This window comes from Myroides sp. C15-4, from assembly GCF_050522745.1.
GTDB lineage: Bacteria > Bacteroidota > Bacteroidia > Flavobacteriales > Flavobacteriaceae > Flavobacterium.
On record NZ_JBMVQX010000027.1, the window covers coordinates 1 to 55802 of the forward strand.

At 35.9% G+C, this 55802-nt stretch carries 53 protein-coding genes, 1 tRNA gene and 1 pseudogene; 25 read left to right on the forward strand and 30 right to left on the reverse strand.

All coding sequences use genetic code 11. The features are described 5' to 3' along the window. Window positions 1-2099, forward strand: a pseudogene (locus tag ACPDHL_RS11750) (hypothetical protein); the annotation flags it as partial. Between the two features lie 256 nt (window positions 2100-2355). Here the strand turns inward: ACPDHL_RS11750 and rnhA are convergent. Further along, window positions 2356-2835: a ribonuclease HI gene (gene rnhA, locus ACPDHL_RS11755; protein WP_430532952.1), complete on the reverse strand. Its 480-nt coding sequence runs from the start codon at window positions 2833-2835 to the stop codon at window positions 2356-2358. Then, a complete protein-coding gene (locus ACPDHL_RS11760) occupies window positions 2836-3405 on the reverse strand; it encodes a phosphoribosylglycinamide formyltransferase (protein ID WP_430532953.1) in 570 nt (189 codons plus the stop codon). It lies immediately after the preceding gene. A 198-nt stretch (window positions 3406-3603) separates the two neighbouring features. Between ACPDHL_RS11760 and ACPDHL_RS11765 the strand changes: the two genes are divergently transcribed. From ACPDHL_RS11765 to pyk, 5 genes are all read left to right on the forward strand, one after another. Further along, window positions 3604-3840: an acyl carrier protein gene (locus tag ACPDHL_RS11765; RefSeq protein ID WP_002988156.1), complete on the forward strand. Its 237-nt coding sequence runs from the start codon at window positions 3604-3606 to the stop codon at window positions 3838-3840. A gap of 192 nt (window positions 3841-4032) precedes the next feature. Beyond that, window positions 4033-5286 (forward strand): beta-ketoacyl-ACP synthase II, encoded by a 1254-nt coding sequence (gene fabF, locus ACPDHL_RS11770; RefSeq protein WP_430532954.1) that lies wholly within the window; start codon window positions 4033-4035, stop codon window positions 5284-5286. Between the two features lie 13 nt (window positions 5287-5299). Further along, window positions 5300-6046, forward strand: coding sequence for a ribonuclease III (gene rnc / locus ACPDHL_RS11775; protein WP_430532955.1), 747 nt, complete (start codon window positions 5300-5302; stop codon window positions 6044-6046). A 98-nt stretch (window positions 6047-6144) separates the two neighbouring features. Then, entirely contained in the window at window positions 6145-6633 is a 489-nt protein-coding gene (locus ACPDHL_RS11780) for an IPExxxVDY family protein (protein ID WP_430532956.1), read from the forward strand. Window positions 6634-6638: 5 nt separating this feature from the next. Next, window positions 6639-8069, forward strand: coding sequence for a pyruvate kinase (gene pyk, locus ACPDHL_RS11785; protein ID WP_430532957.1), 1431 nt, complete (start codon window positions 6639-6641; stop codon window positions 8067-8069). Between the two features lie 145 nt (window positions 8070-8214). On the opposite strand, the gene ACPDHL_RS11790 is transcribed toward pyk, so the two are convergent. The 9 genes from ACPDHL_RS11790 to dinB form a co-directional block, all read right to left on the reverse strand. Next, window positions 8215-8865 (reverse strand): HD domain-containing protein, encoded by a 651-nt coding sequence (locus ACPDHL_RS11790; protein WP_430532958.1) that lies wholly within the window; start codon window positions 8863-8865, stop codon window positions 8215-8217. 43 nt (window positions 8866-8908) lie between these two features. Continuing rightward, window positions 8909-9907 (reverse strand): acyl-ACP desaturase, encoded by a 999-nt coding sequence (locus tag ACPDHL_RS11795; protein WP_430532959.1) that lies wholly within the window; start codon window positions 9905-9907, stop codon window positions 8909-8911. A gap of 81 nt (window positions 9908-9988) precedes the next feature. Further along, window positions 9989-10720: a lysophospholipid acyltransferase family protein gene (locus tag ACPDHL_RS11800; protein WP_430532960.1), complete on the reverse strand. Its 732-nt coding sequence runs from the start codon at window positions 10718-10720 to the stop codon at window positions 9989-9991. Between the two features lie 68 nt (window positions 10721-10788). Then, window positions 10789-11199, reverse strand: coding sequence for a BrxA/BrxB family bacilliredoxin (locus ACPDHL_RS11805; protein ID WP_430532961.1), 411 nt, complete (start codon window positions 11197-11199; stop codon window positions 10789-10791). Between the two features lie 90 nt (window positions 11200-11289). Beyond that, on the reverse strand, window positions 11290-12441 hold the full coding sequence (locus ACPDHL_RS11810; protein WP_430532962.1) for a PepSY-associated TM helix domain-containing protein: 1152 nt from the start codon (window positions 12439-12441) through the stop codon (window positions 11290-11292). 97 nt (window positions 12442-12538) lie between these two features. Next, on the reverse strand, window positions 12539-14977 hold the full coding sequence (locus ACPDHL_RS11815) for a TonB-dependent siderophore receptor (protein WP_430532963.1): 2439 nt from the start codon (window positions 14975-14977) through the stop codon (window positions 12539-12541). Window positions 14978-15152: 175 nt separating this feature from the next. After that, entirely contained in the window at window positions 15153-15512 is a 360-nt protein-coding gene (locus tag ACPDHL_RS11820) for a YraN family protein (protein ID WP_430532964.1), read from the reverse strand. Window positions 15513-15521: 9 nt separating this feature from the next. Then, window positions 15522-16424, reverse strand: a complete 903-nt coding sequence (locus tag ACPDHL_RS11825; protein ID WP_430532965.1) for a S66 peptidase family protein — start codon at window positions 16422-16424, stop codon at window positions 15522-15524. Between the two features lie 20 nt (window positions 16425-16444). Further along, window positions 16445-17518, reverse strand: a complete 1074-nt coding sequence (gene dinB, locus ACPDHL_RS11830) for a DNA polymerase IV (protein ID WP_430532966.1) — start codon at window positions 17516-17518, stop codon at window positions 16445-16447. A gap of 225 nt (window positions 17519-17743) precedes the next feature. Here dinB and ACPDHL_RS11835 point away from each other — a divergent pair, with 225 nt between their 5' ends. Beyond that, the gene (locus ACPDHL_RS11835; RefSeq protein WP_430532967.1) at window positions 17744-19603 is read left to right on the forward strand and encodes a monovalent cation:proton antiporter-2 (CPA2) family protein; all 1860 of its coding nucleotides are present in this window, start codon (window positions 17744-17746) and stop codon (window positions 19601-19603) included. Between the two features lie 52 nt (window positions 19604-19655). Here ACPDHL_RS11835 and ACPDHL_RS11840 read toward each other — a convergent pair whose 3' ends face one another. Continuing rightward, window positions 19656-21731 carry a site-specific recombinase gene (locus ACPDHL_RS11840; RefSeq protein ID WP_430532968.1) on the reverse strand — a complete coding sequence of 692 codons (2076 nt, stop codon included), beginning with the start codon at window positions 21729-21731 and terminating at the stop codon, window positions 19656-19658. Between the two features lie 80 nt (window positions 21732-21811). On the opposite strand from ACPDHL_RS11840, the gene ACPDHL_RS11845 reads away from it, so the two are divergent. Then, window positions 21812-22279 (forward strand): CYTH domain-containing protein, encoded by a 468-nt coding sequence (locus tag ACPDHL_RS11845; protein ID WP_430532969.1) that lies wholly within the window; start codon window positions 21812-21814, stop codon window positions 22277-22279. Between the two features lie 670 nt (window positions 22280-22949). On the opposite strand, the gene ACPDHL_RS11850 is transcribed toward ACPDHL_RS11845, so the two are convergent. Beyond that, the gene (locus ACPDHL_RS11850) at window positions 22950-23459 is read right to left on the reverse strand and encodes a septal ring lytic transglycosylase RlpA family protein (protein ID WP_430532970.1); all 510 of its coding nucleotides are present in this window, start codon (window positions 23457-23459) and stop codon (window positions 22950-22952) included. A gap of 268 nt (window positions 23460-23727) precedes the next feature. Then, a complete protein-coding gene (locus tag ACPDHL_RS11855; RefSeq protein ID WP_430532971.1) occupies window positions 23728-24153 on the reverse strand; it encodes a hypothetical protein in 426 nt (141 codons plus the stop codon). 411 nt (window positions 24154-24564) lie between these two features. On the opposite strand from ACPDHL_RS11855, the gene ACPDHL_RS11860 reads away from it, so the two are divergent. The 6 genes from ACPDHL_RS11860 (at window position 24565) to ACPDHL_RS11885 (ending at window position 30870) form a co-directional block, all read left to right on the forward strand. Beyond that, complete coding sequence (locus tag ACPDHL_RS11860) at window positions 24565-25098, forward strand: hypothetical protein (protein ID WP_430532972.1); 534 nt, start codon at window positions 24565-24567, stop codon at window positions 25096-25098. Window positions 25099-25121: 23 nt separating this feature from the next. After that, window positions 25122-25874: a hypothetical protein gene (locus ACPDHL_RS11865; RefSeq protein WP_430532973.1), complete on the forward strand. Its 753-nt coding sequence runs from the start codon at window positions 25122-25124 to the stop codon at window positions 25872-25874. A gap of 454 nt (window positions 25875-26328) precedes the next feature. Further along, complete coding sequence (locus ACPDHL_RS11870) at window positions 26329-26919, forward strand: ATP-binding cassette domain-containing protein (RefSeq protein ID WP_430532974.1); 591 nt, start codon at window positions 26329-26331, stop codon at window positions 26917-26919. A 181-nt stretch (window positions 26920-27100) separates the two neighbouring features. After that, the gene (locus tag ACPDHL_RS11875) at window positions 27101-27277 is read left to right on the forward strand and encodes a hypothetical protein (RefSeq protein ID WP_430532975.1); all 177 of its coding nucleotides are present in this window, start codon (window positions 27101-27103) and stop codon (window positions 27275-27277) included. 55 nt (window positions 27278-27332) lie between these two features. After that, on the forward strand, window positions 27333-28124 hold the full coding sequence (locus ACPDHL_RS11880; RefSeq protein WP_430532976.1) for a GLPGLI family protein: 792 nt from the start codon (window positions 27333-27335) through the stop codon (window positions 28122-28124). A 64-nt stretch (window positions 28125-28188) separates the two neighbouring features. Continuing rightward, the gene (locus ACPDHL_RS11885; protein ID WP_430532977.1) at window positions 28189-30870 is read left to right on the forward strand and encodes a carboxypeptidase-like regulatory domain-containing protein; all 2682 of its coding nucleotides are present in this window, start codon (window positions 28189-28191) and stop codon (window positions 30868-30870) included. An 88-nt stretch (window positions 30871-30958) separates the two neighbouring features. Here the strand turns inward: ACPDHL_RS11885 and ACPDHL_RS11890 are convergent, their stop codons facing one another. The 4 genes from ACPDHL_RS11890 to ACPDHL_RS11905 all read right to left on the reverse strand — a co-directional run bounded on the left by ACPDHL_RS11890 (window position 30959) and on the right by ACPDHL_RS11905 (window position 36072). Next, the gene (locus ACPDHL_RS11890; RefSeq protein ID WP_430532978.1) at window positions 30959-32797 is read right to left on the reverse strand and encodes a M56 family metallopeptidase; all 1839 of its coding nucleotides are present in this window, start codon (window positions 32795-32797) and stop codon (window positions 30959-30961) included. Between the two features lie 12 nt (window positions 32798-32809). Then, the gene (locus ACPDHL_RS11895) at window positions 32810-33184 is read right to left on the reverse strand and encodes a BlaI/MecI/CopY family transcriptional regulator (RefSeq protein ID WP_430532979.1); all 375 of its coding nucleotides are present in this window, start codon (window positions 33182-33184) and stop codon (window positions 32810-32812) included. A 158-nt stretch (window positions 33185-33342) separates the two neighbouring features. Beyond that, window positions 33343-33807, reverse strand: a complete 465-nt coding sequence (locus tag ACPDHL_RS11900; protein ID WP_430532980.1) for a thioredoxin family protein — start codon at window positions 33805-33807, stop codon at window positions 33343-33345. Window positions 33808-33819: 12 nt separating this feature from the next. Beyond that, entirely contained in the window at window positions 33820-36072 is a 2253-nt protein-coding gene (locus ACPDHL_RS11905; protein ID WP_430532981.1) for a TonB-dependent receptor, read from the reverse strand. A gap of 100 nt (window positions 36073-36172) precedes the next feature. On the opposite strand from ACPDHL_RS11905, the gene ACPDHL_RS11910 reads away from it, so the two are divergent. The 4 genes from ACPDHL_RS11910 to aspS all read left to right on the forward strand — a co-directional run bounded on the left by ACPDHL_RS11910 (window position 36173) and on the right by aspS (window position 40968). Beyond that, window positions 36173-36829, forward strand: a complete 657-nt coding sequence (locus tag ACPDHL_RS11910) for a metal-dependent transcriptional regulator (RefSeq protein WP_430532982.1) — start codon at window positions 36173-36175, stop codon at window positions 36827-36829. Between the two features lie 56 nt (window positions 36830-36885). After that, window positions 36886-37950 (forward strand): NADH:flavin oxidoreductase/NADH oxidase, encoded by a 1065-nt coding sequence (locus ACPDHL_RS11915; protein ID WP_430532983.1) that lies wholly within the window; start codon window positions 36886-36888, stop codon window positions 37948-37950. 20 nt (window positions 37951-37970) lie between these two features. Further along, on the forward strand, window positions 37971-39143 hold the full coding sequence (locus ACPDHL_RS11920; protein ID WP_430532984.1) for an MFS transporter: 1173 nt from the start codon (window positions 37971-37973) through the stop codon (window positions 39141-39143). Window positions 39144-39219: 76 nt separating this feature from the next. Further along, window positions 39220-40968: an aspartate--tRNA ligase gene (gene aspS / locus ACPDHL_RS11925; protein ID WP_430532985.1), complete on the forward strand. Its 1749-nt coding sequence runs from the start codon at window positions 39220-39222 to the stop codon at window positions 40966-40968. Between the two features lie 113 nt (window positions 40969-41081). Here aspS and ACPDHL_RS11930 read toward each other — a convergent pair whose 3' ends face one another. The 4 genes from ACPDHL_RS11930 to ACPDHL_RS11945 form a co-directional block, all read right to left on the reverse strand. Beyond that, window positions 41082-41582 (reverse strand): GNAT family N-acetyltransferase, encoded by a 501-nt coding sequence (locus ACPDHL_RS11930; RefSeq protein WP_430532986.1) that lies wholly within the window; start codon window positions 41580-41582, stop codon window positions 41082-41084. Between the two features lie 18 nt (window positions 41583-41600). Continuing rightward, a complete protein-coding gene (gene pth / locus ACPDHL_RS11935; RefSeq protein WP_430532987.1) occupies window positions 41601-42167 on the reverse strand; it encodes an aminoacyl-tRNA hydrolase in 567 nt (188 codons plus the stop codon). Between the two features lie 130 nt (window positions 42168-42297). Further along, on the reverse strand, window positions 42298-42906 hold the full coding sequence (locus ACPDHL_RS11940) for a 50S ribosomal protein L25/general stress protein Ctc (RefSeq protein ID WP_430532988.1): 609 nt from the start codon (window positions 42904-42906) through the stop codon (window positions 42298-42300). 26 nt (window positions 42907-42932) lie between these two features. Then, window positions 42933-43874, reverse strand: a complete 942-nt coding sequence (locus ACPDHL_RS11945; protein WP_430532989.1) for a ribose-phosphate pyrophosphokinase — start codon at window positions 43872-43874, stop codon at window positions 42933-42935. Window positions 43875-44033: 159 nt separating this feature from the next. Between ACPDHL_RS11945 and ACPDHL_RS11950 the strand changes: the two genes are divergently transcribed. Then, window positions 44034-44113 (forward strand) — tRNA-Leu (locus ACPDHL_RS11950). Between the two features lie 166 nt (window positions 44114-44279). Here ACPDHL_RS11950 and ACPDHL_RS11955 read toward each other — a convergent pair. The 3 genes from ACPDHL_RS11955 to ACPDHL_RS11965 all read right to left on the reverse strand — a co-directional run bounded on the left by ACPDHL_RS11955 (window position 44280) and on the right by ACPDHL_RS11965 (window position 46876). Beyond that, window positions 44280-44990, reverse strand: a complete 711-nt coding sequence (locus ACPDHL_RS11955; protein WP_430532990.1) for a hypothetical protein — start codon at window positions 44988-44990, stop codon at window positions 44280-44282. Window positions 44991-45055: 65 nt separating this feature from the next. After that, entirely contained in the window at window positions 45056-45580 is a 525-nt protein-coding gene (locus tag ACPDHL_RS11960) for a hypothetical protein (RefSeq protein ID WP_430532991.1), read from the reverse strand. Between the two features lie 12 nt (window positions 45581-45592). Further along, complete coding sequence (locus ACPDHL_RS11965; RefSeq protein ID WP_430532992.1) at window positions 45593-46876, reverse strand: Shedu immune nuclease family protein; 1284 nt, start codon at window positions 46874-46876, stop codon at window positions 45593-45595. Between the two features lie 130 nt (window positions 46877-47006). Here ACPDHL_RS11965 and ACPDHL_RS11970 point away from each other — a divergent pair, with 130 nt between their 5' ends. The 3 genes from ACPDHL_RS11970 to ACPDHL_RS11980 all read left to right on the forward strand — a co-directional run bounded on the left by ACPDHL_RS11970 (window position 47007) and on the right by ACPDHL_RS11980 (window position 48900). Then, entirely contained in the window at window positions 47007-47645 is a 639-nt protein-coding gene (locus tag ACPDHL_RS11970) for a hypothetical protein (protein WP_430532993.1), read from the forward strand. An 85-nt stretch (window positions 47646-47730) separates the two neighbouring features. Next, on the forward strand, window positions 47731-48012 hold the full coding sequence (locus ACPDHL_RS11975) for a helix-turn-helix domain-containing protein (protein ID WP_430532994.1): 282 nt from the start codon (window positions 47731-47733) through the stop codon (window positions 48010-48012). A gap of 195 nt (window positions 48013-48207) precedes the next feature. Then, a complete protein-coding gene (locus ACPDHL_RS11980; RefSeq protein ID WP_430532995.1) occupies window positions 48208-48900 on the forward strand; it encodes a hypothetical protein in 693 nt (230 codons plus the stop codon). Window positions 48901-49069: 169 nt separating this feature from the next. Here the strand turns inward: ACPDHL_RS11980 and ACPDHL_RS11985 are convergent, their stop codons facing one another. The 3 genes from ACPDHL_RS11985 to ACPDHL_RS11995 form a co-directional block, all read right to left on the reverse strand. Beyond that, window positions 49070-49840 carry a hypothetical protein gene (locus tag ACPDHL_RS11985; RefSeq protein ID WP_430532996.1) on the reverse strand — a complete coding sequence of 257 codons (771 nt, stop codon included), beginning with the start codon at window positions 49838-49840 and terminating at the stop codon, window positions 49070-49072. A gap of 117 nt (window positions 49841-49957) precedes the next feature. Beyond that, on the reverse strand, window positions 49958-50293 hold the full coding sequence (locus ACPDHL_RS11990) for a hypothetical protein (RefSeq protein ID WP_430532997.1): 336 nt from the start codon (window positions 50291-50293) through the stop codon (window positions 49958-49960). Further along, window positions 50283-50861, reverse strand: a complete 579-nt coding sequence (locus ACPDHL_RS11995) for a hypothetical protein (protein WP_430532998.1) — start codon at window positions 50859-50861, stop codon at window positions 50283-50285. Before ACPDHL_RS11995 ends, ACPDHL_RS11990 begins: the two co-directional genes overlap by 11 nt. A 96-nt stretch (window positions 50862-50957) precedes the next feature. On the opposite strand from ACPDHL_RS11995, the gene ACPDHL_RS12000 reads away from it, so the two are divergent. Beyond that, entirely contained in the window at window positions 50958-51176 is a 219-nt protein-coding gene (locus ACPDHL_RS12000) for a helix-turn-helix domain-containing protein (protein ID WP_430532999.1), read from the forward strand. Window positions 51177-51294: 118 nt separating this feature from the next. Continuing rightward, window positions 51295-52266: a hypothetical protein gene (locus ACPDHL_RS12005; protein WP_430533000.1), complete on the forward strand. Its 972-nt coding sequence runs from the start codon at window positions 51295-51297 to the stop codon at window positions 52264-52266. A gap of 374 nt (window positions 52267-52640) precedes the next feature. Here ACPDHL_RS12005 and ACPDHL_RS12010 read toward each other — a convergent pair whose 3' ends face one another. Together ACPDHL_RS12010 and ACPDHL_RS12015 are read right to left on the reverse strand one after the other, a co-directional pair. Then, a complete protein-coding gene (locus ACPDHL_RS12010) occupies window positions 52641-53900 on the reverse strand; it encodes a phage integrase SAM-like domain-containing protein (RefSeq protein ID WP_430533001.1) in 1260 nt (419 codons plus the stop codon). Between the two features lie 551 nt (window positions 53901-54451). Next, complete coding sequence (locus tag ACPDHL_RS12015) at window positions 54452-54946, reverse strand: DinB family protein (RefSeq protein WP_430533002.1); 495 nt, start codon at window positions 54944-54946, stop codon at window positions 54452-54454. A 153-nt stretch (window positions 54947-55099) separates the two neighbouring features. Here ACPDHL_RS12015 and ACPDHL_RS12020 point away from each other — a divergent pair, with 153 nt between their 5' ends. Further along, entirely contained in the window at window positions 55100-55585 is a 486-nt protein-coding gene (locus ACPDHL_RS12020; RefSeq protein ID WP_430533003.1) for a regulatory protein RecX, read from the forward strand. Window positions 55586-55802: the final 217 nt, after the last annotated feature.

Genomic DNA, 55802 nt, shown 5'->3' on the forward strand with positions numbered 1-55802 from the left:
GTCCACAGGGAGAAAAGGGAGATAAAGGAGCAGATGGAAAATCAGCACTGGAAGTGTGGGCTGAAAAACCCGAAAATACAGGCAAAACAGAAACTGACTTCTTAGCAGGGCTAACAGGTCCACAGGGAGAAAAGGGAGATAAAGGAGCAGATGGAAAATCAGCACTGGAAGTGTGGGCTGAAAAACCCGAAAATGCAGACAAAACAGAAACTGATTTCTTGGCAGCATTGAAAGGAGAAAAGGGAACCGATGGAACAAATGGACAATCGGCTTATGAGCTTTGGGCTGAAAAACCCGAAAATGCAGGCAAAACAGAAACTGACTTCTTAGTGGGACTAACAGGTCCACAAGGAGAAAAGGGAGATAAAGGAGCAGATGGAAAATCAGCACTGGAACTCTGGGCTGAACAACCCGAAAATACAGGTAAAACAGAAGCAGATTTCTTAGCAGCATTAAAAGGAGAAAAGGGAACCGATGGAACAAATGGACAATCGGCTTATGAGCTTTGGGCTGAAAAACCCGAGAATGCGGGTAAAACAGAAACTGACTTCTTAGCAGCATTAAAAGGTCCACAAGGGGAAAAAGGAACCGATGGAACAAATGGACAATCGGCTTATGAGCTTTGGGCTGAAAAACCCGAAAATGCAGGCAAAACAGAAACTGACTTCTTAGTGGGACTAACAGGTCCACAAGGAGAAAAAGGAGATAAAGGAGCAGATGGAAAATCAGCACTGGAAGTGTGGGCTGAACAACCCGAAAATGCAGGCAAAACAGAAGCTGATTTCTTGGCAGCATTGAAAGGAGAAAAAGGAATAGATGGAACTAATGGACAATCGGCTTATGAACTTTGGGCTGAAAAACCCGAAAATGCAGGCAAAACAGAAGCTGATTTCTTGGCAGCATTGAAAGGAGAAAAAGGAATAGATGGAACAAATGGACAATCAGCTTATGAGCTTTGGGCTGAAAAACCCGAAAATGCAGGCAAAACAGAAGCTGATTTCTTGGCAGCAATAAAAGGAGAAAAAGGAATAGATGGAACAAATGGACAATCAGCCTATGAACTTTGGACTGAAAAACCAGAAAATGCAGACAAAACAGAAGCTGATTTCTTGGCAGCAATAAAAGGAGAAAAAGGAATCGACGGAACAAATGGACTATCAGCTTATGAGCTTTGGGCTGAAAAACCCGAAAATGCAGGCAAAACAGAAGCGGATTTCTTAACAGCATTGAAAGGAGAAAAAGGAACCGATGGAACTAATGGACAATCAGCTTATGAACTTTGGGCTGAAAAACCCGAAAATGCAGACAAAACAGAAACTGACTTCTTAGCAGCATTGAAAGGTCCACAAGGGGAAAAAGGGGATACAGGACACTCCACCTTTGAACTGTGGAAAACCCTTACAGGCAACGAGGACAAAACTCTAGATGATTTTATTGCTGAACAAAAGGCTGACCCCAGAACAACTAAATTAGTAGACAATCAAAACAATACGTTTACCTATTATAATGAAAGTGAAGTAGATAATACAGGTGCTCCTATAGCAGGAACAGGGGTAACGATTCCTACTCGTACAGGCTATAGCTTAACGAATTTTATCGCCCTTCCTAATCCTAGAACTAATGCTACTTTCACCTATGATCAAGTAACCGTATCGTCATCAAACATTGAACAAACAATCGATACCATTACTTTTGACGTTTTTGAAGATCTTAACAAACCTAAAATGCTAAATTATTCTTTCTCCACATATGACTATTTGACTTTAAATGGCAATAGTGCGTCCAAAAAAAACGTTAGACTATATCAATATATAACAATATACATCAACGATGTAAAACTCCATAACGCAATTGTTTACGCGAATTATATCGCTAATATAGCAACACCAACTCTTAATTATTATACGGTACAAATGGATCTAACAAACGTCCCTTTAACACCCACAAACAATAAGCTAAGACTAGTATTCAAAATTAGAGATACATCGGACAGCGTAACCAATAACACAGGGACTACAAGTGGTACATTCGCAACAGGTAATGCAATTATAGCAACTATAAAATGTACCCATTCAACCCTAGCGCTATACGAAAAATAACTACGAATAAACGGGCAATCTTATGGAGCATCGTAACATAACTAGTATGCACTTGAGACCAAATTAAACTTATAATCTTGAGGTCAACTACAACCTCAAGATTATTCTTTGTACTTTCGACATCGTATTGATTTTTCGTTGAGAGCAACCATAGGGTCAAATAAAAACAGCTTAAAACAAGGAAACAGGAGTTATCTAGCTCCTGTTTCCTTGTTTTTTTATCGTTCTAATCGTGTCAAGCACAAGCAGTCCATCCCTATTCGTTTTGACTTCGCTCGTAAAACTCATCCACCAACAAATCCTTTTGTTTGCCTGCTTGTACCGCCAAAACATCACAGCGTTCATTCATCGGATGGTTATTATGTCCTTTTACCCATTGAAACGACACTTGATGCTGTCGATAAATGCGCAAAAAACGCATCCATAGGTCGGGATTCTTTTTATCCTTAAAATTTTTCTTTTCCCAACCGAACACCCAACCTTTAGTTACGGCATCCACCACATATTTGGAATCCGAAACAACTAAAACCTTTGTTCCAGCATTTTTTAATTTTTCTAATCCCACGATAACAGCCAATAATTCCATGCGGTTATTGGTCGTCAGTCGGTATCCTTGAGAAAATTCTTTATAGACTTGGTAACCCGCCCACTCTAAGATCAATCCGTACCCCCCAGGTCCGGGATTACCTTGGGCTGATCCATCCGTATATAAAATAACTTGAAAGGTTTGACTCATTTATTTTTCTTTAAACAACAATTGCTCAATCACAAGTGGAAAGTGCTTGTATTCTAATGCTTGAACCGCTTTGGCAATATCTTCTGCTGTACAATGTTCTTCTACTGCGGTTTTTGCTTGCAAAATAATAGCCCCTTCGTCGTAATTTTCATTGACATAGTGAATAGTAATTCCTGTTTCTGCTTCTTTATTGGCTAACACAGCCTCGTGAACGAAGTGACCATACATCCCTTTGCCACCATATTTCGGTAATAAAGCAGGATGAATGTTGATCACTTGATTGTGGTATTTTTTTACCAAATCTTCAGGAAACTTCCACAAGAAGCCCGCCAAAACAATCAAATCAGGAGCAAAATCCGCCAATTTTTCTGCTAACTCGCCGTTATTCAGCTTATTTTTATCAAAAATATAAACCGGCACCTTTCTTTTTTCCGCTTTTTCTATTACTTTAGCATGAGGGTTATTGACCAAAACGAGGTATTGGTTCACAATTGAATTATTTTCAAAATAATTGATAATATTCTCCACATTAGTCCCTGAACCAGAGGCGAATAGCGCTATTTTTCTCATGATATAAGCAGTATTTAAGTTTTTAAAACACTATATTGAAGTACAAAAAAAAGAATAATTACTGACAATAAACAGAAAAATAGTATTAAGTATTAATTATTTTTATAATTTCGCACTGACAATTAACATGTATAATCAGGATATAAAATAAAGTTTTTTATTTTTGCCCTAGGAAATTAAATTTTAAAATTAAAGATTATGTCAGACATTGCATCAAGAGTAAAAGCGATTATCGTTGACAAATTAGGAGTTGACGAGAACGAAGTTGTAGCAGAAGCAAGCTTCACTAATGATTTAGGAGCTGATTCACTAGACACTGTTGAGCTTATCATGGAGTTCGAAAAAGAATTCGATATTCAAATTCCAGATGATCAAGCGGAAAACATTGCTACAGTTGGTCAAGCTATCTCTTACATCGAAGAAGCTAAGAAGTAATAACTAATAACCCACGTGTTGTTAACAACACGTGGGCGTTATTATTTTGAGACATACTTACTTTAGAATAGAAAAAAGGACAGATTCACTCCTGTAGTAATCTGGTAAACAAATATAAAGCTACCCAATGTTTCCTTTTACAAAAGTGAAAAATTGGGTTTTTTTAACTTATTAAACCATAATATTGACTTTATGAAATTAAGGCGAGTTGTTGTAACAGGTTTAGGTGCCCTTACTCCCATTGGGAATAACATCCAAGAATATTGGAACGGTCTTATTAATGGCGTAAGTGGAGCCGCTCCGATTACACATTTTGATGCTACCAATTTCAAAACCCAATTTGCGTGCGAAGTAAAGAATTTCAATGTAGAGGATTTTATTGATCGCAAAGAAGCACGTAAAATGGATCGATACGCTCAATTAGCCATGGTTAGTGCTGATGAGGCTGTTGTAGATTCTAAATTAGACTTAGATAACATAGATAAAGATAGAGCTGGAGTTATTTGGGGTTCTGGAATCGGTGGATTAGAAACCTTCCAAAACGAAGTAACCGATTTCACCAATGGAAATGGTACACCTCGATTCAACCCTTTCTTTATTCCAAAGATGATTGCAGATATCGCTGGAGGACACATTTCAATTAAATACGGGTTAAGAGGTCCAAACTTCACCACCGTATCGGCATGTGCATCTTCAACCAATGCAATTATTGACGCATTTAACTACATTCGTTTAGGCATGGCAGACATCATGGTAACAGGCGGTTCTGAAGCTGCTGTAACGATTGCAGGAGTAGGTGGATTCAATGCAATGCACGCCTTATCTACAAGAAATGACAGTCCAGAAACAGCTTCTAGACCCATGGACAAAGACCGCGATGGTTTTGTACTTGGAGAAGGCGCTGGTGCATTAGTACTAGAAGAATACGAACACGCGATTGCACGTGGAGCAAAAATCTACTGTGAAATCGGCGGTGGAGGTATGTCTGCAGATGCACATCACTTAACTGCACCGCACCCAGATGGATTAGGCGCAACAAATGTGATGAAAAACTGTTTGAGAGATGCAGGTCTTGAGCCTACAGATGTTGACGTGGTAAACTTACACGGTACGTCTACTCCGTTAGGAGATATCGCTGAATCGAAAGCAATTCAAAATGTTTTTGGTGACCACGCATACTCGATGAACCTAAACTCTACCAAATCCATGACCGGTCACCTTTTAGGGGCTGCAGGTGTGATAGAAGCGATCTCGGTAATCTTATCCATCGAGCATGGTATCGTCCCTCCAACGATCAATCACTTTACAGATGATGATCAAATAGATGCTAAATTAAACTTCACTTTCAACAAAGCACAGAAAAGAGAAGTAAAAGTAGGTATGAGTAATACCTTTGGTTTCGGAGGACACAACGCTTGTGTACTAGTAAAGAAATTAGATAGTTAAGAACGACAACGTAATGTTGAGCACCGTATTAAATAAAATATTTAAAAATTCCCGTTCAAATCCAAAGGACGGGAATTTTTGTCGTAAGATATCCCAGATCACCAAAGCGAAACCGTTAGATATCGCTTACTACCGATTGGCCTTTACTCATCGATCGATGAATATCGTTGATACCCAAGGGAATCCAATTAATTACGAGCGTTTGGAGTTCTTAGGAGATGCCATGTTAAACGCTGTTGTAGCGTCTCATCTCTATTTGGAAGTTCCCAGTGGTGATGAAGGCTATTTAACGAAAATGCGTTCTAAAATTGTAAGTCGAGAAAACTTAAATACCATCGGAAAAAGCTTGGGCTTGATCGATATTGTTGAAAGCAAAATGGGCAATCAACAATTCGGAGAAAATATACATGGCAATATACTGGAAGCCTTAATAGGAGCCATTTATTTGGATCAAGGGTATCCTGCCTGTGAGAAATTCATCCATCAACGCTTGATTTCGACGATAACTGATATTCACGTATTAGAAACGAAGATCACAAGCTATAAAAGCTTGCTTATCGAATGGTGTCAAAAAACCAAACACACATTTAAATTTGACGCCTACGAAGACACTTCCAATGAAGATGTAAAATACTTTGGAGTTAAACTATTCATTGATAACAAGTTAGTGTCAAAAGGAAGAGCTACATCAAAGAAAAAAGCCGAAGAAAAGGCTTCCCAACGGGCTTATTTTGCCCTCCAAGAAAAAATAAACCATTAATTTGGGGAATCAATTAACATTTACTTAATGTTTCTTCTAAATAACTACATATTATTTGAAATATAAAAGTTGTATCTTTGTATCTAACGAGTAAACAAATGGGACCAGTAGTTCTAAGATTAGAGGATTTTGAAGCTGAAAACTATAGTCTGATAGCGATACACTCATCGCGTAAGGAGGATTTTAAAGTCACCTATCTTATTAATACGATTCTAGGCCTTTATTTAGAACGCACCAAGACCGATGTTGAAGTTGAAACAGATCAAGGCTTAGCGTCTTTCTCTTTATTCGAATACGACGATCCAGATTATCACGTACTTTGGAAACTAGTATCCAATAAAGCTTTTATACTTCCCGAGTCTCAAATGGCCTCTCCCCTTTTTCAATATGTCGTCTCAACCATTAGCAAGCAAGGCTATCTCTTACCTGAACACAAAACGGTGGATTATTTTTTAAAGGTTGAAAATACAGATGAGCAATTTGAAATTGGCACAGTCATTGAAAAATTAAAATCAATAAAAATAATATCTACTGCATACGAAATTCGAGTAGAAGCGATCAAATCGAAAAACAACCTAATTTTTTAAAAAATATGGTAGCAAAAAAAAGAACCAAAATTGTAGCAACCTTAGGACCTGCATCAGGGACAAAAGAAGTGTTGCACGACATGATTAAAGCCGGTGTAAATGTATTTAGAATTAACTTTTCTCATGCAGATTACGCCGATGTACAAGAGAAAATCGACATCATTCGAGAATTAAATAAAGAATACGGCTATACAACATCAATTCTAGGAGATCTGCAAGGACCCAAATTACGTGTGGGAATTATGGCAGAAGACGTAGTTGTACATCCAGGGGATACGATTACTTTTTCAACCAAAGAAGAGTTTAAAGGTGACGCGAAGCGAGTTTATATGAACTATAAACAATTTCCAAACGACGTAAATGCTGGTGAAACCATACTATTAGACGATGGTAAATTGATCTTTGAAGTTGTTTCAACCAACAACGAAGATGAAGTGGTTGCCAAAGTAATTCAAGGTGGACCATTAAAATCAAAAAAAGGAGTAAACTTACCGATGACGAAAGTTTCCTTACCTGCGTTAACGGAAAAAGACATCAATGATGCTATTTTTGCGATTAAAGCACAAGTAGATTGGTTGGCATTGTCTTTTGTGAGAACACCCGAAGATTTATTGGACTTACAGGAAATAGTTAAGCAGCATTCAGAGCACAAAATTCCAATTGTCGCTAAAATTGAGAAGCCTGAAGCAGTAAAGAACATCAATAAATTAGTAGCTTACTGTGATGGATTAATGGTGGCTCGTGGAGATTTAGGTGTTGAAATTCCAGCACAAGAAGTTCCTTTAATCCAAAAGCAATTGGTGCAAATAGCTAAAAATGCAAGAATTCCCGTAATCATTGCTACGCAAATGATGGAAACGATGATTTCTAGCTTAACACCAACAAGAGCAGAGGTGAACGACGTCGCAAACTCCGTAATGGATGGTGCAGATGCAGTAATGCTATCTGGAGAAACCTCAGTAGGTAGCTACCCAGTACAAGTAATTGAGAAAATGACACAGATTATTCAAAGTGTAGAAAACTCATCTTTAATTACCGTACCTCAAAGTCCACCAACCATTAAAACGAACCGTTATATCACGAAAAACATTTGTTATCACGCCGCTTTAATGGCCAACGATATCGAAGCAAAAGCCATTTGTACACTAACCAATAGTGGATATACTGCCTTCCAAATTTCGGCATGGCGTCCCAATAGTGACATCCTTGTTTTTACGTCAAATAAACGCATTTTAACGCAATTAAACCTCCTTTGGGGAGTACAGGCCTACTACTATGACAAATACGTTAGTACGGACGAAACAATCGAGGATATCAATCATATTGTTGTAACGAAAAAACACGCAGCAAAAGGTGATATGGTGATTAACTTAGCAGCCATGCCAATCGTAGAAAAAGGAATGGTGAATACCTTGAGAATTTCAGAAATTAAATAGAATATTGGAGAAGGGAGATGAGTGACAATGACAATTTACATAAAAAAGCGAGGGAATCATGGTATGATTCCCTCGCTTTTTTATGTTGACAGTTAACGGTCAACAGTTTAGTTCACAGTCTATATACTGTAAACTCAACCGTAACCTAATTTTCTCCTTGCCATTCCGCATAGAAACGCGCTAAGAAACTTTCCATATAGCGGTGTCGATCTTCTGCCATTCGCTTTCCTGTTTCCGTATGCATCAACTCTTTGAGTAGCAATAGCTTTTCATAGAAATGGTTGATTGACGTTCCTTTATGTGCCTTGTATTCCTCTTTGGTCATACCAAATCGAGGGGCTTGTTCTGGATCGTGAATTGGATTATTTTTAAAGCCTCCATAGTTAAACACTCGAGTAATACCAATTGCGCCTAACGCATCTAAACGATCGGCATCTTGTACAATCTCCAATTCTTTAGAACTAAATTTCTGATCGAAATTCCCCCCTTTAAACGAGATATTCTCAATTCCTTTAACTACGTGTTCAACCACAGCTAGTTCATAGTCTAAGTATTCCAACCATGTTTTTGCCTTGCGTGGCCCGACAGTCTCATCCCCTTGATGGAATTTACTATCGGCAATATCGTGAAGTAAGGCAATTAATTGCACCACCTCCCTATCCGCTCCAGTTTCGAATTTTAAAATATTGAGTGCATTATTGTATACGCGTTCGATGTGAAACCAATCGTGTCCGCCTTCTGCCTGTCTTAGTTCCTCTTTGACATAAGCAATGGTTGCTTCAATTTTTTTATTCATGTTTTAGACGGTTTACAATTCGCAGTTCACAGTTCACAATTCACTATTTAATAATTGCGGGTTGTACCCACTTAAAAATATGCTGTTCTTTACCAATGCTCATTCGCTCAGCAATACGCAGCATACGAGCAGGTAATTTCATTAAGTATTCTCTTGCTTTTTCTGCTTCATCTGTTAGGCCTGTTAACTTAGCTACTTCCCAACGATCAATCAATTTTTGCATGATCTCCACATAGTCAATTGCGGTGTACACGCCAATTCGCTGTGCAGAGTCAGAAAACAATTCAAAGGCATCTCCCATTTTCCCTCCAGATTCTCTGATCAAGTTGGCTGGCATGGTGATTTTGCGTCTCATCATATCAACAAATGCCAATAACATCTCACTTGGATCCACTTTAAAAATGCGGTCTACGAATTCAGAATACGCATGATGGTGGCGCATTTCATCTCCTGCGATTAAACGGCAGATTTTTGCCAATCTATGATCGCCATATTGCTTGGCTAATTTCCCTACGCGATTGTGCGAAATATAGGTCGCTAACTCTTGAAAACTCGTAAATACAAAGTTTTTATAGGGATCGCGATCAGTACCTGGATCGAAACCGTCATTCAATAAATATTGCGTGGTAATTTCTACTTCGCGCATATTAACACGTCCTGATAAATACAAGTATTTATTCAATAAATCCCCGTGTCTATTTTCTTCTCCTGTCCAGTGGCGAATCCACTTGGCCCAACCATTTCCACTTTCGCCCTCGCGTTGATTTACTCCATCGACGTCCATCAACCACGATTCATACGTTGGTAAAGCTTCCTCTGTAATAGTATCTCCCACAAGAACAACCCAAAAATCATAGGGTAACTCTTTTGCAAATTCTCTCAATTCTCTGACATCTTCTAAAAAGGTTTCACTTTCCGAATTGGGTAGTAAATCAGAAGGTTGCCAAATTTTCTCCACAGGGATTAGATAATCATCCACGAAGCTATCTATATTTTTTTCCAAGAAGTGCATCACTTCTAAACGAACATTGTGTGTTGACATTTCAATTTGTTTTTACATCGCAACTAGCTCTTCGGTTTGGTTTAGTTTGTTTTGGGAGTAACTGCGAGAATTAGTATTTTTTTATTCTATTTTAGACTTTACCAACTCCTCAGTTTTAGCAAATAGCTCCTCAAAAGTATAGTCGCTAATTTTCATTGGTTTGTGTGCGTAAAGGCTAATTTTGGCTCCTAATCCCATGGGAAATTTTCCAAATCGGAACAATTTCCAGGAATTATTAATCGTCAAGGGAACAAGGTAAGCATCTGGTGAAAACTTACATAACATTTTAACCCCGTTTTCTGAAAAACGTTTGGGTTGTCCATCGCGACTTCTTGTTCCTTCTGGAAAAATAACCGCTGCTCTATTGTATTTTGAGATGTATTGTCCTAATCCGCGAATCACAGTTAAGGCTTGTTTGGCATCTTTTCTATCAATTAGAACGGAGCCACCGTGTTTTAAATTGTATGAAACACTGGGAATTCCTTTTCCCAATTCTTTTTTACTGACAAATTTGGGGTGATTCTTTTTAAAGAACCAAATAATCATCGGTATATCAAACATACTCTGGTGATTAGCGACAAAGACAATGGGTTTGTCTGTTGGTAGTTCTTCCTCTTTTGACATGCGATAGGTCGTACCAAGAACTCCCGTACACAACATAATCCACCAGACCATGGCATCCACTACTTTTTTGTGGGCTTTATATCCAAAACAGGTAAATGCTATCCATTGCAATCCATGAAAAAAGAAGAGTACAAGTAAGAGACATAGTACAAATAGGACAGATAGCGGATATGAAAGTATTTTTTGCATGAGCTCAATTATATCTTGAGCAAATATACACTTTAAAAAAAAACCACCTTATACAAGGTGGTCTCTTTTTAGCAATATTCTTTATATGCGTCGATCAAATTTTCAGCGATCATCTCTGCTGGATGTCCTTCAATGTGATGTCTCTCTAACATGTGAACCAATTCACCGTCTTTGAACAGCGCCATAGAGGGCGAAGATGGAGGGAATGGGAACATGTGTTGACGCGCCGCATCCACAGCATCTTTATCTACTCCAGCAAAAACAGTTACAATTTGCGCTGGTTTTTTCTCTCCATTCAAGCTCATGATTGCCCCCGGACGTGCATTACGTGCCGCACAACCACAAACTGAATTTACCACTACTAATGTAGTTCCTTCTTTACTTAAAGCAGCCTCTACTTCGTCTGCTGTATATAATGCCGAAAATCCTGCATCAACTAACTCTTGACGCATTGGTTTTACTATTTCTTCTGGATACATACTATTACCTTTAATTAAAATTGTTCTAACAAAGTTACACTTTTTCTCTTATTTTGTTCTCTTTCCATGCTAAAGTATTCCCAACGTGGCTTATGCCACTTTTTTAGGCTTCTTTTTCATTTTATTCAACCAAATAAAAATTCCAGTAATTGGCAAAGATGTCGCAATTAAACAGCTAATAAAATAAATTATTTTCGAGAATAAACCATAAATATCACCAAAGTGTAGCGCGCGAATTGAGCTTGCTATCTTTTCTCCCGTCGATTTGGTAGCAAAAATTTCTTTTTTAACTACCGCTCCAGAATACTGATCGATAAAAACGCGGTCATTCACTGTTTCATTCCAACGAGCCAATTCATTTTTATTCACTTCAAAAGTTCCCTTTTCATCTTTTGGCAAACTAGCTGAAAGGGTACGGTACTCATACTCCATTTCCTTATTGGCAATATCCAGTGCCTCTTGTAAACTGATGGTTTGTTTGTCTTGGACAATGGATTCAGGCTTTACCTCATTACGTCCACCAAAGACTTTGGCCCCTAAGACACTGCTTAATCCGTTTCTATACCATTCAAAAGACCAACAAAGTCCTGTTAAAGACATAATTAGAACAAGAATTAAGGTGTAAAAACCAAGGGTGTTATGTAAATCGTGGTTAATGCGTTTCCAATTGGCATTAAACTTAATTTTAAAGCCCGGTTTAATACTTTTCCATCCTTTTATTTTCTTGGGAAACCACAAGATTAACCCTGAAATAGATAAAAAGCAAAAGATAATCGTCGAAATTCCCACGATTGGTCGTCCAATAGCCGAGTCGAGTAACAACCAACGGTGTAGTTTAAAAACTGTCATAAAGAATTCATCTGCTGGTCCCTTACCACTGCCAAGTATTTCACCCGTATAAGGATTGACGTGAACGGCTTCAGGTCTTTTTCCTTCCTCCCCCGTACTCACCGAAAATACATAGGGTTTGCTCGCTTGATTGGCCAAGGTCACACGTTGTACCTTTCCGCCTGTTGTCGCTTCCACCTGTTGAACCAACGTACTTACAGCGAGTACTTGTCCTTCTCCTTTTGTTGTAAGCTGATAACGTCCTGGGTCAAGCCCTTCTTGTATCTCCGTTTTAAAGGTGTAAATAGTCCCGGTTAAACAAACCACAAATAGCACAAGTGAGCTAGCAATCCCCAACCATAAGTGGAGATCATTCATCAATTTTCGAAAAGGCGATGTCTTTTTTGTTTTCATGGAGATTCAAAACGAACAAACACGATTCTATAAAATAAAACCGTGTTTGCAATTATTATTATTTCAATTATAATGACACTAATTAAAAGGAAATAGATTAAAATCTATACGTCAATTGAGCGGCGAAATTTCGTGGTGAAATTTCGTTGATATACCCACCTCTGAAATAAGACGTGTATCCTCTCTCATTGAAGATGTTGTTCATAAATACACTTAACGTAGCATTTTTATACGTATACGCTGCTTGTGCATTGATTGTCGTATAACTAGGCATGTCAAATGGTCTTACATTGACGTTTGTATTGTGGCTATCATCACGTGTGATGCTGTATTCATTTACTGGGCGTTTTCCAACAAAGTATACGCCAGCACTTACAGACAACCCATTTAATGTCCCTTGGTCAAATTTATAGCTTACCCATCCATTTGCCGTGTGTTCTGGCGCATTCATTGGCGCAGATCCATCTACATACTGTGGACTATCTTGGTATCTTGCATATAAGTTTGCATATCCTAGCATCACTTCTAAATTATTGGTGATTTTACCGTTGATTTCCAACTCAAACCCGTTGCGTTTTAGATCTCCAGCTAAGATACTTTCCGTTTTTGATTGCTCGTTTGTCGTTGGATCAATATAAGGAGCAACTAAGTTATTTTGGTTGATAAAGAAGTACGTAAAGTTTACTCCTAAGTGATCATTATACCAGTTTGATTTGAATCCAAATTCAACTTGTTTAATATCAGATGCACCAGCATATCCTCCACCGTGTAATAATTTATTCGATTGTCTTAAACTACTTGTTGTCGTATACGAAGCGAACGTACTAATGTTTTCTTGTGGTTTGAAGATTAACCCAAACATTGGATTCCAGCGATCTACTGTTGCATTTTCGGTTGTACTACCATTCAAACGGCTATAGCGAAGTCCTAACATTGCACTTAACTTATCGCCAATAGCGATATAATCTTGTACCATAAATCCGATTGTTGGTGACATCGTTCTTGTTGTAGCAATATCTCCAAAAATCACGTCCTCTGGTAGGGTATTATCAATCGCATCCAACACATTGATATCACTTCTAAAATCAACTAAAGCGTCATTTCCTTCTTTGTCTTTGCCCCAAACTTTACCTGTTGCAGATCCTGCAATTGTTTTTGTTTGTCTATAGTCAAATCCTACTTGGAAGGTATGTTTTAAGATTCCAGTAAAGATGTCTTTTCCGATCAAATCCGCTTGGAATACTGAATTGTAATCATCGGATTGTCCTCTTGATACGGTACGTCTAATGTCTCCGTATTTACTCCAGTCATCGCCAATTTGCTTTTTAGGAATAACCGTTGTTACGTTTGTTGAACGTCCTAATTCATTGTAGATCGATGCTGTATAAGACGTTCTAAAGCTCAATTTTTCTGTTAATTGTCTTTCAAAACGCGCCACGTAATTTTGCATGGTGATCTTTTTTGTGTCGCCTTTGAATCCTAAGAATTTATTATGCGGCATTTCATATAACTCATTCGCATAGTCTGGTCCAAGGTTTACGGTTCCTTTGTCGGTAACATAGTCTCCGTTCAAATAATCCATTTCAACCGTTAACTTCGTTTTGTTATCGATTTTCCATGTTAAGGAAGGATTGATGTAAAAATGTTCATTATTTACATAGGTTCTCCATCCATCATTTCTTTCATATGCCCCATTGAAACGGAAAGAAACCGTTTCTTTTTTATCTAGTACTTGTTCAAAGTCAACCGTTGGTCTAACTTGACCATAGCTACCCGCTCTGAATCCTACTTCTCTATGGTTTTTGAAGTTTGGTGTCTTTGTTACTAAGTTAATCACCCCACCTGCAGCACCTAAACCGTTTCCGATTCCTTGTAATACAGCAGCTGATCCTTTGATCACCTCTACACTTTCAATTCCTTGCATATCCGCGATTGCCGAAGCTGTTCTGAAGTCAGAATCCATTCCTACTCCATTTCTCAACACAGGCGTTCCTCTAAATCCACGCATCGACATACTTTCTGCAGGTCCACCGTAAGTTGAAAATTGAGTAACTCCTGCTACGTTACGCGCAGCATCAGTGATGGTTAAAGCTCCCTGTTCTTTGATGATGTGTTCCGATACAATACTAATGCTCTGTACTTGATCTTGTAATCCAAGTGGTAAACGGGTGATATACTGAAGGTTCTTCACGTTTTTATTGCTTCTTCCGTATACCGTAATATTCTCTAATTGGCTATCTGCAACTAAGAGAAAATTAACAATTTCCTCGTTTTTTACTACGTTAATCTCTCTTTGAGAAGTAGAGTACCCTACAAAAGAAGCTTTCATTGTGTGCTTTCCTTTTTGTACATCACTAAACTTAAATTCTCCATTTTCGTTGGTTTGAACGGCTTTTTGCCCTTCTCCAATCACTACTGTCGCGAAAGGCAATGGCTTATTTACCTCATCTACAACTCTTCCTTTTACGGTAACGTTCTGTGCGAAACCGATCATTACTCCAAAAAGGGCAACTAACCATGTAGTATACGTCTTCATTCTGAAACTGTGTTATTTAGACTTATTAAAAACGTTGCAAATGTAAAGTGATTCTAAATAACCTACAACTTTTATTTAGACTTTTTTTACATAAGCTTTTTGGTGAAAGTTTACAAAAGAAGATGTTTTTTTATCAAAACACCATTTTACCTACTAAATATCAAGGTTATATTGATTAAAACCAATAAAAAGCACGCTCAATATGCTCAATTTCAGGCACAGACTTTTTTATACCAATAGCTACTATGTCAAAGCGAACCTCTTCTTTTCGGTTAAATTGGACGCAAAAAGCATCAGCGGCTGTAGTTAATCGCTTGATTTGAGGGGGCTTTAAAAATTCATGGGGCTTGCCAAAATCAGTAGAACTTCTCGTTTTTACTTCTACAAAGACCAATAGATCATCTATTTCCGCAATAATATCAACTTCTGCCTTGTGGTATTTCCAATTTCGTGCAATAATATGATAACCTTTTTCTTCCAAAAAGGCAACGGCTAATTCTTCTCCTTTTTTTCCTAGTTCTTTTGATTGGCTCATAGATGGGGGTTAACTAAAAGCGACAGTCACCTGATCGTCGGTCACTTCTAGCTCAATAATAGTGCCTAATTTGAGTGCCCAGTTTGATGCTCCATGTCCAGCAGGAAAGTGAAATACGACGGGATAGTTGTACTCTTTCACCGCATCGAGAATAATTTCTTGTGCATTGTATCCAAAGGGAATGGAGTTGTCGTGCATATCGGTCATTCCACCAATAACGAGGCCTGCCAAATCTTGAAGCATGCCGTTTCGCTTGAGGTTGTGCATCATTCGATCCACGTGATACAAGTATTCATCCAAATCTTCAATAAACAAAATTTTACCTTTAGTCTCTATACTCGAAACGGAACCGAGTAAGCTGTAAAGAATCGATAAATTACCTCCCACTAGTAAGCCAGTAGCTTTACCCTTTCGATTGCCACTTACTGCATCAATCGTATACGTTAACGATTGTCCAAAAAGCGCACGATACAATGAATTTTTAGACTCCTCTTTGGCCATGGGAACACTAAATGCCATGATCCCGTGAATGGTTGCTACACCCAAATTGTGCACATGGCTGTGTAGGGTCGTTACATCACTAAAGCCAATCATCCACTTGGGTTGATGTTCCAACAGACTAAAATCTATTGCATCAATAATACGCACGGTCCCGTATCCTCCTCTTGCACACCAAATCGCCTTGATTTCAGGATCACGCAATTGTTGATTAAAATCAGCAACACGCTCGGTATCCGTTCCACCAAGCTGGAAATTATCCAATCCGATTGTTTGTCCTAAAACGACTTGCAATCCCCATGATTCCAATAGCGCTATAGCGGGTTGTGCTTCTTCAACTGAAAATTTTCGAGCCGTACAGACAATAGCCACTTTGTCACCAGGTTGCAAATAAGGAGGGGTACAATACTTCATTATCACGGTATATTTAGAATTTAAAAATCAAAGCGCAGTTGAACCGCAAGGGGTTTCTTTGCCACTTTTTTATTGTTTAAGTTAGTCAAAGATACGCCAATCAAACGCACGGAATTTTGCAGTTTTTCTTGGTATAACAATTCTTTAGCGCAATCGAGGATAATTCCAGCATCGGCAATAAAATAAGGAAAGGTTGTACTTCGAGTTTGCTGTACAAAATCGGCATATTTTATTTTTAGGGTGACTGTTTTACCAGCCAATCCTTGTTTTTTTAACCGCAAGCTCAATTCTTCTACAATATGATCCAATTTGTTTTCGAGGTAGACTTCCGAACTCAAATTCTCGTCAAATGTGCGTTCAGTACCGACCGATTTCACCAATCGATCAGGGCTAACGGGCGAATTGTGTATACCGCGAACGATATAGTAATACGCTCTGCCTGCCTTGCCAAAGTGTTCTTCTAAAAAGTCTATCGATTTTGCTTTCAGATCCAAACCGGTAAAAATACCAAAATGATACATGCGATCAGCTGTTTTTTTTCCAATACCAAAGAATTTTTTTATTTCAAGGGCTTCCAAAAAAGCCTCCACTTCTTCGGGATTGATGGTTTTTTGTCCATTGGGTTTATTGTAATCACTAGCTACTTTGGCTAAAAACTTATTGACAGAAATACCTGCTGACGCTGTTAGCTGGGTGCGTTCAAAAATCTTTTGTCTAATTTCTTGTGCAATTAACGTCGCACTGGGACATCCCTTTTTATTTGCTGTCACATCGAGAAAGGCCTCATCCAACGCTAAAGGTTCAACGAGATCGGTATATTCATAAAATACCGCACGAATTTGCCTCGAAATTTCTTTATAGCGGTCAAAACGCGGAGGTACAAAAATCAAATGAGGACATTTTTTTTTCGCCAATATTCCACTCATCGCACTACGCACTCCAAATTGACGCGCCTCATAACTTGCTGCGGCCACTACACCCCGTTCACTGCTTCCGCCAACAACAATTGGCTTTCCTCTTAATTCAGGATTATCCAATTGTTCTACTGAAGCGTAAAACGCATCCATATCAATATGTATTATCTTTCGACTCATCGTTGCGATAAATTAGTCAAAATAACTGAAAAAAAACAGTTTATACAACGCTAAAAAATTCTCTATTTTTTTATTTTTTTCTGTTTATATCCAAACACTATTGCTTAAATTTGTACGTATATCAAATACTTTTTGAGTAAGTCTCTCTTTTTTAACCTAAAAAAAAGTTATTTACTCCTTTTCGTTTGATACGCTTATTTTAACGCAAAAAATTATATCTCAAAAATGAATGATTTCTTAGCGCAAGCCTTTATATTTTTATTTGCTGCCGTAATTTGCGTGCTCATTTCCAAAAAACTAGGAATGGGCTCGGTTTTAGGTTACCTTTTCGCAGGAGTCTTAATTGGTCCTTTTGTTCTAGGATTTGTAGGCAAAGATGGTGCTGATATAATGCATGCCACCGAATTTGGTGTGGTGATGATGTTATTTTTGGTTGGACTCGAACTTGATCCAAAAGAATTCTGGAAAATTCGGAAGGAGATTATCGGTCTCGGTACAGCACAAGCCCTAGGAACCACTATCATAACGACTGCTGTCTGTTATTTCGCCATTGGTTTGAATTTAGGAACCTCCATTACCATCGGTTTTGTGGTTACCATGTCTTCTACTGCGATTATACTACAAACCATTTCTGAAAAAGGATTGAACAAGTCCAACGTTGGAAAATCGAGCTTTGCTGTCTTGCTCTTTCAAGATATTATGGTCATCCCCGTAATGGCGTTGATTCCCTTACTAGCCGTATCCAAAAAAATACCCATTTCGACTACCAACAGCAGTATGCTTGATGGACAACCCGTATTAATGAAAACTATGGCTATCTTAGGTGCCATTACGATTATCTTTTTAGTGGGAAATTACATTGTCAATCCACTATTTAAATCCGTAGGACGTTTACAAATACGCGAAATTTATACTGCATCCGCACTACTTTTAGTCATTGGGGTTTCACTTCTAATGAAAGAAGTAGGACTAAGCCCTGCATTAGGTGCATTTATCGCAGGAGTTGTATTGGCGAATAATCCATACAAACATCAATTAGAAAGCGATATTGAACCCTTTAAGGCCCTCTTGCTTGGTATCTTCTTTATTGCAGTAGGGTCAACTATTAATTTTGAAATTATTGTTGGAGAACCCTTAATTGTTCTTTCCTTATTACTTGGATCGATGACCATTAAAGCCATTGTCTTAATGGCGATCGGTAAATGGAAAAAATTTCCCAAAGATCAATCGTTTTTATTTGCCATTTTACTTTCGCAAATTGGCGAATTTGCCTTTGTGATTTTAGCCTTGGGAAAAACGATTAACATCATTGATCAAACCTGGTATGATTACCTTTTGGCTACTACTGCACTGTCGATGGTAGTCACTCCTATATTAATGTTGTTAAACGAAAAATGGATCAGCCCTTATTTGGGATTAACACCCTCTACAAAAAACGATCAACCCTATGATGATTTATCACACATCAGTGCAGATAAAAAGATTATCATTGCAGGATTTGGAGATTTTGGTAATACCATTGGACGTTTATTGCAAGCCAATGACATCCCGACCTTGGTATTAGACAACGATGCAGAACGCGTTGATCACTTGCGAAAACTCGGTTTTAATGTGTACTATGGCGATGCAACCTCGATTAATATTTTAAAATCAATTAATGTAGATCAGGCCGATTATGTTATTGCAGCAATGGATCCACCAGACGTTAATCAACATTTGGTCGAAGTATTGCACAAAAACTTTCCCAATGTCGAAGTGATTATTCGAGCGAAAAACCGAAAGAACGCTTATGAATACCTACAAGATGGATTTACAGAAGTGTACAGAGAAAACTTCTTTACTGCTGTTTACGTTGGGAGCGTTATGTTAGAAAAATTGGGCTTGAGTCATGAAGAAGCGAGAACACAAAGCGAATTATTTATAAAAAGTGACCGTGCCTCCTTGAGAAAATTAGCCAAGAACATTCACAATTTAGAAGATTATATCACCGTATCACGACTTGAATTTGAACAGCAATCCAACTTGTTAAAAGACAGTTTGCGACACAAAAGAGAAACCAAAGACACAACCGATTATACGGATTAATACAAAAAGGGAGATCGAAATCGATCTCCCTTTTTGTATTTTATTTTTGCATTTACTTTTTATCTTGTGCTTTATCATGTGTCACTTCGACCACTGTACCTCCAGTTGGAATAAAGAATTCCATCGGGAAGCTTTTAAAGTATCTTAAAACCGCCCAAGCCAAATCTTTAGTTTCCTTGAATGGAATATTTCTCGAGCGGAAAGCCAGCAAGATGGACAAGCCAAAACTAACAATGAAGTTCATGAATCCAATGAGCCACATCCCGATAAAAGCCCAAACTAATAAAGAGGTAGGTGCATCAAACCCTGAGCCATAGTAACCAATGGCAATGTTTCCACTGACAAAGGTAATATGTCGAATATCGATATCTAATCCAATAAAGGTTCCAATAGCACCACAAGTACCCATAAATAGACCAAAGCAAATATTAGACGCAATACCTGGCCATTTCGTATCGACCCAATTGGCAATTTTCGTTGAGCGTTGGATTCCAAAGTTGTGTTTTAACCACGGATGTTCTTGAATACGATAAAATACGCGATTGTGCTTGTTTCTATTGGATACATTTCCAGAGATAATTCCAGATAAAAACAAGAAAACACCTGCGATACCTGCGTGAAATAAGGCTTTCGATTCAATTGGATCTGCGTCAATCAACATGCCTTTCCACTCCTTGGACGCAAGATTAACATCAAAGGCAGAATCAACTCCCCACATCAACAAAAGAGCGATTGGAAAAGCTAAGATTACGTTACCAATGAAAGCAATGAACTGAGAACGCACCAATCGCGCAAAAAGCTTAGCAAATCCGATGTGTTTATCTAAACTATCTACATGCTGTTTGCGACCGTCTTCGATGGCTTTAATAATCGCTGCTGCAGTCATCGCTGGCTGTTTTGTTGCTAAAGTAAAGCCCAATAAATAGATCAAACAGAAACCTAGCGCATAATTTAAACTGTACAGCATCGCATGTCCAAAAATACTCGCATCCAATTTATGGGCTAGCAATTTAAGGATACACATAAAGCCCACAACAATACCTGCCCCCATGGACCCTCTGAACATATGCCAGTATTCACCCGCTGTTTTAGTAATATAGTGTTCGCCAGTTTTTGCTGTATGTTGGGTAATCTCGTAAGAAATTAATTGGGTACTCTCTTTAATTAACCCAGAAACATTATACTTATAACAGTTATAATCAATTAATTTTCGAGCCAAGCGAATGGTATTGGCTTTCTTTTCAATGGCCACCTCGTCGCCCTCAATAATAATGAGCGAAAGTAAAACATCTACGCGTTGAAGCTGCTGTCTCAAGCGCAATAAGCTCTGATTGACTTTGATTGAAATACCGTACTTCGAACTGTTTTTAAAGGCTTGATTGACAAACTCAATACACTGTTTATGAAAAATCTTAATCTGTTTGCAGTTGATGTCATTTGGCGTCAAATAATCGATATTGCCTTTCAACATACTTGAAGCCACCTCCATAAATTCCTTTTCTAGGGCCAAAAAAGGACTTTCAAAATGGGAATATTCAGGAACCATACTAATAATAGCACTCTCCATGGCTCTACCACTCATGCGTTGTGTAATCAATCCGATAGAATTCAACAATTCACCCATTACGGATTCATCCGATATCTTGAAGAAAATATCGTGAAAATTCAGCTGATCAAAGAGTTCTAATAATTGTTCCTCTGGAATCAGGTCCACCCATGCAGCATCCGTATGTTTGTAAAACACTTGGTTTAACACATATTCATAGGTGTCTTTTTCCGGTTGATATGGTAGTACCTTAGCCCACAAACGCTTTTTAACCTCATAGAAAAAATCGGAATCTTGCAAAATCCCCGCATCGGAAATCATACGACTAAAGCGTCTGTTTGACAGTATTTCTTGTAAATACTCAATTAACGCTAAACGCTCAATTTCGTGAGTTTTTAAATAAGAAGTGAAAGAATCTATGGAAACTCGATTCGTTTTTTTTATATTTCTCGGTCGAAAAATGTGTACAAGATCAACTAAAAAAGAAATATCTTCGCTTGTATAGATTTTACCGTCAACTACATATTTATTAAAAAGCTCCTCAATTCCTTGAGGTGATTGCAATATGTATCTTAATTTCATTTAAAAATATATTTTTTTCTTAACAGTTAGATCGAAATGACCTTAACTTGGCATAAATTTACACCTTTATTTTATATCCTATGATTGAAATCGAAAGAAAATTTCTGATCCAAAACGTAAATATTGAAACTTTAGCTGTTTCAAAAAACACAATCGCACAAGGTTACCTCAACAGCGATTCCAATCGAACAGTTCGCGTTCGCTTAAAAAATGATAAAGGATTCCTAACAATTAAAGGAGCGAGTAATGCCTCGGGTACTTCTCGTTTTGAATGGGAAAAAGAAATTGATTTTAAAGAAGCAGAAGCTTTACTTCGCTTATGTGAAGACCATATTATATCGAAAACAAGATACGTCGTTCCGCATGGTTCCCATCTATTTGAGGTCGATGTTTTCCACGGCAAAAATGAGGGGCTTATTTTGGCGGAAGTTGAACTTCAAGAAGAGCATGAGGCCTTTGAAAAGCCAAGTTGGTTAGGAGAGGAAGTAACAGGAAAAAAAGAATACTACAATTCGTATTTATCCAATCATCCTTTCAGCACTTGGTAGTGCATGTACTAGCGTATCCTCTAGCATAAGACCCCTATAGCTAAAAGAAAACCTCCATGGAATTACTTCGATGGAGGTTTATCATTTACATGATTCTCAACAATTTAAAAAAAACAACTCATGCAAATTAGTTATAATGCCGTTTGGGTACGGTTATCTCACGTCCATTATATCTTTTAATTTAGAACAAATATAAATAGTATTTTATAACTAAACAATTCCTTGTCCAATCTCAGCATTACGAAGGCTACACTAAATTTAAACCCACAACATCAATAGCATAAAATACATTGGAATTGCATAGAGAATAAGTAGGGTCCTTTCTTGTTTTAGGTTAAAACTATAATACTGTTAACATTGTATTTTTATTGAAACCCCATAAAATAAAACTAGGCTGATATGATATCAGCCTAGTTTTACTATTTCCCTAAATAATTTTTTTTCTTACTCCCTAAAAAAGAATGGGAGACAAACAATATTATGTGCGGTTTGCGTCCTCGATATGTGGAATTTTTCCCCACATACGACACACATTCTTTTTTTATTGAAATAGAATCAGTTAGCCTAATTCTCTTTTTTACTAGGTGATATTCTTTTTTCACATGACCATTTTCGGCTCAAAAAAACAGAGCAAAAACAGCAAATAACGAGTGACTATACCCTTGTTTTATTATTGAACATTTTCTACCACGCGTTCAATCTTAACGTCTAAAACTCCACGTCCAATATTGTCCGTCAAGTCCATAAAAGCTCGTTTGGAAACATCTACACTTCTTCCTTTTATGAAAGGACCGCGATCCGTAACCGTTAATACAACAGAGCGTTTATTTTTTAAGTTTGTCACTTTTATTTTTGTTCCGAATGGCAGTGTTTTATGGGCTGCGGTGTATTTTGTATTATCAAACACCTCCCCACTTGCCGTTTTTCTACCCGAGAATTTATCGTGATAGTAAGACGCTTTGGTCTCCTTATTTACCACTTCATAATCCTCATCTACCTCAGCCATAACAATAGAATCTGTTTCCTCTACGATAGGTAAATCCAACGTTGCTAATGTGTCTATAACTTGTGCCAATTGCGTTGCAATGGGTCTCGATTTTTCTTTTAGTTTACCTGCCTCCTCAAAACTCGATAACGTAATGATCGCCAAGGCAAAAATAATGTATTGAAAGTATTTCATAATTTCCCTATTTTTAAAATAGACCATACGCTAAAAACAAGAAGCGTACCAAAATAAAAAGTAGATCGCTTACAGAGAAAATGGTTAGGATAATTAGTAATTAAATGACGCTGCCGTTTTTAAGCATAAAAAACAAAAACAACATGCATACTTCTAGTACAAAACAACGAGCAAAACAAAAAGAAATACGAAATAGAGGTGAAGAGCAAGGCTAAAAAAAAAGAGTGCCCTTTTGGAACACTCTTTTTTACTCTATTTTATTTTCGGTTTATGCAAACCAAACTTTCCAAGGAATTCTAGATAAGATTAAAATTAATCCGATCGTGTAGAAAATAGCAAATTTTTTGAATTTTTCTGGGCTTGTTGCTGCTTTCTTGTGCTTAGACCAACCAATCGTAATTAATGCAATAGCAATAACGTTAATTAATGGGTGCTCTAAAGCATATAATCTCAATGTCGAATCTTTCATTGCTGTGCCAAAACCTTGCACTAAAGGAGAAACGAAATAAAGGATTAGACCTAACAATAACTGAATATGACAGAAGATTAACCCCATCAACCCCAATTTACGGTCTTTTTCTGTAAACTCTTTTTTAGAGCTCAATCCTACAAAAGCATTAATGACTACGATTACTAGAAAAATTAATGCTAAATATGCAACGCCTGAATGCGCTGGTTGTAACATCTTATACATATTGTTGTTATTAGTTTATAGACAAATATAAATAAAACTATTGAAATTAACGGCTTTGCTTTTTGATTTGCAAGCTATCTTTCTCCTTTTACCTATCTGTGCGAAAACCTCAACACTTTCCGTTAATCACAAGTAAAGTTTACGGTAAAAAAGAAATAATTCAGCAAAATAAATTCCTTAATCCCTTACAGATGATGCCTGGTACAAAGACCACTTCTCGTATGACCACTTTTTCTTCCATACTTTCTATACTTCCTCAATCTTGTGGCTACACTCTTGTACAAATCAAAGATTAATTGCCAATTGCATTAATCATTCAATGCATCAATACCAAATTTAGATTAAACTATTTATATTCATATCCTTATCCAACTATAAGCCGGGGACAGGGAAAAATACTGAACAAGCTTTATGATGAAAAAAATACTCTTCTTTTTACTTAGCACCTCGTTATTTCTTTCTTGTTCATCGGATTCAGAAGTTGTTGTAAAACCTAAATTTGATGCTAAAGACCACTACCTTCAAGCCAATCTTCCAAAGATTCTCGAGTTAAGCCAAGCCGAAATAAACCATTTTAAAAAACACATGGTATTTAATGAAGACGGCTATCTAAAATCATGGGATGGGGAATTCCTAGACAACGTGTACCATTCCGACGAAGAATATAAAGAAGTACTACTAAAAATATACAGGGACTTACATATAAATCCCGCTAAGATTATCATCATTAACAAGGATAACAAGGAGAGAATACTACCCATATCAGAAGGTAATTCACCAACAGGAAACAAATACACAACATTTCGTAAAAGGGACGAACCGTACATAAGACAAGTAAATGGCGCATATTTGAATAGAGATGGTGATATGTGTATTCCGCAACAAGGTAGTACTTGTTACCTATTAGTAAAACCTCCACTAAAACCTTTACCTCCTTCTAAATAATCACATAACTAAACCATCTGAATATGTTCAAAAAACTAAGTTTTCTCTTATTGTTCTCTTTTACTTTGATTGCTTGTAAAAAAGAATCTCTAGAAGATCACTACATCAAAACCTTTCTCCCCAAAGTACTAACTTTAGATTCATCTGACATCGCGGATTTTAAAAAACACATGGTTTTTAATGAAGACGGTAATTTAACCTCGTGGGACAGTGACATCTTAGAAAAAGCGTATACGACAGAAGACGATTATACCTTTGTGTTACTGGGAATTTACAATAAACTAGGCATGAACCCTAGTAAAATAGTACTTGTTGATTCCACTAGTAACGAAAGAGTGCTTCAACCTGGTTTTTTAGACATCCATGGCAATAAACTTCCTTTATCTGAGGTTGCGAATTGGGATGCGTTATTCTATATAACATCCACTAATTGTGGTATTTGTATTCAAGATTTCCAACAGATGAATAAACTCGCAGCAAAACACGCCAATAAAAGGATTAAATTTGTTGCTATTTTTGATAAAGCACAAAATATCGAGAATTATAAAAAAGGAACGTCTTTTCAAACGCTTGGATTTCTAAATGAGGATTGGATTATCCTTCAAAAAAATATTTTTCTCCCCTATTTAACCCAACAATACGAGGATAGCCTCGGATTTCCGTTTATATTTTTCAGGAAAGATGGGATTGATTTAGGTCAATATCCCAAGTCATCAGATAAGCTTGAGGTCAACCAATACATCTTAAACAAGTATGAAGTCAAAAATGACCAATAAAGAAATGTTATTTAAACTAAATTGGTATACGTTATCCCTATACTAATCCAGCGTAGTATTTACTCTGGATTTTTTTATTTTCCTATGTCTTAGCGTAAATCGCAATGATCGATTCTATTGATCTGTATCAGAACACATAACATAATTGGCAAAAAAAGAGTACTTTAGTATTGAAGTTCTCTGCTTATGATAACCCAAATACGAATTTTATTTCCGTACTATTTACTTTCTTGTACCCTAACGCTAGGCTTGAGTTTAGTTGTCTTGCCACAGTTGTGGTATCTGACTCCAATCTTCACTTGTGGCTTAACCTTGTTGTACTTTTGGTTCTTTCGCAAATACGAGTTATACTATTTTAAAAATCGTGGTACACAACCTTTTCGACTATTCGGTTGGTTATTTTTGACCCATCTATTTTTAGCCTTGCTTGTGTCTCAACTAATGCATTAATCCTATGGCATCCTTACATCTCGACAGTCTTGTCTATCGTCTCAACGACAAAACACAGCTAAACAATGTGTATTTATCGTTACAAACAGGGGATATTGTAGAACTAATCGGCTCGAATGGCGCTGGAAAATCGTCCTTATTGGAAATTTTATTTGGCACTAAAAAAGCACAACACTACCACCTTAGGATTGATAACCGTCTCATTCGTCAAAGACATCAGTTGTCCAAATATTTTGCACTCAAGCCTCAATTTACTATGTTTCCCAAGCAATTGCGTCTGCGTGATGTATTGCCAACAGTCTATTGGACTTGGCCCGAATTCGAATCAAAACAAAGCCAACCCATTCACAGCTTCTCTACGGGTATTCAGCAGCTCATTCAAACGCTGTTTGTCCTCAATTTACCTCAGCCGTTTATCCTACTAGATGAGCCTTTTACTGGACTAGCTCCCCTGCTCCAAGAGCGTCTTCTTCTCATTCTACAAGAAAAAGCACAAACCAAAGGAATTGTGATAACCAACCATCTGCCTGATGTTTTAGATTCAATTCGAACCAAACAACTGCTCCTTCAGAATGGATCACTCACAATACAATAAAAAGGCTTTCAAGTGATATTGAAAGCCTTTTTTATTTTCAAAATACGATATACAAACAACTATATACTAATGCATTAAATATTCAAACACTCCTTAGGACTTCTCTTTTTTACGGTTTACTTTCACACGATAATCAACTATAAACCGGGGACAGGGAGCCTAATACTGAACAACATTTACAATGAAAAAATTCATTTTAACATTTTCGTTTTTAGCCTTTTCTTCTATAGGCTTTGCCAACTGCTTTACTGTTAATTTCTCATGTGGTGGTGGTACAACCTATTGTGCAGAACAAAATTCCTCAATGCTACAAGTCCTGAAAGATATTCGTGATATCGATAATTTTGTCTGTGGATAAAAATTGACAGCGTGTTTTTACACGCTGTTTTTCTCTTAAACTTAAAACGATCATTATGAAAAAAGCACTTTTTGCCTTCCTTATTTTTATGTTGATTAATTCCTCCTATGCGCAGCAAAAAACGGTCATGCGTTATAATTACGCCGGTAAACTCTTAGCAGACAAAACCCAACCTGAACAAGTAGAAGAAAGCGTATTTGTATTAGATATAGAGAATATTGAATCCTCTCGTTTTCTAGAATTAGCGCTCTTGGAAAGAAAACAAGGGACATCCACTGCAAAAAACCAAAATGAACTCATGCAGGTACTCTCTACTTATCGTCCTAAAACTGATTTTTCTATTTTTTATTTCAATGGAATAATAACAACTAAAGACGCTATTCACAAAACAGTTTATACCTATCAAAACTCTGCAAGTGATTTGATCTGGAAAATAGAATCTAACAGCGAAAAATGGAATACTTATACCGTCCAAAAAGCTACGACTTTTTTTGAAGGACGCCAATGGAATGTCCTATTCACACTAGATATTCCTCTAAGAGACGGTCCTTATAAATTTAAAAACTTACCTGGTTTTGTGGTCAAAGCTTGGGATGAGGAACATCACTATGAATTTGAATTGATCAATAGCGAGAAAATAACGATTGACAATTGGGATTTGGCTAATCCAAAAGAGATCGTGACTCAAATCACCCCTCAACAATACGAAAAAGCATTAAAAGTATATCAAAGCAAAACGTATAAAGATTTATTAATTGAAATGAATCCTGAAAATGCTAAAACAATTCCCGATGAATTTGCTGAAAAAATAGGACTTCGTTCAAATCCGATATACAAAGTTCATTAGATATTGTCCTTTAGTTTCGTTTACTTTTTTACCAACCTCATGATGTATCACACCTCTCTTTATTATGCTATATCTTTTCCGTACTACTGTTGTCATTTTCTTCTATTTTCTAGCAAGTGTAACGGCTTGGGGACAGCAACACATCCAAGGAAAAGTGATCAATGCAGCAAAAGTTCCTATTGAAGGAGCAGTCATCATGCTCGTAAAAGGTGAACAAGAAGAGGTAATTCAATATACACAATCCAGTGCTACTGGAACTTTTGAATTGACTATACATACACCTAATCCCGACCTGAAATTGCGTATTCAACATTTTGATTATGCTATTTATCATCAGACCTTAGTCTTTCCGATGTCTTATTTAAACCTGACCTTAACAGAACAAGTAACAGCATTGGAAGAAATTGTGATTAAACCGACACCTATCACCCAGCGCCATGACACATTGAGCTATAATGTGGATTCTTTTGCTTTAAAAACAGATCGCGTTTTAGAAGATGTATTAAAACGCCTTCCAGGCATAGAAGTAAGTGCTACAGGCCAGATCAAATACCAAGGAGAGTCGATTAATCGCTTCTATGTAGAGGGATTAGATTTAATGAAAGGACGCTATGGAGCAATTACCAAGGCTATTTCCAATCAGGATATCAGTCGGGTAGAAGTTTATGAGGATCATCAACCCATTAAAATGCTCGATGGCAAAATTACAACAGGAAAACCGGCCTTAAATATCCGTTTAAAAAATAAAGTGAGTTACGCTGGCTCAGCAAAAATAGGTTTAGGGGTTACTCCTTTCCTATGGGATGTTGCGCTATCTCCTATGTTTTTCAGTAAAAATTTCCAAACCTTAGCCAGTTACGACACCAATAATGTGGGACATGCCCTGCAAGCCAAAATGAGTAATTTTTATTCGTTTCAAGAGTTTGATACTTTTTGGTACTCTTCCGCTACCACTCCTTTTCTAAAAATTGCCGACAACGCGAACCCCTCCCTCAACCAAAATCGTTATTTATTCAACACCAGTCACTTGGGGAGTCTTAATATGGTACAAAAATTGTCTAAAGGATGGGAACTTGCGGCTACAGTTTACTATATAAACGAAAATAACGAAAATAAAAATAGACAACAACAGACGACAATACAATACCTCAACCCCATGGAGAATATTCCTCAAAATATTACCTACAAAAGAACATCGTCAAGTTATGAAGCAAAGGAGCTTTTTAATTCCACCTTTACCCTAACGCAGAATGAAAAGCAAAAATATGTAAAAAACACGGCTATGGTTCACGTTTCCAAGACAAAAGCAAGGGGTAATCTAGTGCTGGATACTCCGGAAAATCGCATAGACCAAAAACAAAGTGCGCCTGCCTATCAACTTCAGAATTCACTGAGCACCGTACTCCCTATTACGGAAAAGAACTGGATTAACTTTCGCTCTTTAGTAGACTTTTCCATCACTAAAGAGGATTACTTTGCTTCACCCCCCTCGTTGTTTAATTTTGCAGATCCTGCATTAAACGACTATCAAACGCTCTTTCAAAGCTATGAAAACCAGTCTTTTTACACCAAAAATGCCCTTTCCTATGCTTGGACCATTAGCCCTTGGAGCTTTGTGTTTGACTATCATTTTACTTACAAAAAGACGCATTTTAATTCGGCATTATATGGTTCTGATACTTCCAATTGGGATGCATTAGGCGATGTATATTCAAATGATTTACTATACCGTGAAATGAGCAATACCCTACAGTCTAAGATCAGTTTCAAATCCACACGTTGGTCCTTTAACCTGAACCTTCCTCTAGATTGGACAACCGTATCCTTAACAGATAAGGGACACAACAATAAAGAAGGTAAGGACGAATTACTTTTCTCTCCCTATTTTTATACCCAATATGTTGCATCTCTATACTGGACATTTAAAGGAACAATCAACTATACTAATCGTTTTACTCCTCTTGACCAACTCTATCCCTCTTATATTCTTAGTGAATTAAATTTCAACGCCTATAAAAACAAGATTCTTCAAAGTCATCAACTGAGCACCAAAGTAGAAGCCAACTTTAAAGATCCTTTTAACGGGTGGTTTGCCTACTTGAATGTCGAGTACATGGAACAAAACCGTCCCATTTTGTTCACAAAAGAAATTGGTGAACAAGGACAACAAATCATCACAACTATAGATAAACACAACACTAAAACAACAAAACGCAGTACATTTAGTCTTAATAAGTTCATTGAACCAATTAACACAACACTGAAGGGAACTGTCTCCTATAGTCTTGCCAAAGAGCTTTTATTGCTTAATCAGGTTTACAATACCGTGCACACCAACCAAAACACATACAGTATAAACCTAACGAATACAAGTATGGATTGGTTAAATCTGGAATATGAATTCACCTATCAACAATTCAAAAACAAAGATTTTAAAGAAAACAACTCATCAAAAACAACTCATCATGCTACGTTAAGCCTTAGTCCCTCTCAACATCATTCCTTACGCACAACGCTAGAGGTTCAACAAAATAAAATTCAACACCAATACTTTGACCATACATTTTTAGACTTGACTTATCGCTATACTTTTCAAAAGAGAAAAATTGATCTCGAACTGAGCTGGACCAATATGTTAAATCACAAATTATATCAACAGGTACTCGTCAATGACATCATGACGCATATCATAGCGGCACCTATACGACCTAGTCAATTGCTAGCCTCCATTCGTTTTTCTTTCTAAATAAGGTCTTCTTATTTTCATAAGTAAAGGCCCTCAACAGATGTTGAAAGCCTTTACCTCCTAACGCATCAAATTTAAAAATAGAAAACTACTTCCCTTTCGTTGTTACAATTATAACGCCATTTTTTGCTTCTTCTCCAAATTCTTTTATTGCCTCTTCTCCTTTGATGACATTTACTTGTTTAATCGCATTAGGATCTAGGGCATGGATTGTCTCCATATCCTTTACCTCTTTTCCATCTACAATATATTTTTGCCAAGGTACAGCAGCTTCTCTTTGCCTTCCTCCTACAACAGTAAACTTATGAAAACCATTAGCTTTTGGTTCTTCTTTCGCTTCGGACTTGCCTTCTCCAGAAGTGATACTAATTACTCCATTTTTTTCTTTTTCACCATAGCGTTCGATTCCTTCTTCTTTCATTCTATCCTTCTCCTGATTCAGGGCTTGTTGCACTTCTTTCTTTTTAGCTAGCTCCTCTTTCATTCGAGCCTTCTCCTGATTCAGGACTTGTTGCACTTCTTTCTTTTTAGCTAACTCCTCTTTCATTCTAGCTTGCTCTTCTTTCATTCGATCCTTCTTTTCTTTCAGTTCAGCTTTTATCGATTGTGCACCTTCTTCTCTCAATTTCTTCATCTCCTGTCTTGAAGCTTCCATATCGCGCTTTGCAGCTTCCATATCGCGTCTTGAAGCCTCCATATCAAGCTTTGCGGCTTCCATATCGAGCTTCGCCTGTGCCAAGATTTCTTTGGATTCTTCCTTGGTTAAAGTAACAAAAGAAGGCCCTTCACCCGATCCCAGTGTATAGGAAAAAGCTTCTTCAGTTGGTCTAGTTTGAATGACGTCTAAAAATTGTTTCGAAGACATCTCCGTCCCATTAGCAAGCACTTTCATCCCAACTCCGCCATTGGCTTCCTCTTGAGCTTTGGTTTTGATAAACGCGACTTGTTCTTCTGTTAAAGAGTCCCCGCTGTTAATAATCATCACATTGGGATTGGCTGTTTTTTGGGGTTTCTGTTCTAAAGTTTGATTCGCTATTGCTGAATTCGCTGTGATTACTTCTGCCTTCGTTTTTACTTGAAAAAGAAAGAAGAATCCTAGTGCTATCGGTAGGCATAGCATAAATTTCGTTTTTTTCATCTGGTTGGATTTTGGTTGGTTTAACATTGTGATTCGCTTTTTTAGATCGGAAGACCCAAAAGAATTGACTAAAGCGGAGCGTTTGCTTTGTTCAAACTGCACCAAAGTCATTTGATATTCATAGCTATTTTGCTTTGTACTCACCTGTTGATCGACGATATACTCTAAATTGAGACGAACCGCTTGTTCTAAGAATCGCAGAAGTGGGTTGAACCAAAAAATGCGACGCAAAAAATAAACGAGTAAAAGATCAAACGTATGTTTTTGTTGTACGTGAATACGCTCGTGTTGAATCACGGTATCCAATGCAGGCAGTTCCTTATAATTGTTAGGTAAGACAATCCAATTCCAAAAAGAGTACGCCTCACCTGTGGTTCGATCAATTTTAATCGCAGGAGTAGCTTCAGACCACAGGGGTAGCTCCCTCACATGACGAGCTAATCGCATCACTTTGAGCCCGACAAGCAGTATTATAATGCCTGTAACCGCCCAAAACACATAGGGTAGGTTCGTCTGTAGGTCCAATCGCGCTACAAAAGTTTGCTGTATTTCCTCCCTGGGCTCATCTCCCATTTGATGGAGTAACGAAACCCAATCTTCCGTTTGTTGCACATAAACCGTTTTAGTAAAATGCAACAAAGGCAAAATAAAGCTCAGTACTATTCCCCCTGTAAAATAGTAACGGATTGCAGTAAAAAACGTCTCTTTTTTTAAAGCCAAAAAATAAAAAGCCAAAATAAAAAGCAACAAACCATTTACTTTCAATAGATACAAGATAAAAGATGTCATACGCTTGTCGTTTTAACGGTTGCTATTATCCTTATTGCGTGTAATAATCGACATAATCTCTTCCAACTCCTTTTCTGATACTTGATTATCCTGAACAAAAAAGTTGACCAAGTTGCTAAACGAGTTATCAAAGTACTTCTGCATGGTTTCTTCCATAAACATCGAACGATACGCGTCCATAGAAACCACAGGGTAATACTGGTGTGACTTTCCATAGGCTGTATGTGACACCACTCCTTTTTCCTCTAAAATGCGGATCAAAGTGGATAGCGTATTGTAATGCGGTTTGGGTTCTGGCATAGCAGCTAAAATATCATTCACAAATCCCTTTTCTAACTTCCAAAGGATATGCATAATCTCTTCTTCTTTATTGGTTAATTTTTCCATTGCTTTCTGATTTTGTGTTAAACAAACATATAACTAAAAACTTAGTTATCAAACTAATTTATTAGTTATATGTGTTTTTTTCATTTTACTCCATAAAAAAAGCACCGTAAATCACGTTGATTTACAGTGCTCTTTAAAGAAAAATAACACGTAGTCTCCTACAGCGCTTCTAAGAGTTGAAGCATCTCTTTTGGTCCAACATAGGCGTAATGTTGGTATATGATTTCATAGTTTTCATTTAAAAAAACCAAAGCGGGATAAGCGTTTTGAGTAGTCAATGCTTCTGCCAATTCATGCACACCTGCTTGAAGTCCTTTTTTCTTATATACAAATTCACGATTCTTAAAGTGAATCTTTTCCTGTGCTTCGGCATCAAAAGAAATAAAATAAGCTTTATCTCCTAATGCTTCTTGTACTGTTGTATTGGACCACGTCTTCTTTTCCATCAACGCGCAGTAGTTACACCAATTTGTATGTAAAAAAACAACAACAGGCTTCGCTTTTTCCTCCATTTTCGCTTCTAAATTAGCGAATGTAACTTCTTGTGCTTGGGCACTAACCCAACCCAAGCACAAAAAAATCAAACTAATCAGTCGAAAATGTACTGTACTTATCCCTCTCATAGGCTAACTAATTTAGAAAATGTTATATCGAACACCAATAAAACCTCTAATTCCCTGTAAAGCGGTGTAGCTATAATCATTGGGTTCAAAGATCACATCTGTTCGCCCTGGAGGTGGTGTTACTCCATTTCCAGGTTCTCCAAAAGGATCCCACCATCTAGCAATCGTATCTTCTTTAGGCAGGGTGTTGAATATGTTTTTCACTCCTCCATACACTTGGAAGTTATTTCCAAACTTCTTCGTGATCTGTACATTGGCAATAACGGTCCATGGCGAATACTCCGGTCTATAATCGTCTTCCACACGTGGCAAACGCATAGGACCTTTCCAGTCTCCTGTTAAATCTGCAGTAAATCCACTACCGAAATTATAACTTGCAACCACATTTCCCGACCATTTAGGCGAATGGTAAATTTGTTCACGTCCTCCATCTTCTTTGCGATATACATCCATATAGGTTGCTCCCGCCATCAATTTTAATGGAAAATCAAAAGCAACGTCAACATTCAAGGAGATTCCCTTCGAAATAGCATGACCATCTAGATTGGCATAAATAATTTTCGTTTGATCGGTATCCGTATCCGCATCAATTTTATTGGTAAAATAGGTATAGAACCCATTAATATCAAAATTAAACGCACCAAAATTAGTTGGTACTTTCACTGTGTAGTTTAAGTTGGCATTGTAGGATTTCTCTGGATCTAAATTTTCTGCAAAAACCACTTCTCTTGCACCAGTTAAAGCACGGTGATCTTCGGTAAATACGTTAACCACACGGAATCCTGTTCCAAAACTTGCGCGCAAAGCGTGATTGTTGTTGGGAGAGAATTTATATCCCACACGAGGAGAATGGATTCCACCATGTGTTTTGTCATAATCAAAACGATAACCAAGCAACAACTTATTTTGCTTGTTTAGCGACCATTCATCTTGTACGAAAAGCCCGGGAATTGGCGTTTCTTCCGGTTGATTTTTCACCAATCCATTTTCGTCATAAATACCCGTTGCACGTGTATTGTCATCGTAGTAGGTATATTTAAACGATCCTCCTACTAACAAGCTGTGATTCCCCAACGTCTTATCCCAATAAGCCTGAGCGAAAGCCACTTGTTGTTTTGCATCATAGGACTCTGGACCATACATAGAATTTTGTCCGTGATAGATATAGGAAAACTGAGTATAAATATTTTCTGTCGTTGGCAATTGATACATTCCGATGACCTCAAAGCGATTGGTAAAAATGCTCTCTGCATATACTTCTTCCCCACCGCGGTGTTTTTTGCGTTGCCAATTGGTTTCTCCTCCCCAGCGATCTTCATACACATAGCGCAACGCCAAACTTGCTACCTTATCATCTGGGCGTTTTAAACTAAACTTATTGAACAATGAAACGCGTTCTTGTTGGGTAACATCCGTAAAACCATCACCGTTTTTGTCTTTGCGTTCTCCAAACTTAAAGTAGTTCCCGCCAAAGAGTCCGTTTACTTTTTTTCCAAGTTTATAACCCGCACCTAAATCTAAGTTATTTTCCAACCACGTCGTCGAGAAAGCATCTACACTCAGTCTTGCTGCGTGTTCTGGATCTTTGGTAATCACGTTGATAATTCCGCCCATCGCCTCTGTTCCATACAAAGAAGAAGCAGGTCCTTTCACCACTTCTACGCGTTCAATCATACTCGTTGGAATTCCAAATAGCCCATAAACAGTTGAAAGAGAAGATACAATTGGCATCCCATCGATTAAGATCATCGTATATGGACCTTCCATTCCATTGATGTGAATGTCTCCTGTATTACAAACGTTACAGTTCAATTGCGGTTGCACTCCATTAATCATCTGTACCGCATCAAATAGGTTAGCGGTCGGGTTTTTCTCGAAGAAAGCTGGAGTATAAATTTCAACGGGTGTTACTGCATCCGACTTCAATACCGGTTTTAATGAACCTGAAATAACGATTTCTTCTAAGCTTGAATCCTCCTCTAAGTCAAAATTCAATGACGCCGTTTGCCCTTCTTTCACAGCCACTCGTTTTGATTTTCTTTTAAAACCAACGAATTCTGCATGGATAAGATAGGTTCCTGGCTGTATACCCTCTAGCTTATATACTCCCTTATCATCTGCTGTTGTTCCTTTCGAAGAGTCTTCTATAAAAACACTTGCATAGGATAAAACATCACCTTTTGAGGTAATCTTTCCTTGAATAGTTTGAGCCTCTACTGTAGCAGTAAAAAACAGTAGACACAAAAAACTTATTAATACACGCATAAAAAATTATTTACTATTAGATTAAATTAAAATTTAGGCAAAGCTAAAAATATAATTTCAATAAAAAAATTGTAAATTTGTATTTTATAAAAATCATTCCATGCTTACTTATTCAGAAGAAAACTATTTGAAAACAATTTTCCACTTGTCCCAAGGGGAAGAAAACGGAATTTCTACCAATGCAATTGCTGCGCGAATAGAAACGAAAGCGTCTTCGGTAACGGACATGATTAAGAAATTAAACGAGAAAAAACTGGTGACCTATCAAAAGTATCAAGGAGTTCGCTTAACTTCGGAAGGTCTTTTAGCGGCTAAGATGATTGTTCGCAAGCACCGTTTATGGGAAGTTTTCTTAGTTGATAAATTAGGCTTTAACTGGGATGAAGTACACGATGTAGCAGAAGAGCTGGAACACATTAAATCGGAAAAATTAATTAACAAGCTCGAAGCCTACCTTGGCTTTCCAACAGAAGATCCGCATGGAGATCCGATTCCCAATGCAAAAGGAGAGATTAAGCAGATCAAGAAAAAATTATTAGCAGAAATAAAAATTCAGCAAACGGTAATTTGTGTAGGAGTAAAAGACTCTTCGGCTGAGTTTTTACAATATTTAGATAAGCAGAAAATTGCTTTAGGCAGTGAGATTGTAATTTTAGAGATTGAGCCTTTCGATCAATCGTATTTGATTGAGATCAATGGAAGTAAAATTACTATTACAAAAAAGATTGCAAACAATCTTTTTGTACAACTGAAATAAACGCAAGGCTTACTTCCCAGTAAGCTTTTTTTTTATCAATACATCAAGAAAAGATCATGAAAAAAGTATTTAGTTCACTTGCATTAAAACATCATACATTAAAAAATAGACTTGTTGTTTCCCCTATGTGTCAATACACAGCTACCGATGGTTTCGCAAACAATTGGCACCTCGTTCACTTAGGTCAATTCGCCACAGGACAAGCGGCGGCTGTTATTCAAGAAGCCACAGCTGTTGTTCCTGAGGGACGTATTACCTATGGAGATTTGGGAATTTGGTCAGATGCGCATATCGAAAAGTTACAGGAGATTACTCAATTCATCAAAGAACAAGACTGTATTCCAGGCATTCAATTAGCTCATGCAGGCCGTAAGGCGAGTTGTGAAAAACCGTGGATTACTCGTGATCAAATTGCACCTGATCAACTCAATGGATGGCAAACTGTTGGTCCCTCAACTTTGCCTTTTAACGACTATGATCATCCACCTTTGGCATTAAGTCAACGTGAGATTCAGCAGTTGATCCAAGCCTTTAAAGCGGCAACCCAACGTGCCATACAAGCGGGCTATGAAATTATTGAACTACATGGAGCACATGGCTATCTCATTCATCAGTTCTTTTCTCCTTTAATTAATACGAGAACAGACGAGTACGGTGGGAGTTTCGAAAATAGAATTCGCTTTTTACTGGAGATTATTGCCGCGATTCAACCGTTGTTCACTACACAGAGTTTATGGGTGAGAATCTCAGCTACAGATTGGGCTGAAGGGGGTTGGACCTTGGAAGAAAGTGTGGCATTGGCACAAATTTTACAAGAAAAAGGCGTAGAAGTGATTGACGTGAGTAGTGGTGGTGGCGTGCGTCATCAAAAAATAACCACAGGTCCCAACTATCAAGTACCCTTTGCTACACAAATAAAAAACAATACTTCACTAGTTGTTGGAGCCGTTGGAGAAATTAAAACAGGGCAACAAGCGGAAGATATCTTACAACAAAACCAAGCAGACCTGATTTTATTAGGACGTGAATTTTTACGAGATCCTCATTTTGTCATGACGGCATCGGCTCAACTCGGAGAAGAAATTCCTTGGGCTTCTCAATACGAAAGAGGAAAAGAATAATTAAATTTTACATATTTTCAATGAATAAAAGCTTATTAGCCCTAGCTGTTGGAGGATTAGCTATTGGTATGACCGAATTTTCGATGATGGGCCTCTTGCCCGAAATCGCAAACGACTTAAAAATATCCATTCCGAAAGCGGGAAATTTTATCTCAACCTATGCCCTTGGTGTAGTGGTCGGAGCCCCCTTATTGGTCATGTCTTCCAACAAATACGCTCCACATAAAACCTTAATGGCCTTGATGTTGCTGTTTTCTGTTTTTCATGTGCTCTTTGTACTGTCTCCTTCTTATCCAACCTTAATTGCCACGCGTTTTATGTCGGGATTACCCCATGGAGCCTTTTTTGGTGTAGGTTCGGTTGTAGCCACTCAACTCGCCCAAAAAGGAAAAGAAGCACAAGCGGTTTCGATCATGTTTGCCGGATTAACCACAGCCAATCTGATCGGAGTACCCTTAAGCACATGGATTGGACAACATTATACTTGGCGTGAAGCCTATATGCTAATCGCTTCCCTTGGAGTGATTACCACCCTAGCTATTTATTTTTGGATTCCAAAACTACAAGCAGATACCACAACCAATACCAAAAAGCAAATGGCCTTTTTCAAAACGCCTATTGCTTGGATCTTAGTTGCCTTGATTTCGATTGGAACCGGTGGTTTATTCGCCTGGATTAGCTATATCGCTCCCATGATGACCAATATTGCCCTGATTCCAGAAGCGAATATTCCGATTATTATGACATTAGTCGGCTTAGGGATGTTTCTCGGAAACTTTGTCGGCGGAAAAATTGCGGATACCTTTTCACCCGCAAAAGCGGTTATCGTTTCCTTTACCTTGATGTCTGCTTGTTTGATTGTCGTGTATTATACGGTACACATTCAATGGATGGCCTATGCGATGTCGTTAGTTACTGGGTTAATTGCCTTTACCATCGGATCGCCCTTACAAATGTTGTTAATTAAGAATGCCAAAGGATCCGAAATGTTAGCTGCTTCAGCGGGACAAGCGTGTTTCAACATTGGCAATGCTCTAGGCGCTTTCCTTGGAGGGATTCCAATTACCTTAGGATATGGTTACAACTCACCCGAATGGGTTGGTGCGGGAATGGCGCTATGTGGTGCCATGCTTGCCTATCTGTTTATCCAATTTAAAAAAAGAGAAGAATCTTTGAAACAAGAAATTCAGTAGTTTACACCTACATTCTTAAAACAAAAGAGCTTCGATTCACAATAAGTTTATAACTTTGCACAAATAATTTTTTACAATGTATAGAACTCATAATTGTGGAGCTTTAAGAGCTTCAGATATAAATACAACGGTTACCCTTTCAGGTTGGGTTAGTAAGCATCGTGATAAAGGTTTTATGATTTGGGTTGACTTACGCGATCGTTACGGTATCACACAGCTAATTTTTGACGCAGAAAGAACAGATAAAACGGTTTTTGAAACAGCTAAAAATTTAGGTCGTGAGTATGTGATTCAAGTAACGGGAACCGTAATTGAACGCGCTTCTAAAAATCCTAATATGCCTACTGGAGATATTGAGATTTTAGTTGAGTCACTAACGATTTTAAACGAATCTAGCGTACCTCCTTTCACAATAGAGGATGAAACGGATGGTGGAGAAGATATTCGCATGAAATATCGCTACTTAGATATTCGTAGAAATCCTGTAAAAAACAGTTTACTTTTCAGACACAAAGTAGCGCAAGAGGTGAGAAATTACCTTTCTGCTCAAGATTTTTGTGAAGTGGAGACCCCTTATTTAATCAGTTCTACACCAGAAGGAGCGCGTGACTTTATCGTACCTTCTCGTATGAATCCAGGTCAGTTTTACGCTTTACCACAATCTCCCCAAACTTTCAAACAGTTGTTGATGGTTGGAGGAATGGACCGTTATTTTCAAATTGTGAGATGTTTCCGCGATGAGGATTTGCGCGCAGATAGACAACCTGAATTTACACAAATTGACTGTGAGATGGCATTCGTAAACCAAGAAGATGTTATGGATACCTTTGAAGGTATGACCAAACACCTATTGAAGTCAATCCACGGGGTTGAAATTGACAAATTCCCACGAATGACTTTTGAAGAGGCGATGCGTACGTATGGTAATGATAAACCAGATATCCGTTTCGGAATGAAATTTGGCGAGTTAAATGCCGTTGCTCAACATAAAGAATTTGGTGTTTTCAACAGTGCTGAATTAGTAGTTGGAATTGCTGTTCCTGGTGGAGCTGCTTATACAAGAAAAGAAATCGATGCTTTAATTGACTGGGTAAAACGCCCACAAGTAGGCGCATCCGGTATGGTATATTGTAAATGTGAAGCTGATGGCTCTTTCAAATCATCTGTAGATAAATTCTATGACCAAGAAGATTTGAAACAGTGGGCTACAATTACAGGAGCAGAAGCAGGAGATATCATCCTTGTACTTTCAGGTCCTGCAAACAAAACAAGAGCGCAATTAAGTGCCCTTCGCATGGAGCTAGGAAACCGCTTAGGCTTGAGAAAATCAGATGAATTTGCTCCATTATGGGTGATTGATTTCCCATTATTCGAATGGGACGAAGAATCTGGGCGTTATTTCGCTATGCACCATCCCTTTACATCGCCTAAGAAAGAAGATATGGCGTTGTTAGATACGGATCCAGGTAAAGTTCGCGCCAATGCATACGATATGGTCTTAAATGGAAATGAAATTGGAGGGGGATCAATCCGTATTCACGATAAAGTAACACAAGAACTGATGTTTAAACACTTGGGCTTTTCCAAAGAGGAAGCAGAGAAACAATTCGGCTTCTTGATGAATGCCTTCCAGTATGGTGCACCACCACACGGAGGATTAGCTTTCGGATTAGACCGTTTAGTTGCTATTTTAGGCGGACAAGAAACGATTCGCGATTTCATTGCCTTCCCTAAAAACAACTCAGGAAGAGATGTGATGATCGATGCACCAAGTGCAATTCGACCAGAACAATTAGAAGAATTACACATCGCTATTAAAGCATAACTAAAAAAGAGAGCCAATGGCTCTTTTTTTTTATGGTTGACAGTTAATCGGTTTACAGTTGATGGTCGAAATCAAATAAAAAAAGGAATGAGTTTGATGAATTCATTCCTTTTTTATTGCTTTATTTTATATAAAACCGCTTCTTGTTGATCTAATACCATATCTTCTACATAATGCAATCCTAGCTTTTCTAAGACTCTAATCGAGGCAGTATTCGCTTTCATCGCACGTCCTACAATTTCTTTCAACTGAAAAGTCTCGAATCCCACTTTTAAACAGGCTTGTGCACTTTCTGTAGCGTATCCCTTACCCCAATCTTCTTCAAAAAATCGAAAACCAATATCCGTTTGTTGTGTTTCCACATCAAACTTTAATCCGCACCATCCCAGAAATCGCTCTGAATCTTTGTGTATAACGGCCCAACGACCATAGCCATTTTCCCGATAATCACTGTAATTTTCCAAAAATATTCGAGCTTCTTCAATAGAAGTAAAAGCCGTATTTCCTGTATAGCGAATTACATTAGGATTGGCATTTAACGCAAACAATGAAGGCGCATCTGCTATTTCTAATTCCCTTAAAAAGAGACGTGGCGTTTCGAGTATTTTCTTCATTGTTAGAGTACAACTGATTTACTTCGCGTTGTACATATTCATCGCATTGTTTAATCCGCCCAAAGCAAACTCTTGAATAGCCTTAGAAGACGTTTCTAAGCGCTCTACAAGCTTTTCTTTCTCCTCTTCAGACCAATCCCCTAAGACGTAATCTATTTGCTGTCCTTTCTTAAATTCATCGCTAATACCAAATCGAAAACGCGGATAATTGGTACTGTTTAGAACGGCCTGAATATTTTTCAATCCATTATGTCCTCCATCAGAACCTTTTGCTTTAATGCGGATTGTTCCAAAGGGAATATTTAAATCATCCGTGACAACAAGTACATTTTCAATGGGAATATTCTCTTTCTGCATCCAATATTGGACAGCCTTTCCACTGAGATTCATATAGGTATTAGGTTTGAGTAACAACAGGGTTCTTCCTTTCACCTTCACTTCTGCTAAGCTACCCAACTTCACCGTTTGCCAATCGCCACCTAACTCACGAGCGACTTGGTCTACGACTTTAAATCCAATATTGTGACGGGTGTGAATATACTCCACACCAATATTTCCTAAACCGACAATTAAAAACTTTTTCATTGTATTCTCTGACTAATTTTCAACGTACAAAAATAACGTAAAGCCAAGACATTCCATAAGTTATTTCGCACAAATAAAAAAAGCGCTTGTAAAATTACAAGCGCTTTTAAGGCATATAGTGTTGCTATACTTATTTTTTCTTTGCAGGAGCTTTCGCTGCTTTTGCTGCTTCTTGCGCTGCTTTCATCGCTGCACGAGAAATTCTCACTTGACATACTACTGTATTGTCTGGGTGCAATAATTTATAGTTATTTGTTGTAATATCAGTAACATATAATTTATTACCCATTTCTAAGTCAGAAATGTTTACTTCCACGTAGTCAGGTAAGTTAGCTGGTAAAGCTCTTACTTTTAATTTACGGTTGTTGATGTTTAAAACACCTCCAGCCATAACTCCTTTTGAGTTACCTGAAATTTTAATAGGCACTTCTAAAGTGATTTCTTTATCATCGAATAATTGGTAGAAATCGATGTGTAAGATTTTGTCACTTACTGGGTGGAATTGGATGTCTTGTAAAATTGCATTAATTTTTTTACCCCCCTCTAATTCAATCACAACCGTGTGTACGTTTGGAGTGTAAACTAAACTTTTGAATGCTTTCTCTTCTGCTGTGAAGTGGATTGCTGATTGTTCTCCTCCGTATACTACGCAAGGAACCATTCCAGCATTACGTAAGGCTTTAGTAGAAACTTTACCTACGCTTTCTCTTTCTGATCCTTTAATTGTAATTGATTTCATTACTTTAAATATTTAATATTAATAATTTACATGACAAAAGTTTTGCTAATCGATAAGTTCGATTGCACATTATGCATAACCTCTGCGAACAGTGGTGCACAACTTAAAACTTTAATTTTGCTGCAAGGCTTTTTCAATGGAATTGAATCCGTTACGATTAATTCCTGTAAAGAAGATTCTTCAATTTTCTCATAAGCACTACCAGATAAGATCGCATGTGTACAAATTGCACGTACACTTAATGCTCCTCTTTCTAGCATCATATCTGCTGCTTTAGCAAGCGTTCCTCCTGTATCGATCATGTCGTCTACCAAGATAACATTACGTCCTGTAACGTCTCCGATAAGCTCCATTTTCTCAATGATGTTTGCTTGTTTTCTTTGTTTATAACAGATTACTACATCTGAATCTAAAAACTTAGAATAGGCATAAGCTCTTTTTGAACCACCCATATCTGGAGATGCAATAGTCAAATTATCGATGTTCAAGCTTTTTACATAAGGTAAAAAGATCGTTGAAGCATATAAATGATCGACTGGTTTTTCAAAGAATCCTTGGATTTGATCTGCGTGTAAATCCATGGTCATGATTCTAGTCGCTCCAGCTGATTCTAATAACTTCGCTACTAATTTAGCTCCAATTGGAACCCTTGGTTTATCCTTTCTATCTTGTCTAGCCCATCCAAAATAAGGGATTACTACGGTGATATGTCTGGCAGATGCTCTTTTTGCAGCATCACACATCAACAATAATTCCATTAAGTTATCCGCAGATGGAAACGTAGAACACACTAAGAAAACTCTTCGCCCTCTTATAGATTCTTCAAAAGAGGGTTGAAATTCACCATCACTGTAGTGTGATAATGTAACTTTACCCAATTCTACTCCATATTCTTTTGCTATCTTCTCTGCTAATTCAATACTTTGAGAGCAAGCAAAAATTTTTGCTTCTGATTCAGGATTTAACATTTTTTCTAATTAGTTGTTATGTTGTTAGTTAGCGCCTCCTTATGGTAATTCAGCGATGCAAATTTATAAAATATTAATTGACTAACGCGATTTTTTTGCTTTTTTTCTTTGTTAGAATAAATTTTTCTTTAAATTTGCACTCACAATTCAACACCAAATGCCCGGATGGCGGAATTGGTAGACGCGCACGACTCAAACTCGTGTTCCTAGGAGTGTGGGTTCGATTCCCACTCCGGGTACTAAAACCCTAACTATTAAGTAGTTAGGGTTTTTTATTTGTATTTTAGCCAACCATTAGCCGACAATTCCTTTTTTCAAATATAATCTCTCACTTTAGATTTACACCTATTTAGAAGAAAAGACATCCTTTTCAAGCTTAACGATAGGTCATAACTATTAAATTATTTAATCGATTAACAATTTTCGAAACTCAAATAAAGAAACTTCAAAATATCTTTTATCTAATCCCTCTCCCATATAATAAGTACTCCTAGGCAATAAAAACCTTGCAATATCTTCTCCTTCTAATTTTTGCACATTAAATTCAAAAATATAAGCTGAGCTTAAAGAATTTCTTTCTTGTAAAATACTAGCAACAAGATTCTCTTCGTTATAAGCATATTCCGCACCTAATACAGAAAACTTATTATCGATCACTCCTTCTCTAATACTCCTCAAACTAATAGTTTCGCCTGTTTTTCCTTCTATACTCTCCTTCATTCTATTATAAGAGAACTCATCTATAACAAAATAAAATTTAGATAATGTTTCTTGCCAATCCTCTTGTATTGTTTCATAATGATAATATCCTGAATCTCTTTCAAACAATAGAACATAAAATTTTTCTCCATTTATATCAATATTAGCCATTTGAATAGAATTAAAATTTTGATCTATATGGCTTTTCCAAAACAAATGAACTTTTTTTGTATCAATAACATTTAAGTTGGAAAACCATTTTCCAATATTTTCGTTATATGCCCAACCAATTCCTTTGGTTATTGTTTTTGTTTTATTGTAAAGCTTAGGCATAACAATATTAACTCTACTTTGTGAATACATTACCATAGATACCAACAAAACACAAATTGATACTAAAAACTTTTTAATTTCCATACTCTACACTTTTTAAAAAATCACTTCAACATTACCAAATAAAAACGTAGTAAACTTAAATTCAATTAGTTTTTTTGAAAATCCGACAGTCGATTTGATAACAACAAATGATACTTTATAACTTCTAGTAAGTTATTGAAGTAAATTTTCTTTAACTCAAGATATTCAGTTTTTAAAAATTCTAAATAGACATCAAAATCTATTACATCCTCATAATCAACCTTCAAAGTTCTCGATGCGTGCGCTTTATTTCCATTTACAATAATCTCATAAATTTGATTACCTAAATCAAGTAGTAACTGCGGTCTTTCATACATTCCTTGGCTAATACTTAAACCCAAACCTTTTCCAATATATTTAACTTTCATTTCATGAATAATACGAATATAGGAATCAAAAAAATCTATCACATTAGTTTGAATTAATAAATTTTTTTCATCACCATATTGATAAACAACAAGCTTATTTTCCAAAGTTTCTATCTCTCTTTTTAATTCACATTTTATTAAATAAAGTTCATCACTTTCAATCAATTCTAAACCTTTTAATTTGATATATGCACTTTTATAATCCAAAATTTCTTCTCTCATCTTACTTGAAAATTAATTTTTATCTTCCTCAATAATTTTTAATAAATTCTTTAATCGCTCTAACAATTCATCATACAAAACAAATTCAATATCTTTAAAACCTTCTCGCAAACTTTTAAAGCTATTTCTTTTCTTTTTTGTATTTAATTCCTTAGAATGACCAATCACTATAATTGCTCTAGGATTTATAATCTTGACATCTAAACCTGAAATAGTATCATTTTCACTTTCCTCTTCAATACTTTTCGCATAAGTGACAGCATTATCTCTGACTTTTTGCAAATAATCAGACACTTGAGCAATTACCTTAGAGACATCCGTACTTAAATAAAATGTTTTATGACTTTTATCCTCACTTAATAATTTAGTTTCACACCTTTTTAATTCATAAAAGTCTAAATACCCATAAATATCCATCAAAACTAAATCAGGATATTTTGTAATGCCTGTAGCAATATTTTTAAAATCTATTTTATTAACATAACGGCTATCAAACAAGGTTATATATTTATCGAAAAAACTTTGCCAAACACTTTCTAATGGATCATTCGTCAAATGTTTTTCATACTGCCTTATAATATCTTTTAAAGTAATTAATTGTGCATTTTTCAACAAGCCAGTATTCAATTTATCTACAACATCTTTCCTTTTAAATTTAGCAATAGCTTTGACATAAAAGTCTCCCAACCTTTCAACTTCTTCTACGGTAAGATTACTAATCAATTTATCATTAAGATTCCTAAAGATCAAATCTTTATTATTGTTAGTTTCAGTATAATCAAACTTAACATCAGGGCATATTTCCACTAAAAAATTTTTCAATAAAATTTTATTTGTATCAGAATGCGCTCGTTTTTCTTGATTCAAATTAGCTAATAAAACATCCAAATCTGCATAATTAATAATTAATTGATTATCTATTTTGCTAGACTCTGTTTCTACTGAAATTATCAAAGTATCAATCTCATAAAGTGGAAATTTATATTTAAAAAATCTATTGACATTAGGGTTAGTAAATCCAAATCCGAGATCACTAATGAATTTAGGAAGTTCAATACTATCATCTCCTTCTTCTTCAAAAAGCTCAATCCTTATTAGTCTTATAATATCTCCTTCAAAATAATATTCACAATAACACTCTTCCTCATTAGTTAAAATAGAATAAATATGAGTGAGATTATCAACATCTTCATCTTCTAAATCTTTTCGATAAAATAAAACCTCTTCTTTTCCTTTATCATTTACACTTTCCTTAGAGTATAAAACAAATCTTTTATTTTGGTAAACTTCATTCATAATGATTACTTTTTTCACACTTGTCTCAAATATAACAAATAGTTAAAAAAATACATACAAATAATTGATTAGTATAAAACTCGAGAAATCAAGGAAATCTATTAACTTAGTTGCTTCAAAATTTTCTAAAATGAAAACAGGAGATTACAGTCACATAACAACAGAACAATATAGAAACTTCAAATATCAAAAGTTTGTACGTGATTATGATCTATTCATGCTAAATCAAGTGCATATGCGCTATTTGGCATTAGAATCGGATGAAATTAGAGAGCAAACAACATTAAAGGAAATTGAAGTTACCGTCATTAAAGAACTAAATCAATACTTCTTAAGAAGAATGGATATTCTTACCCGTTACTATGATCATTGTTGGGAAACAAATAAAGAGAACCTGATAGAAACTAAAAAATTCAAATTGTATCATGATCATTTAAAGGTTAACTTCCTTACTTTTAAATTATCTCACATTGATGATTCTCAAAAACTAGCTAAACTATATTTTAAGAACACCAAACCAATAGAAAGAAAATCGCTAGTCAATGGCAAAACCTTAAATCTACTTGATCGCTTTAATCTAGCGAATGAATTACTTGATCTAGAAAAAAATATACGAAAATTAAATATCCAAGATTTGGAAAAATACGAGTTAGTATCAATTATATTGGGATGCGACAAGGACAATGCAAGGAACTTAATGAACAATCGATACAACGCAAAACCTAACGATTTACAAGAATTATACGATAAATTAAACTTACCCAAATAAAAAGGGTAAGTTTTTTTTTACCCACATTTTACCCATAGCATGCCTTTTTTACTCCTTTGTACCATAATACTAAAACAAGTTTATTATGGATCAATTACAAATACTACAATGCTCACCTGAGCAATTAAGACAACTCATCAAGGAAAGCATCAAAAACGAACTAGAAGCCTTTAAAGAGTTTTATCAACCTCAAGACACGGCGATTGAATTTATGACTCGCAAAGAGGTAGCAGAATGCTTCAAAGTCAACCTATCTACTATTCACAATTGGTGTAAAAATGGCAAACTCATCCCTCATGCAATTGGAAATCGCATCTATTTTAAACGCGATGAGGTAATTAATAGTTTAGTCTGCTTAAAACTATAATCTCCTTAAGCACCAACAAAGCCATTTTTTGCACTTTTTTATCTAAATCGACTTTATTTTTATTTATATAAAAATATATTATAACAAAACACAGCAGAAAACCAAATTAAAGTAGTTACCTCTACAACTACTAATGGCTCTATTATATCCAAATTTAATTTATTAAATAATTATAAAAATTTAAAAAAATAATAGATGATTAATTATATATATTATACATTAAAACAATGTAAAGAATTAAATTTAATACCCTTAAGTATTGTTCAAATTAGAAGAAGAATAAAAGAGGTATTATATGCCCCTAGTGATAAAAGAGCAGTATATCAAAAAATAAATGGGAAAATAACCATCCTTTTGGAAAAGCAATATGCTAAATCAATTCAGAGGATACGCAAAAAACACAGTAAACAAGATATTACCGTCGGTCTTATTAAAACCGAAATAACCATACATTTTGCTATGGAATTTAATAATCAAAGCTTAGCCTCCTTAGTCTCATTCTATCCGTCAAAACATCCTCTTATCTATGTCATTGAAGGGAAAAACAGTAAGAAGCATTTACATATGGGCGTTTGTGAAGATATTAATCAAGCTAAAGAATTAGTGATGACCATGCTTGACGCCTATTATATTCCCCTCATGGATACAGACGTTAAAATAAGCCCTATGATAGATCTAAAAAAATTCAGCAATTATGTAGAAAAATATGACATACTAAATTATCACAATTTCACAAACATGGATTTTACAATAGACTATAAAACCCAATGTGAACTTTACCTCAAAAATAACCCAAGCAGAAAGAGTCTCATATCTCCTTATAAAAAAAAGCATTTTACCAACGAAGTATTTAAACATAAACTCGGACAATCTAAAAAATGTAGATAATAATTCTAGTCCATTACGAACTAACATCAAGCAAACAATATCACATAGTCGGTCTAAATGCATAAACAAGCGTTTTAAGACAACAACGCATAGCCGAAGTAGTATTTTATATTATTTAAAAAATAATCGATTAAATCAACCGAAAACAATCAAAATTACTACATCTGCATTAAGATGTAGTAATTTCATTCAATAATTCAGAAACCCTTTCACCTAATTTTGTCATTTTAACAAAACTCTCAGTACTACCTATAGTCGCAAATTCTATTAAATTATGACTAATCATAAAATCAATGATTTCATTGTTATCATTTGTTTTAATACGCTTACCTTTTTTTATGCTTAAAATTAATGCTTTTAAATCGTTGTAGTCGTTTTTATCAATTTTATCAAAAATTAAACTAGCTTTATCGCCTATTTTACTATCAGATTGATCCTCAGGTTTTGTAAAGCTTTTTTGGATATTACCCTCTAACATCTCCTTTTCAAGTTTATCCGCTCTTTGTTCTTCCTTATATCTTTTTTCTCTTTCGTTAGCTATATCAGACTCAAGTTTTGTATATCTCACTTGTAGTTTGTTATATTCATCCTTCGTAACTATAGAGTTTTTATCTGTTATTTTATATACCCATGGAGTTAATTTTTTTTCAAATACATTAACGATGAGCCTAGATAAATTCAATAACAAATAAGTTAGAATGAGTACACCAAACGAGATTAATATATTCCAAAACAAATTTTCAATTAAAGGACTTCTTTTAAAGTATATCTCTATTGCGACAATTTTTTCATCCATACTACAGTCTTTATCAAAATTGAAAAGCATATAAATAAACTCCCAATTTCTAATAATCCAAACACCAACGTATGTTCCTAAAAAAGGATTCTTTGTCTTCTCTTTTATATTGTCTCCAAAAGAAACGAATAAATCTTTAATCATAATTAGATACAGCTATTTAAAAACCAATGCAAATAAAGGCATTTAACTTAATTTGTACAAAACTACAATATTAGCACCTTGTTTTATCACGCCGATATTAAAGAAATACATAAAAGATTAGTTTCTACCATTTCTAGCTTCACTACAACATTTCATTGAACAATATTTTCCTATACTCGGTTTGTCATCACTAACCTTTTCGCATGAAGAAATATTGCCAAAATGAGTATAGTGATTACCTCTAAAAGTTTTACCACACCAACCACATGTTTTGCTTAAATAAGAGGAAGAACTATTACTACTTCCTGAATAAGATGATCCATTATAGTTGTCATAATTAGTACTTGGACTATAAGAATCCCCAGAGTTTGAATCCCCTGATCCAAAAGCTAATAAAATAAAAAATCCTATCAACGCTAGTGCACCAACATTCTTTAAAAGACTATTTTTCATATTGTTTTAATTTTAAATTAATTACTATTATACTCATTGAAAAACCTAGAAATGAAACGATCAAATCAATCCAATCAAAAGTGCCAAGAAAAAGATTAAATCCTTGTAAAATTTCGACACCAACTCCAAGTGTGAAAGGAACGATTAGCCAATATCTACCATACTTTGGACTCTTCCTCCAATAGATAACCAATGCTGAGGTCATACTATAAACCCAAAGACCATCAGGCATTGAATAGTATAACCATTGAGGTAAAAGTTCCTTAAATCCAATTAAATCAGCTCTTAGAGACTCTATCAAATTATCTAATCCTAAATAAGAAAACCACCTAAACATTACTAGAGATTTAGACCTACAAAAAATATAAATAAGTCCACCCAGTAGAAGTGGTAAAACAGAATGAATGAATATCAGCTTAAATAAATGCTTTTTATAACTAATTCCTTCTAGATTTTTTTGCTCTATTACAGTATGAAATGAAGTCTTATTCCCCGAATCCTTGCCTTGAAATAAGATAGTCGTATACTCTGTATTTACAGGATTATTACCAAAATCTAGTACCTTCATTATTGTTATAAATTCATTAGACAAAACAATCATATATGATTGTAATGATGCAAATATAATAAAAGTTCTTTATCTCCAATCATAAATGATAGCAATATGGAACAAGATGAAATAATAAAAGGGATTGGAAACCAGATTAGAGCACAAAGGGAATTGAAAAAATTAACTCTTATGCAGTTTGCAGACAAACTAAACATTGAATATAACAACTTAATACGCATTGAAAAGGGAAGAACTAATCCAACAATAGGAACACTTATCAATATATGCAACCAACTAGATATAAAACTAAAAGATTTAGTTGATGTGTACTAAATATATACAAAGGTTTATCTCATTAAGCACTTGAAATACATTGATATTTATAATAAAAAACGAATTTTGTTTATATAGGTTAATCTTTTAGTTTTGTTAAAATTTTCACACCTAACGAATGAATAAAATAGTTGACTTTATCATTGATTCTATAAACGCGAGCAGAGACCGTTTAAAAATGTCTATTGTTACTTTTTATATTGCACTCTTAGCGCTATTTCATTGGAGAGTTTTCGCCATACTATTTTTTGGAGGACTTCCTATGATGGAAAAAATATGTGAAATTGATGCACTATATTCTCAATGGGAATGGTATGACTATATCTTAAATCCAGTATTAGTTTTATTGGTATCTGTACTCTCAATGATATTATTTCCTACCATCATGTTGCTTACCGATAAACTGGTCATAAAAATAGCAATTAAAAGAAAAAACAATAAAGAACTAGAAGATGATCAAGACAGAGAAAAAGAAATAAAAATAGTTCAACATCAATTTAGACTTAAGCAAGAAGAAACAGGTAATTTACAACAAGGAGAATATCTTAACAAGATTCAAGAACTACAAACCACCATTTTAGATAACTCTAAAGAAAAAAGAACTCTAGAAAAAGACTTAAAAGAGGAAAGAGAAAAACAAAAAACAGCAATTTTAAATTTAAAAAACGGATTTGATAAAGTTGAAAGCAATTATAAACAACAAATTGAAGAGCTTAATAGACAAATTAATACAATCACACTCCAAAACATTCCTCATACAGAATTACTATTTGAAGTTCCCGCTAATATAAATAATATGGAAACAAGATACAGACTTCATGACATCAATGAGAAATATCTGTACTTAAGTCTAGAAGACAAAAAATTTCTAGATGACCTTATATACACGCAAATAGATGACCTAGATAAAACAGAGAAAAAATTAAATTATAATATTAAGAATAACGAGACTCTTTCATATCTCAACTTACATGAGATACTAATTTCTCTAACCAAAATTAGAGTTATTACTAAAATGATTGAAAACCGAAATCAACTAAACCTAATTGTTAATTTAACAGAGTTACGAAATCTTCTTATACACACTTAAAATTCATTTTCAAGCCATCTGTAACCTCACACATCATTATAGAGTATTACAATAATTATACCCCCCTCCGTTATAGATAAGTCTAATATTAATCCTCTTCAAAAGAGTTTCATGTATCCGCTTAGTCCTAAATCAATTTACAAAAAACACCCCCTTTATATAGACAAGCGAGTTTATAAAGAACGGTTGAAAAAAAATTTTATATTTTTTTCAGTACATCAAGACCTAATTTAAGGAAAATTAACATAATTTAACATCTATATACTCCCTCCTTAACTTCATATAGACACACAAGTCAATACACCACTAACACACTAACTAAAAGCAACTTACAGTAAAAATAAAGATTTAAAAAAGAGAGGCTATTAACGTAGTTATACTAGTTTTTCAAAATATTCTAAAAACAATTTTGCATTTGCATCCTTATCCAGACGTTTATTGATATACTTCAAAAAAACACGTTCCTCGGAATGCCCTGTAATCCCCATTAAAATAGGTGTAGGTACTTTACCATAAAAATTAGTAGCAAACGAACGTCTAAAGCAATGTGAGGTAATAAAATTATATTTTGGCAACATAACCAATTCTTTTGCTCCTGTCTCTTCATTCACAAAATAACCTTCCGTTTCTTGGTTGATTTCGGCTATTTCGCAAACCTTTTGAATATGGGTATTTATTTTGTTGATTGACACACGCTCTGGAAAATGATGTAATAAAATATCTAACACATATTCTTTACTTACACCAAGCGTAACATCCTTCTCTGTTTTCTCTTGAATTAAATCTATCAAAACACCATTTTTAATGCGTCTTAAATTCTTAGGAGTTAATTTTAGCAAATCGCCTCCTCGCTGACCAATATAGCAACCAATCAAAATCCATTTCTTCACATTTTCTAAATGAGGCGTTGGCATTGTTGCATGGTATATTTTGTCTATCTCTTCAAATGACAACGTGTGAATATAACGATCCTTGTCTTGTTGTCTAAATGGTTTAAGTTTGATTGAGTGAGGAGTAACAACTATATCATTCTTTTGCGCATCGTGACACACCGTCTTAATGAACTCAAATTGTTTCCCTGCGTAATTAACCGTAAATCCCTTATCATTTAACAACCATGTTTTAAATTTATCCGTCAAGGCTTTATTAATATCCCGAAATAAAATTTTAGTCTTTAATTTCTGTTCAAATTCTAAAATGATTTTTTTAAATGAATTATAGTTCTTAATCGTTCCTTTACTCAATCCAATTTTTCCTCCTCTTGTTTCCCTTGTAGAAGCATGATCAATTATGTATTGAATATAATTTGCGAATATATCTTGGTCAACTATATCTACGCGATTAAAACACGTCTTAATTTGACTATCCAACCAACTACCATCTATCAGGACTCCATTGGCAGAATCTTCGTTTAAAACGCCAAATAAATGCCCCGAAAGCTTATTCAGATTTCTAATTAACAACTTATTCTCTGCGCTGTTTTGTTTGGGCATATTTGTTGCACTACTCCAATCCTTAGCATCAATGGAAAAACCTGTGCTTTTTTTTAAATCCAACTTCCTACCATTCGAAATGCGAACGTGAATTTGCGCATTGTCTTTTTTCGCTTGCAGAATAAACTTGATTGTAGCCATATTATAATTCTATTTACAGATCCCAAAAGTAATCTAAAATTTTATTTAGCCAACATTTAGCCAACATTATTGCAATCTTATTAGATTTAGTTGGATCTAAACCAATCCCAAACAGGTAATAAAAATACATTTAACTTATTGATTTTCAATACAAAAACATTAAAAACCAAACACTTACAATTTAAGCAGATATAACGAGTAGTTGTGTGGGTTCGATTCCCACTCCGGGTACTAAAAAAAGGCCTAACTCAATGAGTTAGGCCTTTTTATTTATGGTTTTAGCCAACCATTAATTGGTGTAATTAATTCAACTTTATCTTACTTTGAAAACAAAAGGATTCATCAAAACGAGTCTCAACTAGGTACCAAACTATCTTTGGTAATTCCATTTAAAAACCATCCCACATCTTTTTTCTAACCTAAAATCGCTAATTCGATCAAAAGAATTCTACATACGGAAAAAGCCCAACTGCATTAGTTGGGCTTTTTTTTATCGCATTTGAAATAGTCTCAAAGATAAAGTCCTACTTAGCTTTTCTTTCTTTACTACATTATTTCGCATCATCTGCAGAAGGCCCATACATTCCAGGAATTGGAATATCCAACAGACGCAAGTAAACAGACAGCTGTCCTCTATGATGATAGATGTGATTGTTGACAAGGAATCGATTTGCTCCAACTTTAGGCATTTCAACAATCGTGTGATCTCCAGCTTTCAACGCCCATGACTCCATCCATTGCTCCTCTGTAGTCGTTTCAATTGCCTGTATCACGCGTTTTTCAAACACATCAATTAATTGTAACAACTCCTCCGTTGTTTTGGCTTCTAATGGCTTGTATTCCGTGTGAAAGTTCAAAGAATCTTGCTTTGTGATCCACTCCGTCCACACAATTAATTCAACAATATGCTTAGACAAATCTCCTAAACTCATTGATTTTACATGAGGCTTCCAAGACCATTGATCTGTTGGTACACAAGCAATAATTTTTCTTGTACTAGTTAATTCATGCTGTAGTTCTAGCAAAAAACTTTTGTTAATACTCATAATTCAAGTTGTTATTTTTCTTCTAGGAAAGCTACGAAACCAAACGCACAAAATCAATTTATTTGAAGAATATAATTTTGCTCGAAAAGGAAAACCTTCACCAAAAGAAAGAAGTTACTTTTGAGTTGTTTATCTTTGTGAAAATCAAAAAAATTGAATCGAGAATCTACCTATCTTTCCTTTGATGAAGCGAAACGCAAATTGGAAAATTACTGTGCGTATCAAGACCGTTGCCACTCCGAAGTAGTCAACAAAATGTTTCAATTGGGTATAACACCTCAAATACACGACGACCTTCTTGTTCATCTAATCGAACATAGTTTCTTAAACGAAGAGCGATTTGCCAAGAGTTTTGTGCGCGGCAAACATCGTTTGAGTGCATGGGGTAAGAATAGAATTACTTCAGAACTAAAATTCAGAGACATTAATCATCGTTTAATTACTTTAGCACTTGCGGAAATTGACGATGAAGAATATTATCAAACTTTCGATCGCATTAGCGAAAACAAATGGAATCAGTTAAAAGATACTGATATACAAAAGAAAAAACAAAAGTTTCAAGCTTATTTATTTCGAAAGGGATATGCCATGTCTGACATAATAACAAAGACTCAAGAACTAGAAAGCTATAGTCTATGAACTTATTTTAAGCCCTTTTGCGGGCTTTTTTTTATTTAGACAACATTCTTCTCACTGATGTAGTTAGTAGAGTTTAGTAGAGGCTTTGATTTTTGTGCGGTTTGTTTGGATGGAGAAGGGAAATGAGAAATGAGAGAAGGGAAATGCGTGAAATTTTCAATACAAAGAAGATGTTCTCTTTAATTGCGTGATTTGTTCACCAGCAGATTCTACTCTT

Bases quoted from the DNA above. Each gene is read 5' to 3' on its own strand.
- ACPDHL_RS11920 (WP_430532984.1), top strand. From the start codon at position 37,971: ATGAATAAAAGCTTATTAGCCCTAGCTGTTGGAGGATTAGCTATTGGT.
- ACPDHL_RS11915 (WP_430532983.1), top strand. From the start codon at position 36,886: ATGAAAAAAGTATTTAGTTCACTTGCATTAAAACATCATACATTAAAA.
- ACPDHL_RS11910 (WP_430532982.1), top strand. From the start codon at position 36,173: ATGCTTACTTATTCAGAAGAAAACTATTTGAAAACAATTTTCCACTTG.
- ACPDHL_RS11995 (WP_430532998.1), bottom strand. From the start codon at position 50,861: ATGAAGGTACTAGATTTTGGTAATAATCCTGTAAATACAGAGTATACG.
- ACPDHL_RS12000 (WP_430532999.1), top strand. From the start codon at position 50,958: ATGGAACAAGATGAAATAATAAAAGGGATTGGAAACCAGATTAGAGCA.
- ACPDHL_RS11870 (WP_430532974.1), top strand. From the start codon at position 26,329: ATGGCATCCTTACATCTCGACAGTCTTGTCTATCGTCTCAACGACAAA.
- ACPDHL_RS11970 (WP_430532993.1), top strand. From the start codon at position 47,007: ATGAAAACAGGAGATTACAGTCACATAACAACAGAACAATATAGAAAC.
- ACPDHL_RS11975 (WP_430532994.1), top strand. From the start codon at position 47,731: ATGGATCAATTACAAATACTACAATGCTCACCTGAGCAATTAAGACAA.
- ACPDHL_RS11795 (WP_430532959.1), bottom strand. From the start codon at position 9,907: ATGTCAACACACAATGTTCGTTTAGAAGTGATGCACTTCTTGGAAAAA.
- ACPDHL_RS11985 (WP_430532996.1), bottom strand. From the start codon at position 49,840: ATGATTAAAGATTTATTCGTTTCTTTTGGAGACAATATAAAAGAGAAG.
- pyk (WP_430532957.1), top strand. From the start codon at position 6,639: ATGGTAGCAAAAAAAAGAACCAAAATTGTAGCAACCTTAGGACCTGCA.
- ACPDHL_RS12005 (WP_430533000.1), top strand. From the start codon at position 51,295: ATGAATAAAATAGTTGACTTTATCATTGATTCTATAAACGCGAGCAGA.
- ACPDHL_RS11845 (WP_430532969.1), top strand. From the start codon at position 21,812: ATGATTGAAATCGAAAGAAAATTTCTGATCCAAAACGTAAATATTGAA.
- ACPDHL_RS12015 (WP_430533002.1), bottom strand. From the start codon at position 54,946: ATGAGTATTAACAAAAGTTTTTTGCTAGAACTACAGCATGAATTAACT.
- ACPDHL_RS12010 (WP_430533001.1), bottom strand. From the start codon at position 53,900: ATGGCTACAATCAAGTTTATTCTGCAAGCGAAAAAAGACAATGCGCAA.
- ACPDHL_RS11880 (WP_430532976.1), top strand. From the start codon at position 27,333: ATGAAAAAAGCACTTTTTGCCTTCCTTATTTTTATGTTGATTAATTCC.
- ACPDHL_RS11865 (WP_430532973.1), top strand. From the start codon at position 25,122: ATGTTCAAAAAACTAAGTTTTCTCTTATTGTTCTCTTTTACTTTGATT.
- ACPDHL_RS11855 (WP_430532971.1), bottom strand. From the start codon at position 24,153: ATGTATAAGATGTTACAACCAGCGCATTCAGGCGTTGCATATTTAGCA.
- fabF (WP_430532954.1), top strand. From the start codon at position 4,033: ATGAAATTAAGGCGAGTTGTTGTAACAGGTTTAGGTGCCCTTACTCCC.
- ACPDHL_RS11815 (WP_430532963.1), bottom strand. From the start codon at position 14,977: ATGAAGACGTATACTACATGGTTAGTTGCCCTTTTTGGAGTAATGATC.
- ACPDHL_RS11835 (WP_430532967.1), top strand. From the start codon at position 17,744: ATGAATGATTTCTTAGCGCAAGCCTTTATATTTTTATTTGCTGCCGTA.
- ACPDHL_RS11960 (WP_430532991.1), bottom strand. From the start codon at position 45,580: ATGAGAGAAGAAATTTTGGATTATAAAAGTGCATATATCAAATTAAAA.
- ACPDHL_RS11885 (WP_430532977.1), top strand. From the start codon at position 28,189: ATGCTATATCTTTTCCGTACTACTGTTGTCATTTTCTTCTATTTTCTA.
- ACPDHL_RS11805 (WP_430532961.1), bottom strand. From the start codon at position 11,199: ATGTATCCAGAAGAAATAGTAAAACCAATGCGTCAAGAGTTAGTTGAT.
- ACPDHL_RS11825 (WP_430532965.1), bottom strand. From the start codon at position 16,424: ATGAAGTATTGTACCCCTCCTTATTTGCAACCTGGTGACAAAGTGGCT.
- ACPDHL_RS11895 (WP_430532979.1), bottom strand. From the start codon at position 33,184: ATGGAAAAATTAACCAATAAAGAAGAAGAGATTATGCATATCCTTTGG.
- dinB (WP_430532966.1), bottom strand. From the start codon at position 17,518: ATGAGTCGAAAGATAATACATATTGATATGGATGCGTTTTACGCTTCA.
- ACPDHL_RS11900 (WP_430532980.1), bottom strand. From the start codon at position 33,807: ATGAGAGGGATAAGTACAGTACATTTTCGACTGATTAGTTTGATTTTT.
- ACPDHL_RS11790 (WP_430532958.1), bottom strand. From the start codon at position 8,865: ATGAATAAAAAAATTGAAGCAACCATTGCTTATGTCAAAGAGGAACTA.
- ACPDHL_RS11765 (WP_002988156.1), top strand. From the start codon at position 3,604: ATGTCAGACATTGCATCAAGAGTAAAAGCGATTATCGTTGACAAATTA.
- ACPDHL_RS11945 (WP_430532989.1), bottom strand. From the start codon at position 43,874: ATGTTAAATCCTGAATCAGAAGCAAAAATTTTTGCTTGCTCTCAAAGT.
- ACPDHL_RS11860 (WP_430532972.1), top strand. From the start codon at position 24,565: ATGATGAAAAAAATACTCTTCTTTTTACTTAGCACCTCGTTATTTCTT.
- ACPDHL_RS11965 (WP_430532992.1), bottom strand. From the start codon at position 46,876: ATGAATGAAGTTTACCAAAATAAAAGATTTGTTTTATACTCTAAGGAA.
- rnhA (WP_430532952.1), bottom strand. From the start codon at position 2,835: ATGAGTCAAACCTTTCAAGTTATTTTATATACGGATGGATCAGCCCAA.
- ACPDHL_RS11930 (WP_430532986.1), bottom strand. From the start codon at position 41,582: ATGAAGAAAATACTCGAAACGCCACGTCTCTTTTTAAGGGAATTAGAA.
- ACPDHL_RS11955 (WP_430532990.1), bottom strand. From the start codon at position 44,990: ATGGAAATTAAAAAGTTTTTAGTATCAATTTGTGTTTTGTTGGTATCT.
- ACPDHL_RS11810 (WP_430532962.1), bottom strand. From the start codon at position 12,441: ATGAAAACAAAAAAGACATCGCCTTTTCGAAAATTGATGAATGATCTC.
- ACPDHL_RS11800 (WP_430532960.1), bottom strand. From the start codon at position 10,720: ATGCAAAAAATACTTTCATATCCGCTATCTGTCCTATTTGTACTATGT.
- ACPDHL_RS11850 (WP_430532970.1), bottom strand. From the start codon at position 23,459: ATGAAATACTTTCAATACATTATTTTTGCCTTGGCGATCATTACGTTA.
- ACPDHL_RS11980 (WP_430532995.1), top strand. From the start codon at position 48,208: ATGATTAATTATATATATTATACATTAAAACAATGTAAAGAATTAAAT.
- ACPDHL_RS11940 (WP_430532988.1), bottom strand. From the start codon at position 42,906: ATGAAATCAATTACAATTAAAGGATCAGAAAGAGAAAGCGTAGGTAAA.
- ACPDHL_RS11890 (WP_430532978.1), bottom strand. From the start codon at position 32,797: ATGACATCTTTTATCTTGTATCTATTGAAAGTAAATGGTTTGTTGCTT.
- ACPDHL_RS11875 (WP_430532975.1), top strand. From the start codon at position 27,101: ATGAAAAAATTCATTTTAACATTTTCGTTTTTAGCCTTTTCTTCTATA.
- rnc (WP_430532955.1), top strand. From the start codon at position 5,300: ATGTTGAGCACCGTATTAAATAAAATATTTAAAAATTCCCGTTCAAAT.
- ACPDHL_RS11760 (WP_430532953.1), bottom strand. From the start codon at position 3,405: ATGAGAAAAATAGCGCTATTCGCCTCTGGTTCAGGGACTAATGTGGAG.
- ACPDHL_RS11820 (WP_430532964.1), bottom strand. From the start codon at position 15,512: ATGAGCCAATCAAAAGAACTAGGAAAAAAAGGAGAAGAATTAGCCGTT.
- ACPDHL_RS11780 (WP_430532956.1), top strand. From the start codon at position 6,145: ATGGGACCAGTAGTTCTAAGATTAGAGGATTTTGAAGCTGAAAACTAT.
- ACPDHL_RS11840 (WP_430532968.1), bottom strand. From the start codon at position 21,731: ATGAAATTAAGATACATATTGCAATCACCTCAAGGAATTGAGGAGCTT.
- aspS (WP_430532985.1), top strand. From the start codon at position 39,220: ATGTATAGAACTCATAATTGTGGAGCTTTAAGAGCTTCAGATATAAAT.
- pth (WP_430532987.1), bottom strand. From the start codon at position 42,167: ATGAAAAAGTTTTTAATTGTCGGTTTAGGAAATATTGGTGTGGAGTAT.
- ACPDHL_RS11990 (WP_430532997.1), bottom strand. From the start codon at position 50,293: ATGAAAAATAGTCTTTTAAAGAATGTTGGTGCACTAGCGTTGATAGGA.
- ACPDHL_RS11905 (WP_430532981.1), bottom strand. From the start codon at position 36,072: ATGCGTGTATTAATAAGTTTTTTGTGTCTACTGTTTTTTACTGCTACA.